This window comes from Noviherbaspirillum denitrificans (assembly GCF_002211445.1).
Classification (GTDB): Bacteria; Pseudomonadota; Gammaproteobacteria; order Burkholderiales; family Burkholderiaceae_D; genus Noviherbaspirillum; species Noviherbaspirillum denitrificans.
The window spans coordinates 1-55206 of the sequence record NZ_LSTO01000005.1 but is presented as its reverse complement, the minus strand read 5'-3'; the positions used below and the strand labels follow the sequence as shown (position 1 = coordinate 55206).

General features: G+C 58.7%; 47 protein-coding genes, 1 tRNA gene and 1 pseudogene. 30 read left to right on the top strand and 19 right to left on the bottom strand.

The window, feature by feature from the left end; genetic code table 11:
• On the bottom strand, positions 1 to 430 hold a 430-nt coding region (locus AYR66_RS25780), incomplete at its 3' end, for an LLM class flavin-dependent oxidoreductase (protein WP_234815094.1).
• A gap of 167 nt (positions 431 to 597) precedes the next feature.
• Between AYR66_RS25780 and AYR66_RS25775 the strand changes: the two genes are divergently transcribed.
• Both AYR66_RS25775 and AYR66_RS25770 read left to right on the top strand, forming a co-directional pair.
• Complete coding sequence (locus AYR66_RS25775; RefSeq protein ID WP_088710438.1) at positions 598 to 1164, top strand: Hsp20/alpha crystallin family protein; 567 nt, start codon at positions 598 to 600, stop codon at positions 1162 to 1164.
• A 50-nt stretch (positions 1165 to 1214) separates the two neighbouring features.
• Positions 1215 to 1448, top strand: a complete 234-nt coding sequence (locus AYR66_RS25770; protein ID WP_088710437.1) for a hypothetical protein — start codon at positions 1215 to 1217, stop codon at positions 1446 to 1448.
• A 107-nt stretch (positions 1449 to 1555) separates the two neighbouring features.
• On the opposite strand, the gene dnaK is transcribed toward AYR66_RS25770, so the two are convergent.
• The 3 genes from dnaK to AYR66_RS25755 form a co-directional block, all read right to left on the bottom strand.
• Positions 1556 to 3493 (bottom strand): molecular chaperone DnaK, encoded by a 1938-nt coding sequence (gene dnaK, locus AYR66_RS25765; protein WP_088710436.1) that lies wholly within the window; start codon positions 3491 to 3493, stop codon positions 1556 to 1558.
• Between the two features lie 81 nt (positions 3494 to 3574).
• Entirely contained in the window at positions 3575 to 4153 is a 579-nt protein-coding gene (gene grpE / locus AYR66_RS25760) for a nucleotide exchange factor GrpE (protein ID WP_088710443.1), read from the bottom strand.
• 427 nt (positions 4154 to 4580) lie between these two features.
• On the bottom strand, positions 4581 to 5033 hold the full coding sequence (locus AYR66_RS25755; protein ID WP_088710435.1) for a PRC-barrel domain-containing protein: 453 nt from the start codon (positions 5031 to 5033) through the stop codon (positions 4581 to 4583).
• A gap of 789 nt (positions 5034 to 5822) precedes the next feature.
• Here AYR66_RS25755 and AYR66_RS25750 point away from each other — a divergent pair.
• From AYR66_RS25750 to AYR66_RS25720, 7 genes are all read left to right on the top strand, one after another.
• Complete coding sequence (locus AYR66_RS25750; RefSeq protein ID WP_088710442.1) at positions 5823 to 6425, top strand: HdeD family acid-resistance protein; 603 nt, start codon at positions 5823 to 5825, stop codon at positions 6423 to 6425.
• 78 nt (positions 6426 to 6503) lie between these two features.
• On the top strand, positions 6504 to 6839 hold the full coding sequence (locus AYR66_RS25745; RefSeq protein ID WP_088710434.1) for a DUF5335 domain-containing protein: 336 nt from the start codon (positions 6504 to 6506) through the stop codon (positions 6837 to 6839).
• Positions 6840 to 7039: 200 nt separating this feature from the next.
• The gene (gene trxC / locus AYR66_RS25740) at positions 7040 to 7489 is read left to right on the top strand and encodes a thioredoxin TrxC (RefSeq protein ID WP_088710433.1); all 450 of its coding nucleotides are present in this window, start codon (positions 7040 to 7042) and stop codon (positions 7487 to 7489) included.
• A complete protein-coding gene (locus AYR66_RS25735; protein ID WP_088710432.1) occupies positions 7490 to 9628 on the top strand; it encodes a putative bifunctional diguanylate cyclase/phosphodiesterase in 2139 nt (712 codons plus the stop codon).
• Positions 9629 to 9671: 43 nt separating this feature from the next.
• A complete protein-coding gene (locus AYR66_RS25730; protein ID WP_088710431.1) occupies positions 9672 to 10847 on the top strand; it encodes a class-III pyridoxal-phosphate-dependent aminotransferase in 1176 nt (391 codons plus the stop codon).
• Positions 10848 to 11087: 240 nt separating this feature from the next.
• The gene (locus AYR66_RS25725) at positions 11088 to 12359 is read left to right on the top strand and encodes an FAD-dependent oxidoreductase (RefSeq protein WP_088710430.1); all 1272 of its coding nucleotides are present in this window, start codon (positions 11088 to 11090) and stop codon (positions 12357 to 12359) included.
• 35 nt (positions 12360 to 12394) lie between these two features.
• The gene (locus AYR66_RS25720) at positions 12395 to 12667 is read left to right on the top strand and encodes a UBP-type zinc finger domain-containing protein (protein ID WP_088710429.1); all 273 of its coding nucleotides are present in this window, start codon (positions 12395 to 12397) and stop codon (positions 12665 to 12667) included.
• Between the two features lie 53 nt (positions 12668 to 12720).
• Here the strand turns inward: AYR66_RS25720 and AYR66_RS25715 are convergent, their stop codons facing one another.
• Positions 12721 to 13170: a DUF1931 family protein gene (locus AYR66_RS25715; protein WP_088710441.1), complete on the bottom strand. Its 450-nt coding sequence runs from the start codon at positions 13168 to 13170 to the stop codon at positions 12721 to 12723.
• 174 nt (positions 13171 to 13344) lie between these two features.
• Here AYR66_RS25715 and AYR66_RS25710 point away from each other — a divergent pair, with 174 nt between their 5' ends.
• Positions 13345 to 14295: a DnaJ C-terminal domain-containing protein gene (locus AYR66_RS25710; protein WP_088710428.1), complete on the top strand. Its 951-nt coding sequence runs from the start codon at positions 13345 to 13347 to the stop codon at positions 14293 to 14295.
• Positions 14292 to 14627 (top strand): chaperone modulator CbpM, encoded by a 336-nt coding sequence (locus AYR66_RS25705; RefSeq protein ID WP_088710427.1) that lies wholly within the window; start codon positions 14292 to 14294, stop codon positions 14625 to 14627. The genes AYR66_RS25710 and AYR66_RS25705 overlap by 4 nt, the downstream gene beginning before the upstream one ends.
• 55 nt (positions 14628 to 14682) lie before the next feature.
• On the opposite strand, the gene AYR66_RS25700 is transcribed toward AYR66_RS25705, so the two are convergent.
• From AYR66_RS25700 to AYR66_RS30255, 3 genes are all read right to left on the bottom strand, one after another.
• Positions 14683 to 15171 carry a phosphate-starvation-inducible PsiE family protein gene (locus AYR66_RS25700; protein WP_420093144.1) on the bottom strand — a complete coding sequence of 163 codons (489 nt, stop codon included), beginning with the start codon at positions 15169 to 15171 and terminating at the stop codon, positions 14683 to 14685.
• Between the two features lie 1065 nt (positions 15172 to 16236).
• A complete protein-coding gene (locus AYR66_RS25695) occupies positions 16237 to 17682 on the bottom strand; it encodes a glycine betaine ABC transporter substrate-binding protein (RefSeq protein WP_088710426.1) in 1446 nt (481 codons plus the stop codon).
• A gap of 220 nt (positions 17683 to 17902) precedes the next feature.
• Positions 17903 to 18115, bottom strand: coding sequence for a hypothetical protein (locus tag AYR66_RS30255; protein ID WP_234815093.1), 213 nt, complete (start codon positions 18113 to 18115; stop codon positions 17903 to 17905).
• Here AYR66_RS30255 and AYR66_RS25690 point away from each other — a divergent pair.
• The 3 genes from AYR66_RS25690 (at position 18105) to AYR66_RS25680 (ending at position 23623) form a co-directional block, all read left to right on the top strand.
• Entirely contained in the window at positions 18105 to 19577 is a 1473-nt protein-coding gene (locus tag AYR66_RS25690; RefSeq protein WP_234815092.1) for an MFS transporter, read from the top strand. The two genes, AYR66_RS30255 and AYR66_RS25690, sit on opposite strands and share 11 nt — an antisense overlap.
• 393 nt (positions 19578 to 19970) lie before the next feature.
• On the top strand, positions 19971 to 20489 hold the full coding sequence (locus tag AYR66_RS25685; RefSeq protein ID WP_088710424.1) for a lipocalin-like domain-containing protein: 519 nt from the start codon (positions 19971 to 19973) through the stop codon (positions 20487 to 20489).
• Between the two features lie 437 nt (positions 20490 to 20926).
• Complete coding sequence (locus tag AYR66_RS25680; protein WP_206047337.1) at positions 20927 to 23623, top strand: bifunctional diguanylate cyclase/phosphodiesterase; 2697 nt, start codon at positions 20927 to 20929, stop codon at positions 23621 to 23623.
• Positions 23624 to 23943: 320 nt separating this feature from the next.
• On the opposite strand, the gene AYR66_RS25675 is transcribed toward AYR66_RS25680, so the two are convergent.
• The gene (locus AYR66_RS25675; RefSeq protein WP_234815091.1) at positions 23944 to 26181 is read right to left on the bottom strand and encodes a putative bifunctional diguanylate cyclase/phosphodiesterase; all 2238 of its coding nucleotides are present in this window, start codon (positions 26179 to 26181) and stop codon (positions 23944 to 23946) included.
• Between the two features lie 30 nt (positions 26182 to 26211).
• On the opposite strand from AYR66_RS25675, the gene AYR66_RS25670 reads away from it, so the two are divergent.
• Positions 26212 to 26520, top strand: a complete 309-nt coding sequence (locus AYR66_RS25670) for a hypothetical protein (protein ID WP_088710421.1) — start codon at positions 26212 to 26214, stop codon at positions 26518 to 26520.
• Between the two features lie 11 nt (positions 26521 to 26531).
• Here the strand turns inward: AYR66_RS25670 and AYR66_RS25665 are convergent, their stop codons facing one another.
• Positions 26532 to 29684, bottom strand: coding sequence for a bifunctional diguanylate cyclase/phosphodiesterase (locus AYR66_RS25665; RefSeq protein WP_088710420.1), 3153 nt, complete (start codon positions 29682 to 29684; stop codon positions 26532 to 26534).
• A gap of 95 nt (positions 29685 to 29779) precedes the next feature.
• Here AYR66_RS25665 and AYR66_RS25660 point away from each other — a divergent pair.
• Together AYR66_RS25660 and AYR66_RS29100 are read left to right on the top strand one after the other, a co-directional pair.
• Positions 29780 to 29935, top strand: a pseudogene (locus AYR66_RS25660) (IS3 family transposase); the annotation flags it as partial.
• Positions 29936 to 29970: 35 nt separating this feature from the next.
• Positions 29971 to 30147, top strand: coding sequence for a hypothetical protein (locus AYR66_RS29100; protein ID WP_170942368.1), 177 nt, complete (start codon positions 29971 to 29973; stop codon positions 30145 to 30147).
• Between the two features lie 131 nt (positions 30148 to 30278).
• Here AYR66_RS29100 and AYR66_RS25655 read toward each other — a convergent pair whose 3' ends face one another.
• The 3 genes from AYR66_RS25655 to AYR66_RS25645 all read right to left on the bottom strand — a co-directional run bounded on the left by AYR66_RS25655 (position 30279) and on the right by AYR66_RS25645 (position 32716).
• The gene (locus tag AYR66_RS25655) at positions 30279 to 31190 is read right to left on the bottom strand and encodes a phosphatase PAP2 family protein (RefSeq protein WP_088710419.1); all 912 of its coding nucleotides are present in this window, start codon (positions 31188 to 31190) and stop codon (positions 30279 to 30281) included.
• An 88-nt stretch (positions 31191 to 31278) separates the two neighbouring features.
• On the bottom strand, positions 31279 to 32025 hold the full coding sequence (locus AYR66_RS25650) for an opacity family porin (protein WP_088710418.1): 747 nt from the start codon (positions 32023 to 32025) through the stop codon (positions 31279 to 31281).
• A gap of 304 nt (positions 32026 to 32329) precedes the next feature.
• On the bottom strand, positions 32330 to 32716 hold the full coding sequence (locus AYR66_RS25645) for a hypothetical protein (protein ID WP_088710417.1): 387 nt from the start codon (positions 32714 to 32716) through the stop codon (positions 32330 to 32332).
• Between the two features lie 544 nt (positions 32717 to 33260).
• Here AYR66_RS25645 and AYR66_RS25640 point away from each other — a divergent pair.
• Positions 33261 to 34370: a histidine decarboxylase gene (locus AYR66_RS25640; RefSeq protein ID WP_088710416.1), complete on the top strand. Its 1110-nt coding sequence runs from the start codon at positions 33261 to 33263 to the stop codon at positions 34368 to 34370.
• Positions 34367 to 34756 (top strand): ACT domain-containing protein, encoded by a 390-nt coding sequence (locus AYR66_RS25635; RefSeq protein WP_088710415.1) that lies wholly within the window; start codon positions 34367 to 34369, stop codon positions 34754 to 34756. Before AYR66_RS25640 ends, AYR66_RS25635 begins: the two co-directional genes overlap by 4 nt.
• A gap of 55 nt (positions 34757 to 34811) precedes the next feature.
• Here the strand turns inward: AYR66_RS25635 and AYR66_RS25630 are convergent, their stop codons facing one another.
• Together AYR66_RS25630 and AYR66_RS25625 are read right to left on the bottom strand one after the other, a co-directional pair.
• A complete protein-coding gene (locus AYR66_RS25630; RefSeq protein WP_088710414.1) occupies positions 34812 to 35192 on the bottom strand; it encodes a DUF5710 domain-containing protein in 381 nt (126 codons plus the stop codon).
• Between the two features lie 38 nt (positions 35193 to 35230).
• Positions 35231 to 38095, bottom strand: coding sequence for an insulinase family protein (locus AYR66_RS25625; RefSeq protein ID WP_088710413.1), 2865 nt, complete (start codon positions 38093 to 38095; stop codon positions 35231 to 35233).
• 426 nt (positions 38096 to 38521) lie between these two features.
• Here AYR66_RS25625 and AYR66_RS25620 point away from each other — a divergent pair, with 426 nt between their 5' ends.
• Positions 38522 to 38767, top strand: coding sequence for a hypothetical protein (locus tag AYR66_RS25620; RefSeq protein WP_088710412.1), 246 nt, complete (start codon positions 38522 to 38524; stop codon positions 38765 to 38767).
• A gap of 174 nt (positions 38768 to 38941) precedes the next feature.
• Entirely contained in the window at positions 38942 to 39241 is a 300-nt protein-coding gene (locus tag AYR66_RS25615; protein ID WP_088710411.1) for a VF530 family protein, read from the top strand.
• 35 nt (positions 39242 to 39276) lie between these two features.
• Here AYR66_RS25615 and AYR66_RS25610 read toward each other — a convergent pair whose 3' ends face one another.
• Positions 39277 to 40566, bottom strand: coding sequence for an ATP-binding response regulator (locus AYR66_RS25610; protein ID WP_088710410.1), 1290 nt, complete (start codon positions 40564 to 40566; stop codon positions 39277 to 39279).
• Between AYR66_RS25610 and AYR66_RS25605 the strand changes: the two genes are divergently transcribed.
• Entirely contained in the window at positions 40556 to 40804 is a 249-nt protein-coding gene (locus AYR66_RS25605; RefSeq protein ID WP_088710409.1) for a DUF3297 family protein, read from the top strand. The genes AYR66_RS25610 and AYR66_RS25605 overlap by 11 nt on opposite strands.
• Before the next feature lie 185 nt (positions 40805 to 40989).
• On the opposite strand, the gene AYR66_RS25600 is transcribed toward AYR66_RS25605, so the two are convergent.
• Positions 40990 to 42075, bottom strand: coding sequence for an extracellular catalytic domain type 2 short-chain-length polyhydroxyalkanoate depolymerase (locus AYR66_RS25600; protein WP_088710408.1), 1086 nt, complete (start codon positions 42073 to 42075; stop codon positions 40990 to 40992).
• Between the two features lie 520 nt (positions 42076 to 42595).
• Here AYR66_RS25600 and AYR66_RS25595 point away from each other — a divergent pair.
• The 5 genes from AYR66_RS25595 (at position 42596) to AYR66_RS25575 (ending at position 48852) form a co-directional block, all read left to right on the top strand.
• Positions 42596 to 42850 carry a GlsB/YeaQ/YmgE family stress response membrane protein gene (locus tag AYR66_RS25595; RefSeq protein WP_088710407.1) on the top strand — a complete coding sequence of 85 codons (255 nt, stop codon included), beginning with the start codon at positions 42596 to 42598 and terminating at the stop codon, positions 42848 to 42850.
• Positions 42851 to 43084: 234 nt separating this feature from the next.
• Positions 43085 to 43771 carry a methyl-accepting chemotaxis protein gene (locus AYR66_RS25590; RefSeq protein ID WP_088710406.1) on the top strand — a complete coding sequence of 229 codons (687 nt, stop codon included), beginning with the start codon at positions 43085 to 43087 and terminating at the stop codon, positions 43769 to 43771.
• Complete coding sequence (locus AYR66_RS25585) at positions 43764 to 45998, top strand: GGDEF domain-containing phosphodiesterase (protein ID WP_088710405.1); 2235 nt, start codon at positions 43764 to 43766, stop codon at positions 45996 to 45998. Before AYR66_RS25590 ends, AYR66_RS25585 begins: the two co-directional genes overlap by 8 nt.
• Positions 45999 to 46163: 165 nt before the next feature.
• Positions 46164 to 46583, top strand: coding sequence for a response regulator (locus AYR66_RS25580; RefSeq protein WP_170942370.1), 420 nt, complete (start codon positions 46164 to 46166; stop codon positions 46581 to 46583).
• Positions 46576 to 48852, top strand: coding sequence for an EAL domain-containing protein (locus tag AYR66_RS25575; protein ID WP_170942369.1), 2277 nt, complete (start codon positions 46576 to 46578; stop codon positions 48850 to 48852). Before AYR66_RS25580 ends, AYR66_RS25575 begins: the two co-directional genes overlap by 8 nt.
• Before the next feature lie 59 nt (positions 48853 to 48911).
• On the opposite strand, the gene AYR66_RS25570 is transcribed toward AYR66_RS25575, so the two are convergent.
• Both AYR66_RS25570 and AYR66_RS25565 read right to left on the bottom strand, forming a co-directional pair.
• Positions 48912 to 48996 (bottom strand) — tRNA-Leu (locus AYR66_RS25570).
• A gap of 51 nt (positions 48997 to 49047) precedes the next feature.
• The gene (locus tag AYR66_RS25565; RefSeq protein WP_088710403.1) at positions 49048 to 50466 is read right to left on the bottom strand and encodes a replication initiation protein; all 1419 of its coding nucleotides are present in this window, start codon (positions 50464 to 50466) and stop codon (positions 49048 to 49050) included.
• Positions 50467 to 50988: 522 nt separating this feature from the next.
• On the opposite strand from AYR66_RS25565, the gene AYR66_RS25560 reads away from it, so the two are divergent.
• The 3 genes from AYR66_RS25560 to AYR66_RS29760 all read left to right on the top strand — a co-directional run bounded on the left by AYR66_RS25560 (position 50989) and on the right by AYR66_RS29760 (position 55167).
• A complete protein-coding gene (locus AYR66_RS25560; RefSeq protein ID WP_088710402.1) occupies positions 50989 to 52164 on the top strand; it encodes an AAA family ATPase in 1176 nt (391 codons plus the stop codon).
• A gap of 1 nt (position 52165) precedes the next feature.
• Entirely contained in the window at positions 52166 to 53146 is a 981-nt protein-coding gene (locus tag AYR66_RS25555; protein WP_088710401.1) for a ParB/RepB/Spo0J family partition protein, read from the top strand.
• Positions 53147 to 54567: 1421 nt separating this feature from the next.
• Positions 54568 to 55167: a hypothetical protein gene (locus tag AYR66_RS29760; RefSeq protein ID WP_206047335.1), complete on the top strand. Its 600-nt coding sequence runs from the start codon at positions 54568 to 54570 to the stop codon at positions 55165 to 55167.
• The last annotated feature ends 39 nt before the right edge of the window (positions 55168 to 55206 follow it).

Here is a 55206-nt window from a genome sequence, read left to right as displayed (position 1 = left end):
CCGGCCGGTCGCCTGACGCGAGGCCGAGGACCAGGCGCCCGCCGGACAGCTGGTCGACCGATGCCGCGGCTTTTGCGGTGTGCAACGGATGGCGCAGCGGCAGAACGATGGAACCGGTGGCCAGCGCAATCTCGCGTGTCTGCGCCGCGATCCAGCCGAGATAGACCCAGGGATCGAACACCTGTCCGATATCGCCGAAGCTCGGGTCGCGCAGCGGCACATCGCGGAACCACAGCGCGGCGAAACCCAGTTCCTCGGCACGGCGGGCAAGGTATTCCTGGTGCTGCATCGATGGCTGGTCGCGCTCGAAGGACTCGATCGGAAAGAAAACGCCCAGCGTAAGCCGGTCCGGCGAGAACATGCGCCGGAACCCCTTCATGTCGCCGAGCCTGGCATTCCTGTTCGTGCTCAGCATGTTGGCGGTCGCCATCTCTTTCTCCACTCAGAGTGATGATTCGGTTTCGGTGGATGTAGCAATTCGCATGCCGCAGGCGACATGCGGCGGTCAAGGGCCGGTCCGAATTTTGCAAACAGGGTTCGTGGACGGATTTGTACTGTTCAACCGGAGCTCCGCTCCATTTTTCCCAGGAGGCAGTCATGAACTTAGTCAGACGTGAAGGTTCGCATGGTTTGGCATACCGGCCCAGATCGCTCGATGAACAGGTGGGGCGGTTGGTCGAGGATATGTTTGAAGACCTGTTTTCTTCCGCGCTCACGCCCTATTCTCCCGTGTCAAGAACCAATCAGGATGTGATCACTCCGCGCGTGGGCCTGAGAGAAACGGACCAGGCATATGAAGTCGAAGCGGATATCCCTGGCATCGAAAAAGACGACGTCAGAATTTCGATCGAGAACCGGCGCGTGACGATCGATGCGGAAGAAAGAATGGAAGCGACGGCGCCACAGGGACAGTCTGCGCAATCGGGACAACCCTCTCAATCGGGGCAGTCTGCGCAATCAGGGCAGTCCGCGCAACCGGGGCAATCAGGACCGCAGGGGCAGCAGTCCCGAATGGAACGTTACTACAGAAGATATGCCGTCAGTTTCATGCTGCCTGCGGAGGTGGATGACAGCGGCGCGGAGGCGAAACTGGAGAACGGGGTATTACGGCTGACGCTCCCGAAAAAACAGGCGGCGCAGGCCAAGCGGCTTACCGTCCATTAACCGTCCATTAACCGGCAGTTCGCGTCCCCCCGGGGACAGGGAGGATGATCATGGACCATCAGCAAATCGAATACAAGGGGTATGCCATCCGTCCGATCGCCATCCCCGAAGGTGAAGACATGTACTTCGGGGGATATGAAATCTCGAAAGACGGCAAGCTCGTCAGCGAGCGGAAGAACATCATGCCGGGATTTTTCTATCGCGATGCAGCGCTGATAGATAGTGTCGAGCACGCCAAGCTCGAAATAGAAAACCTTGTGGCCATGCAAGGGCATGCCGATTGACATGAAAATCGCGGCCCGGACGGCGAATGTTCCGGGCCGACGGTCACTGCGCCGCACTGCACCCCGCACTGCACCCGAATCGGCGCAGTGCGGCTTTGCCGTGAAGCTTATTTCTTCACCTCCTTGAACTCGGCGTCCACCACGTCATCTTCTTTCGGATGGCCGCTATCGGTCGCACCTTGGGTCGCACCTTGCGCCGCCGAATGGGCTGCCTGCTGTGCGCTGGCTTCTCCCTGCATTACTTCACCCAGTTTTTGCGCCGCGGTCGTCAGTGCCGCTATCCTGGAGTCGATCACGGACTTGTCGTTGCCCCTCAATGCCTCTTCCAGATCCCGCATGGCGGAATCGATCTTGTCCTTGTCCGCAGGACTGAGCCTGCCGCCGTATTCTTCCAACGCCTTTCTGGTCGAATGCACCAGCGCATCGCCTTCGTTGCGGGTGGTCGCCAGTTCCTTCAAGCGCATGTCCTCTTCCGCGTTGGCTTCGGCATCGCGCACCATCTTCTGAATTTCATCTTCGGTCAATCCGGAATTGGCCTTGATGGTGATCTTGTTTTCCTTGCCGCTCGTCTTGTCTTTCGCGCTGACATGCAGGATGCCGTTGGCATCGATATCGAACGTGACGTCGATTTGCGGCAGGCCGCGCGGCGACGGCGGAATGCCTTCGAGGTTGAATTCGCCCAGCGCCTTGTTGCCGGCCGCCATTTCACGCTCGCCCTGATACACCTTGACCGTTACCGCAGGCTGGTTATCCTCGGCAGTCGAGAACACCTGGCTGAACTTGGTCGGAATCGTGGTGTTCTTACCGATCATCTTGGTCATCACGCCACCCAGCGTTTCGATCCCCAGCGACAAGGGCGTCACGTCCAGCAGCAGGACATCCTTTTGTTCGCCGGTCAGGACGGCGCCCTGGATCGCCGCGCCGACGGCGACGGCCTCGTCCGGATTGACGTCCTTGCGCGGATCCTTGCCGAAGAACTCCTTCACCTTTTCCTGCACCTTGGGCATGCGGGTCATGCCGCCGACCAGGATGACGTCGTCAATGTCCGCCGCCTTCACGCTCGCGTCCTTGATCGCGATACGGCACGGCTCGATGGTCCGCTGGATCAGGTCCTCCACCAGCGCCTCCAGCTTGGCGCGCGTGATCTTCATGTTCATGTGGACCGGCGCGCCATTCGCCATGGCGATATACGGCTCGTTGATCTCCGTCTGCTGGGTCGAGGACAATTCGATCTTTGCGCGCTCGGCGGCGCTCTTGATGCGCTGCAGCGCGATCGGGTCCTTGGACAGGTCCAGGCCGTTCTGCTTCTTGAATTCGCCGATCACATGGTCGATCAGGCGCTGGTCGAAGTCCTCGCCGCCGAGAAAAGTGTCGCCGTTGGTGGACAGCACTTCGAATTGTTTTTCGCTCTCGACATCGGCGATCTCGATGATGGAAATGTCGAAGGTGCCGCCGCCCAGGTCGTACACCGCCACCTTGCGGTCGCCTTTGTGCGCCTTGTCCAGGCCAAATGCCAGGGCCGCCGCGGTCGGTTCGTTGATGATGCGCTTGACATCCAGTCCGGCGATGCGCCCGGCATCCTTGGTGGCCTGGCGTTGCGAGTCATTGAAATAGGCGGGCACCGTGATCACGGCTTCGGTGACTTCCGCGCCGAGATAGTCTTCCGCGGTCTTTTTCATCTTGCGAAGTACTTCGGCCGAGATTTGCGGCGGGGCGAACTTCTTGCCGCGCACTTCGATCCAGGCGTCGCCGTTATCCGCCTTGATGATCTTGTATGGCATCAAGTGAATATCCTTTTGCACCTCCGCTTCGTCGAACTTGCGGCCGATCAAACGCTTGACCGCATAAATCGTATTCTGGGAGTTGGTCACCGCTTGCCGCTTGGCCGGCGCTCCAACCAGAACCTCGCCGTCTTCCTGGTATGCCACTACAGACGGCGTGGTGCGTACCCCCTCCGAGTTTTCGATGACCTTTGGCTGCCCGGCTTCTACAATGGCAACGCATGAATTGGTGGTGCCAAGATCAATACCGATCGTCTTGCCCATTGCTTTGCTCCTTCGGTTTGTTGAGTAGCCCGGCTATGCGGGCAGCAGTAACAGTGATGCAGCGGCTCAGGCTGCGGTCGCTTAGCTTGAATTACCTCCCGTAGTCGGTTGCGCAACGGTGACCAGGGCCGGACGCAGCAACCTGTCCGCGATCAGATAGCCCTTCTGCAACACATTGACGACGGTATTGGACGGCTGGGTCGAAGGCACCATCGAAATTGCCTGATGCCTGTCGGGATCGAACCGGTCGCCCGGCTTCGGATTCACTTCCGTCAGGCGGTTTCTCTCGAACGCCGACGATAATTGCTTGAGCGTCATGTCGACGCCTTCCCTCAGCGATTCCACGGAGGGCGTTTCGACCTGGAGTGCCATTTCCAGGCTGTCCTTTACGGGCAGCAGCGTTTGGGCGAAGTTCTCGATCGCATATTTATGCGCATTGGCGAGGTCTTCCTGTGCCCGCCGGCGCATGTTTTCAATCTCCGCCTTGGCGCGCAAAAAGGAATCCTGCATTTCGGCGAGGCTCGATTCTGCCCGCGCAAGCCGCTCCTCCAGCGACGGTTTGCCAGTGCGCGCATGTTCGCCATCCTGGGGCGCTGCGTCAGGCTGCGAAAGTGTCTCCGCGGTGGTTTCCCGGTTACTCACTTCGTTTTGGTTCTGCATCAAATCATCTCCGGCATGCATCGGCGATCGCCGTTTTAAAAAATGAAAACGGGAATGCATTCCCGTATCACGTTCTTCGGGATGACGACTGCGCCATCCGAAAGTTGGTGAAACGGGCCGAACCCGCCCCATGCAATGACTAATGAAGTCGCATTGCAGGATGCGTACCTGCCTGAATGGAGGCGAATGTTCGATGCGTGGTCGCCAGCCGCAATCCACTCACCAGGTCGGCGTACAAATCGTGCTGCACCGAGCGTCTCCATGCCCGGCATGCGAAACATGCCACGGCGAGGTCATTGCGACATGGTGAGAAGCTGCTGCGCGGTTCGAAAGAAGGTCTGAGGAGGTCTGCGGTGCGATACCGCGCACCGCAGTATCTGCAGCTAGAATCGACAAGATATTTGCTTATTCACCGGCAGGTCATACATTACTGAGCGTACACAAAGGGCGGCAGCGCCTTCAGCGCGGCCTTCGTGGCTCCCGGTAGAACGAGCTGCCTGCCTTCCAACTTGATCTGCTCCATCGGTATCGCCACGTCGTTCTTTGCGATCCCGAGAAATCCGCCGACGCCGATAATGGCGAATGAGGCAACCGGGAGTTTCGCATCAGCGGACCGGGTGACGATCATGTCTTCGATTTTCCCGATTTTTTCCTTTTGATCGTTCGTCACGGTCTTGTCCAGCAAATCCTTTTTTGCGCTCCATCCGTGAACCACTGCATCCATTTCCACCACGGCGACCCCGAGCGGCGCCTTGCCTGCAACCGGCGGACTCGCGGTGCCGGATGCGCCGGAGCTGTCGGACCGACTCTGTTGAGCCGCTGCGACACCAGAGAGAAGATACAGAATGATGGTTGCGGGAATGATGATTGGACGGTTCATGGCAATTTCCTTCTCGATGGATTGTCCTTTCGGACAGTGACGACGCCCTTGCACGAATATGCGTGCAGGCATGCAGGCGACAAATCAGGATGCGTATTCCTATCGCTTGGCCTCTAAAGGGCCTCCACGCCGCCATTCCAGGTATGAGGGCATCATGCAAGCGTCTGCAATTCGTATGCCTTGAAAACAGGCACCGGGACAGCATGACGACGCCGACGACACGAAACCGCGCTTGCAGAAGGCGGTGCCGCAACTGGCAATGACCGGGGCGTTCCGATCGCGTCCCTTCGCTGTCGACGATAAATGTCGAGGAATCCGCACGATATTCAGCGCCTTTGTAACTAACACACGTGGCGCAGGTGTCACCGATCCGATCTTTTGCAGGCTACATGCGGCCTGCGGAGAAGCGCCAAATCGCCGTTTGAACAAAGTACCTGAACAATGTACGCATTACACGGAGCGGGGCGATTTTTGAGCAGGTGTGCTTGTGTTCCGACGAGGGCGGATTCGACTTAGCACTGTTGTTCGCCGCTGCGGCGGAAGCTCGTGGCCAAGTATTTCGCATCCGTGTGACCGATCGTCGCATGCCTCATCACTGGTCACTGAAGCGTTCACACCAAATCAAAACGCGTGGTCATGTGCGGGCGAAAAACGGCTGGTACAGAACTCCAGCAAATGCCGTGCCTTGCCTTCCCGTGTTGGCATATCAATTGCGAAGGGCAGGCTGACCGGGACCGCCTCGCGGCGGAAGCCGAGTCGGCGAATATTGTTACGAAGGAGGTTATCGGGATGAACGAAATGCTTTCGAGATCCTGGCGCATGCTTGCATTGCGCGGCGTGATCGCCATTCTGTTCGGCGTGCTGGCGCTGGCCTGGCCCGACCTGACGCTGCTGGCATTTGCAACCATATTTGCCGTCTATGCGCTGCTCACCGGCGCTGTACTCGTAGTCGGCTCCGTAAGAAGCAGGAAAAGCAACGAAGACTGGTGGCTGCCGCTGATGGTCGGCCTGGTCAGTATCGGCGCGGGTGTCGTCGCAACCATCCATCCCGGCCTGACCGCGATGGTCCTGGTCCTTGTGGTCGGTGCCAATGCATTGATTACCGGTGTGCTGGATATCGCTACGGCAGTGCGCTTGCGCAAGACCATCCGGAACGAGGGGCTGCTGATCCTGAACGGCGTCGCTTCGATCGCATTCGGCGTTCTGGTTTTCCTGTTCCCCGATGCGGGGGCGCTGGCGCTCGTCTGGCTCATCAGCTTTTATGCGAGCTTCAGCGGCATCCTGCTTCTTGCGTTCGCATTCCGCCTGCGCGCCAAGACCAAAGGGACGTCGAAGATGGAGAAAGACAGGCGGACCATACCGGACCGCCGCATGGCGGCGGCCCATCCTTGACCTAGAGGTTTGGGCGGACGCCGGCAATGCATGACTAATATGCCTGTCCACCCGTCATTCAGACAACGGAGAGACTTCATGGCCTTATCCAAACTTGAAAAGCCGAAATGGCATGCCTATTTCGACAGCATGTCGAAAGTCCTCGACGGAAAGCGTGCCGAAGTCGAAGTCGATGCGCTTGCCACCGGCAGCCAGATCGAGGCCGAATGGCTGCCTCTGCTGGGCATTACCTATGATCCGAAAGATGACATTGTCGAAGTTGTACTTGAGGGACTGGATCACATGATCCACAAGCCGCGCGACGTGTTCGTGGACCAGACCGCAGCTGATCTCAGCAGCGTGGAGGTGATCGATAACGACGACTTCCATCACATCATCAAATTGCGCGATCCGTTGATGCTGCCGCCGCCGTGATCGCGCGGCATGCGGGTCTTTGCGGGGCGCAAGCGAACGGCCGCCAGCCTGTCTCACCGGCGTGGACTCGGCCGACCACGCCGGTGAGATGCATCGAAGCTTCGGACCTTCAGGTCCGGGGCTTGTTGCGCTTCGACCGCCTCGGCGAACCTGTCGGCGCATCAATGAAGCGGATGCCAGGAATTTATTGGAGGATTCCAATGAGCGACTTTCTACACATTGTCTGCCCTCACTGCGCTACCGTGAACCGTCTCCAGGCAGAGCGCCTGAATGAACAGCCGAGCTGCGGCAAATGTTCGCGCGCCATCTTTACCGCGAAACCTGTCGAGGTCGATCGCGACGGCTTCACGAAACATGTCACGCGCAACGACATCCCGGTACTGGTGGATTTCTGGGCGCCGTGGTGCGGCCCTTGCCTGACGATGGCGCCTGCGTATGAAGAGGCCGCGCAACGCCTCGAGCCCAGGTTCCGCCTTCTCAAGCTGGATACCGAAAAGGCGCAGGACCTGGCCACGCGTTACAGCATTCGCAGCATTCCCACCCTCGCGCTGTTCATCAATGGACGTGAAGTCGCGCGCCAGGCCGGTGCCATGAATGCCGGGCGCATCATTGCATGGGCGCAGTCCCAGGCCCGCACACAGCCTGCGTAAATGAACGGCATGGAAGACTCAGGCCGGCGGGAAATGCCGGCATCCGGCTTCGGCAACGAGCAGCAGCTACGGGATGTGCTGGACAGCCTCGGCCCGTCCGTGTTCGTCGGCCTGTTGACCGTTGACGGCATCCTGACCTACGCCAATCGGGCAGCGCTCGAAGCGGTGGGAGCCAAACTGGAAGACGTGCTGGGCAAGCCATTCGACGCCACGCCCTGGTGGAGCTTTTCGGAGATAGCGAGGAAAAGGCTGCGCGACGCGATCCAGTCTGGCGCCCAGGGGGTGACTTCCCGCTTCGAAGTTCCTTTCCAGAACGCGCAGGGGCAGGTACGGACCGCGGATTTCACGCTTTACCCGGTATTCGGCCGCCACGGCGAGGTTGTCTATCTGATTCCGTCGGCGCGCGATATCACGCAGCGCAACCTGGCCGAACATGCGTTGTGCGTCACCCAGTTCGCCGTGGACAATGCGTCAATCGCGATATTTCAGCTGGCTCCCGATGGACGTATCCTGTATGCCAACAATGCCTGCTCGCGCCTGCTCGGCTACCACCGCAATGATTTGCTTAACCTGCGCATCTCCGACATCGACCTCCAGTTGTCCGCGGCCATGTGGTCCGAGCGCTGGGAGGAACTGAAACAGCGCGGTATGCTGCGGTTCGAGTCGGTGTACAGGCATGTGGACAGGCATGAGATTCCGGTCGACGTGTCAGCCAGCTACATCGAATACGGCGGCGAAGAATACTGCTTTTTCCACGCGCTCGATATCAATGAGCGCAAGGCGGCGGAAAGGCGCATTTATCACATGACCCACTATGATGCATTGACGGGCCTGCCTAACCGCACTTTGCTGAGCGAACATTTGCAGCAGTTGCTGGTGCGCGCGGAAGCGGCCCGGTCGCCCGTCACCGTCATGGTGATCGCCCTGGACCGGTTAAGACTGGTCCAGGAAGCGCTCAGCCATGGCAGCGCCGACAAGGTGTTGCGCAACGCGGCGCGGAGAATCGTGGATTGCGCGCGCGGCGTGCACATGATCGCGCGCCTGAGCGCCGATGAATTTGCGATGGTGATCGCGCCCGGTCCGGACGACGCGGCCGTGCCGGCGGCGTTGGCCCAATGCGTACTCGACTCGATGGCCGCAGCGATTTCAGTCGAGCAGCAGGAGATCTTCATCAGCTGCAGTATCGGCATGGCCACTTATCCGCAGGATGGTGATGCCGCCGAGGAACTGCTCAAGAGCGCCATCACCGCGCTCGGCAGGTCGAAGCGCCATGGCGGCAACACGATGCACGTCTACTCTTCAAGCTCGGAGAGCAGGAACCCCGGCCGCCTGCCGATGGAAACAGCGTTGCGCAGGGCGTTAAAGCGCGAGGAACTGCTCATCTATTATCAGCCGCAAGTGTGCCTGCCCACGGGAAGAATCTGCGGCGTGGAGGCATTGCTGCGATGGCGGCATCCGGAAAAAGGGGTGAAGTCGGCGGCACGGTACATCCCGCTCGCCGAAGAAACCGGCTTGATCCTCCCGATCAGCGAATGGGTGCTGCACGAGGCCTGCAGCCAGTTTGGCGTGTGGTCGCGGGAGGGGATTTCGGTCGGGCGCATGGCCATCAATCTGTCGGCACGGCAGTTCCGGCAAAAAAGCCTGACCGGCCAGCTGGGGCGCATCCTGCATGATTGCGATCTCGCTCCCGATGCGCTGGAACTGGAGCTGACCGAATCCATGCTCGTGGATGACGTTGAGACGGCAATGGAAACCATGTCCGCCCTTAAAGGGATGGGCATTCATCTTTCACTGGACGACTTCGGCACGGGTTACTCAAGCCTGAGCTACCTGAAGCGGTTTCCCATCGATACGCTGAAGATCGACAAGTCATTCGTGCGCGAACTTTCGACGGATTCCAGGAGCTTTGCCGTTGCAGACGGCATCATCACCCTTGGGCATCGCCTGGAACTCGGCGTTCTTGCTGAAGGCGTGGAGACTGCAGAGCAACTGTCCCGGCTGTACGACAGCGGTTGCGACATGGTGCAGGGTTATTTGTTCTGCCGGCCCTTGCCGGCGGAACAGCTGACCACGCTGCTGCGCGAGCCGCCCACGGATTTCCTTTTGCACCGCAGCCAGAGCAGCAAGACGGAGATGTAGCTAGCCGTTCGTCAACCGTGAAATTTCACTTTGGAGGAACCGCATGGCAAGCAAATCTGAGGAAAGCCAGTTTCTCGCCAGGGAAAGTCCTGAGGACCTTCAGGTCGCAAGGACCGACGGCAATTATCTTTTCGACGTCGAAGGAAAACAGTATGTCGACTTCCTGATGGGCTGGTGTGTCGGAAATTTTGGCTGGGGCAATCTGGTTTTGCTGGAAGCGACTGCGCTGTTTGAAGGCCCCGATTATGTGTATCCCGGCTACTCTTACGCACCATGGAATGAACTCGCATCGCTTCTGGTATCGATGTCGCCCGGCTCGTTGAAGAAATGTTTCCGAGCCACCGGCGGTTCGGAAGCCGTCGACCTTGCCTTGCAGGCGGCCATGCTGCACACCGGCCGGTCGAAGTTTGTCTCATTGGAGGGCAGCTACCATGGCAATACCATAGGCGGGCTTAGTGTCGGCGCCTCGGAATACCGGGAAGACTGCAAGAATCTGCTCACCCGCTGCTACAAGATCAAACCCCCACTGAATGCGAAATCGCTGGCGCGGGTTGAGACGCTGCTGAAAGAAAGAGATGTCGCCGCATTCATCATGGAGCCGATCAGCATCAATCTCGGCGTGCTCATTCCCGAACCCGAATTCATGACCGGCCTCGCGGATCTGTGCAGGAGAACCGGCACGCTGCTGATCATGGACGAAGTGGCAACCGGTTTCGGCAGGACAGGAACGCTGTTCGCGTCGGAACAGTTCGACATCGAACCGGACATCATGTGCGTGGCCAAAGCGATCACCGGCGGGCTTGGCGGGATGGGCGCGATGATCGCGACGGCGCCGGTGGCGAAATCCATGGAAGAAAAAGGGCATTTCTATTCCACTTATGGCTGGCACCCGCGCAGCGTCGCCGTCGCGATCGCGGCGCTCGGTTATATCACAAGGCATAGTCAACGCTTGCTGAAGGATGTCGCCACGACAAGCGCGTATTGCCGGGAGCGATTGATGGCGATGCCTTTCAAGAAACCGGCAAGTTTCAGGATTGCCGGGCTTGCGATCGGCGTGGACTTCGGCGATGAAAGCCATGCGGCGGAGGTTCAGGCGAAATGCCGGCACGAAGGACTGCTGGTGGCGAACGAAGGGGATAGCCTGCTGTTGCTGCCGGCGCTGAACATCGATCGGGCGGTGGCCGCGCAGGGGCTCGACATTCTTGAACGATGTATATGAGGCGGCATTCGGTATCGATGTCCGCTTGAGCGCGTTGATGTTTCACTGTGCCTCGACAACATCGGCGCGTCCAACCCAGGAGCGGCCCACGCGCGGCGCAGTGCTGTACGAACCTTGTCCGCTCCCGGGTTCGAATTTTGCATTCTTCTTGTGCCTTGCGGCGGCTCCATGCTCCTGCAAGACACGGATATACGGATGATGAAGCCAGCGGTATCTACACGCGGATATGCAGAGGAATGTATGCAGGAACAACCCACAGCAGATCGACCTCCGCTCGTGAAGGTCTGCGGCCGGCGCGGCGCGGCCGAAGGATATGCCATCCGCGATTTTCTTTATCGTTGCGGTATTTCGTTCGAGTGGATCGAGCTCGATAGCGATGAGACGGCGCGCTCTGTGGCGAAGGTCCAGAGCCTGAAGGATTCGCGGTTGCCGGTTTGCGTCTTCCCGGACGGCAGCCGCCTGGAATGTCCGACCATCCGGCAGATCATCGAGAAACTGGGATGGTTCGCCAGCCCCTCACGCTCCGAGTACGATGTCGCCATCTATGGCGCCGGACCGGCCGGGCTTAGCGCGGCGGTCTACGGCGCCGCGGACGGTCTCAAGACTGTGCTCGTGGAGCGCTGGGCGCTCGGAGGACAGGCAGGCAGCAGCTCCAGGATCGAAAATTATCTGGGATTTCCCGAGGGGATCAGCGGCGCGGAACTGTTCGCGCGTGCACGCGACCAGGCGGTCAAGTTCGGCGTCGAAATCCTGCTGGCGCGCAAGGGTGTGCGCGCCGAATTCCATCCCGGGAAAGGAATCGGCTATCTGGAGGACGGCACCCGGATCGTGGCCCATGCCTCGATCTGCGCCACCGGCGTCGAATATCGCCGGCTCGGCGTGCCCGATGAAGACAGGTTTCTCGGGGCGGGCGTGTACTACGGCGCCGGTGCCAGCGAAGCGACGCTGACCAGGGACGAGGACATCTATATCGTGGGCGGCGGCAATTCGGCAGGCCAAGCCGCGATGTACTTCGCGCAATTCGCCCGGCGCATCTGCATCGCAATCCGAGGCGATTCGCTCAAGAGCACGCTGTCGCAATACCTGATCGACCGCATTTGTTCCACACCGAATATCTTCGTGCTGCCGCGCACCGAGGTGGTTGCCTTGCACGGCGGGGAGGTGCTGGAGGAAATTACGTTAGCCGACCGCAAGGACAACCGCGAATACAAGGTTCCAACCCGTTGGCTGTTCGTGTGCATCGGCGGCGTGCCGCAGACGGAGTGGGCGACCGAAGTCGGCATCAAACGTGACAGCGCAGGCTATCTCCTCACCGGGCCGGATCTGCTGCACGGTGGTGAGCGGCCGGCCAACTGGCAGCTGGACCGCGAACCGTATCACCTGGAAACCAATGTCCCGGGGGTGTTTGCCGCCGGGGACGTGCGCCACGGATCGGTGAAACGGTGTGCATCCGCCGTAGGCGAAGGAGCCATGGCGGTAGCACTGGTGCATCGATATTTGTCGAATTGCTGAACGGCCCCCGTTGGCCGCCACTCCCGGAGATTGCAATGGCACAGGAATGCGCTCATCTCGACCAGATCAGGATCACCGATACCGACAAGCATGTCTGCGAAGACTGCGTCAAGACTGGCAGCAGCTGGGTGCATTTGCGGCTGTGCCTTTCATGCGGACATGTAGGATGCTGCGATTCATCGCCTAACAGGCATGCCAGCAAACATTTCATCACCTCGGGCCATCCGCTGGTGCGGTCCATCGAGGCGGGTGAATCCTGGGTCTGGTGTTACGTGGATAGAGTCGTGGCCGGAGAATTGGCGGAGTAATGGCTTTTGGGTCCGGACGCCGGATAGCGGCGTCCGGATTGTGCTCACTGCACTCACATCAGTTCGTCGAACAGGCGAAACGCGCGGTCCCAATGCTCCGGCGCCGGATTTTTCAACTTCGGCTCGACAATCTTCAGGCTATGCGCGAGCGCGACGCTGAGGCCGCCGGCGACCTCCGGCAGTTTGGCGCGCATGTCGTCACTGTACTCGAGGTCGAGCGGCGGCAGCGGCGTCATCTGGTCGAGAATCCCCTCCAGGTCGATGTCCTCGTTGATGTCGCGGAAGGCGTGCATGTTCTCCTGCAATCCTTTCGTGACCGGCAGGTCGAACGGTTCAATGACGTCGCGGCCGTTTGCCCTGGCATGGGCCTGGCCCAGCAACAGCAGGTCATGCGTCTTGTGGGCGATGAATTCTTCGTAGCGCCGCAAGTCTTCCTTGTCGACATCGAGGCTCCCGGCTTCACGAAAAAGGCGTTCGAACTTGGGTATGCTCATCAGTGCCATGATGCTGCTTCCTTTCATGTAGATGGTGGCTGAATCTGACGCGAAAATCATGCCGGTCCGGCGTGGCGTGCCGCATCTCCGCCGTCCTCCGAAAGGCTTGTTTTCAGCGAACTCATACACGGAAGTCCGGCCTAACGTTTAACGTGTCTTCTTGTGCTTCCATGCTGGTATTCAATGAAATACAAAGACTATTACCAGGCGTTGGGTGTCGATCGGACTGCATCCGATGACGATATCAAGAAGGCGTACCGCAAGCTTGCGCACCGCTATCATCCGGATGTTTCCAAGGAGCCCAAGGCCGAAGAGAAATTCAAGGAAGTCGCGGAAGCCTACGCCACGCTGAAGGATCCCGAAAAGCGGCGGGAATATGACAATCTGGGCAGGCATCCGGCCGGAGAGGAGTTCAACGCGCCGCCCGAATGGCAGCAACGCTACGGCGCTGGCGCTTCGACCTTTGACGATGTGGATCTGGCCGACATCCTGAATGCGTTCAGGGCGGGCGGCCATGGTGACGCGCGCGGCCGCAGGCGGGCAGGTTTCCCGATATCCGGCGAGGACTATGAAGTGACCGTCGCGGTCCCGCTGGAAAAAATCTACAGCGGCGGCGACACCGATGTCACGGTCGAACTGCCTGAATACGACGAGCATGGCCTGCCGCACCGGGTGCCGCGTACTTTCCGCGTCACCATTCCCAAAGGCGCGACGGAGGGACAGCGGCTGCGGCTGGCGGGCAAGGGCGGACCGGGCCGCGACGGTGGCAGACCCGGCGACCTGTACATCGTCCTGCACATCGCGCCGCACCCGCTGTACCGGGTGAGCGGGCGCGACCTGTATCTCGATCTCCCTCTCACGCCATGGGAAGGCGTGCTGGGCGGCGCGGTCGAGATTCCGACCCCGGGCGGCCCCGTCGAACTCAACATCAAGCCGGGCACGTCGTCCGGCCAGCGCCTGCGCCTGGCCCGGCGCGGGCTGCCGACGCCGGGCGGCGGCGCCGGCGATCTGTACGCGGTGGCACGGATAGAGGTGCCCAGGAAGGCCGGCAAACGCGAACAGGAACTCTATGAGCAGCTTGCCGCCGCTTCGGACTTCAACCCGCGCAAACACTTCAGGGAAGGGCTGAAATGAAAGTCAATTCCACTGAATGGGTCTGGCTCAATGAGCAGGCCATCTGCTCGGCCCGGAATCTGGTCGAAGTGTCCGGCTTGTCGAACGAAGAGCTGGATGACCTGATAGAGAACGGCGTCATCACACCGGTCGACGCCAGCGCGCGGCCGATGTCGTTCCCGCTCCGGTACATCGTTGTCGCAAGCACGGCGCGCAGGCTGCGCGACGACTTCGAGCTTGACCGGCATGGCATGACCCTGGCGATGGCCCTGATACAGCGCATCGAAGAACTGGAAATGGAATTGAACGCGATGCGCGCACGGCTCGGTCATGGCATGCCGAATCCGGGCTGAGCATGCAAGCCGCAAGTGCGTCGCCGCGAAACGCCGGATGAGTCGCTCCTGTCGTTCATTCCAGCGGCTTCGATTGCCTGTCTTCCCTTTCCCTGAACAGCCAATAGACAATCCCGAGCGCCAGCGTGGCGCTCGCCAGCGCCGCGATGGTCGCCGCGTCGGTGGTATGAATGTCCAGGATGATGAACTTGCGGATCAAGGCCAGAAGCGCGATCAAAATAACGGTCTTGACCTGAACGATTCCTTCGGCGCGCAAAGCGACGCGAATGATCGAGTGCTTGAACTCCAATGCGATCAGCAGCGTCATGATCATGCCGAACATTGCCTGGAACACCTCGTGGTCCAGCGGATCAAGCGCTCCGCCAAGCAACAGCGGTATGAGGCGGGTCACCAGCTGCAGCAATGCGATGGCGATGACCAGGGCGATGATCACGCTCAATACGAGCACCACGACTTGTTCGAAGCGCTGGTGCAGCGTCATGAATGGCCAGTTCTGACGCGTCTCTTTTTGCAGGCAATGTGATTGCTCCTGATCTGTTTTCATTTCGCTTCTCCTTCTTTCGATGCACTTCATCGCTGTGTCAGCCTTCCCATTTGCGGGAGGAATTTCAGCCGACATCACTGTCTCTTTCCGTTGGCCATGTTTGCCGTTCTGCCTAAAGAAACGAGTGGCTACATCCGTCCAGAAAAGGCAAGCAAGATGCAGGTCACGATTTCCCACGGCTCGGTCTCTTCGCCGCTGGAATAAACCGTCCTGTCTCTAATCGGCGATGCCCGTTATTATCCGCAGCCGTGGATTGAATACGACTGGACGACGGGCCCCGGCACAGGATTGCGAAACGGGCGGTCACACTCCGCCGAAATCCTCGGCTGCCTGCTCATGCTTGCGCGTTAATACGGTAAGCTTCCATAGCTTCACGCTCTTCATATTTTCTGGCAGCCCGGGCCCGCGCGGCCGCCGTATCGAACCCTACGATCCGCATCGCTTGAACGGACCACTTTCGAATGCGGTGCATGTCCATCAAGCGCGGATTGCCCTTGGCCTCGACGAGGCTGGCGAGAGTGCCCTGCCTGCCATTGATTCAACGTCCGCATTCTCGCCCGGTGCAGCGGGCTCCCGTGAAGTATTGGCTCATCCCTCTCTGCTTATTCTGGGAGTTCACGACAGTTTTTATAAGTCCGTCACACGCAGCAGTATGGTTACAAGGGGTGTGAGAGCGTTCCAGTGAATAAACCATGGCTTCCCTTAACATTTCCGATTCTCCCGAAGTAAACACTCGAACGGCAGCTATTGGGGCTAGACTACGTCTGCTTCGGGTCGCGTGCCCCAGTTCAAGGCTGAAAACTGAAGGTCTGAAACCCGGCCTAGAGCAGCCGACCTCGGCTGGAGATGGACAGGCTCGGCGCGGCCAATAACCTTTGGCACGGTGCCATTACTTTCACACCTTTGTAACGCTAATAACTCGGTCGCCTGGATCGAACGGTGAATTAGGGCTTCGCCTTCCAGGTCAGTGCCTGCGATGGCAAGGACTTGCCAGGCACCCATTCTGCAGAGAGCTCTTGCGCCTCGCGCCCAGCCGAAATGGGCTCTTTGACAATTTGCTCAGATTCATGGACGCCGCCGCAGCGTCCACTCTCCCAATTCGAACAGTCCTTGAATGACAAGGGCCAGAAACGCCGCAGGTAATGCGCCGGCGAGCAGCATGTCGTTGTCGTTCACTGCGAGCCCGGTTGCAATACGTTCGCCGAAACCGCCGGCGCCGATGAAGGCGGCAATGGTCGCGGTGCCTACGCTCATGACCGCGGCGGTCTTGAGGCCTGCAAGAATGACGGGCAGCGCCAGCGGCAGCTCGATATGCAGGAGACGGTGCCAGGTGCGCATTCCCAAGGCAAGCGCCGCCATGCGCAGTCCGGGACTGATCTGCTCGATGCCAGTGCACGTGTTGCGCACCACAGGCAGCAGTGCGTACAGAAAGAGCGCGACGAGAGCCGGGACCGTACCAATGGTGCCCAGCAAGGGAATGAGCATCGCGAGCAGAGCCAGCGAAGGTACCGTCTGCAAAACCCCGACGATCGCCATGACCGCTTGCCGCAGGCGCGGCTGGAAAGCAGCCAGCACCCCGAGCGGAATTCCGGCCAATGCAGCCATGCTCACCGACAGCAGAACCAGGGTGATGTGGTCGCGCATGAGGCGCCAGAAGCTTTCGTCGAACAGCTTGTCGGCAAAGCCTGGAGTGGCATCTGTGTTATCTGTTCGGGCAGATGCCGCATGAAGGAAGGATCGGGCAATGTCCTTGAAGGACTTGCCATCGATTTCCGCCGCGGCATTCATGGAAACCATGCGGTCCTGGCTGATCTTGCCTTCCAGTCCCTGCAACGCTTTCCATGCGCGTGGAAAGCGCTCCGCAAGATCGAGGCGAAACAGGAGCACGGCATCGTATCGCGGAAAATAGCCAGCATCGTCATCGAGAATGCGTAAAGGATATTGTCTGAGTTTTGCATCTGTCGTATAGATGTCGATCACATCGACCTGACGCGCTGTCAGGGCTTCATAAGCAAGTCCGTGGTCGAGTCCGATCGGCTTCTGCTGCAGGCCGTATCGCTTCGCAAGGCCGGGCCAGCCATCGATGCGGCCGATGAACTCGTGCGACAGGCCGATCGTCATGCCCGGCGCATGTTCAAGCCCGCTCACCCGGCTGACCTGCGCATCCCGGCGAGTCGCCAGCGCGTAGCCATTCGAAAAGCCGAGCGGGATGCCGACGCCGATTCCCAAGGGAGCAAGCGCCTTGCTCATGTCCTCCAGCGAGTCGATGTCCTTGCGCTTGAGGATTTCATGGGAAATGGTTCCCGTATATTCAGGGTAAGCGTCGATTGCGCCTGTCTTGAGCGCTTCGAACACGATCGCGGTATTGCCCAATCCGAGGCGGTGCTCGGCGCGCGTGGTGGCTTGCACGGATTGGGTAAGGATTTCGCCGAGGATGTACGACTCCGTGAAGCGCTTCGACCCGATGCGAAGTACGTCATCGGCCAGAACAACGTCCGCCGCAAGCTGCATGCAGAATGCGACGACTGCAATTTTCCCCGGCAATGTCAATGGTCCTGTGTTCATCGGCGCAAAAGATCATCAGCTCCGGAGCGCAATCGGCTGCGACGCCTGCGGTCGGTTCTATGTCCAAGCGTCATCACGAATACCCGTGAAGTGCTTTCATGCTACTTGTAGCATTGCGAGCAGCGATTGGCCGATGACGGTGCCGCAAACATCACAAGGTTTGATGTCAGTCAATTGCGTCAGCCGGCAGGGGCACCGGCGCTTCATAGGCATCCGCCAACGTATAGACTGAGCAGCAGGTGCAAAAGATGAGTGTGGCAACTTCTTCCGCCTGTGACGAGGCCTTGATCGCGAGCGCTGCGGCGGAAACGCCTTGTAGCGTGTCGGCACGTCCTTGGGTTCTGGCAACGACGATCCTGGCATCAAGCATGGTGTTCATCGACGGCACCGTTGTGAATGTGGCGCTTCCTGCGCTGCAGCGGGAGTTCGGCGCAACGGCGGCACAGGTTCAATGGATTGTTGAATCGTATGCCCTGTTTCTGGCGTCGCTGCTGCTCGTTGGCGGAAGCGCGGGCGACCGGTTCGGACGACGACGGATTTTCACTCTTGGCGTGACGCTGTTTGGTTCCGCATCGGTGTGGTGCGCGAGCGTCGACAGCATTGGGCAATTGCTGGCGGCCAGGGCGATGCAAGGCATCGGCGGCGCACTTCTGGTACCGGGAAGCCTTGCGCTGATCAGCGCTTCATTTCCGGAGGATGTGCGTGGCAAAGCCATCGGCACCTGGTCCGGCTGGACGGCGATCACCGCGGCGCTTGGTCCGGTCATCGGGGGCATTCTTATCGAGCATTGGTCGTGGCGCTATGCATTCCTCCTCAATATTCCGTTTGCCGCGATCGTGCTCGTACTCTCGTTCAGGTTCATCCCCGCGGGAGAAAGAAACCGTACGGCAGCTAGAACGGATTGGGCCGGCGCCGGATTGGCGAGTGGCGGATTGGGCGCACTCGTGTTCGGGCTGATCGAAACGTCGTCGTCCGGGTGGAATGACCGGCATGTCATTGGTACGCTGCTGCTTGCCGTCATCATGCTGACGGGTTTTATCGTCGTCGAGAGTCGGCACCCTTCACCAATGCTGCCGTTGCACCTGTTTCGCTCTCCGGATTTCAGTGGGGCCAATCTGCTTACGTTGCTTCTCTATGCGGCGCTGGGTGGAAGTCTGTACTTTCTGCCTCTTAACCTCATCCAGGTACAAGGCTACTCCGCAGTCGCGGCCGGATCGGCGTTGCTGCCGTTCATCCTGACCATGTTCGCCCTGTCACGCTGGGCCGGCGGACTGGTTGACCGCTACGGCGCAAAAAGGCCGCTGGTGGTTGGTCCCGCAGTCGCCTCGATCGGTTTTTCATTGCTGGCTGTTCCTGGCGTCGGCGGCAGCTATTGGCTCACATTCTTTCCTGCCGTGCTGGTATTGGGTTTTGGCATGACGGTCTGTGTTGCACCGCTGACCACAACAGTGATGAATGCATTCGACACTGATCTCGCGGGAGTGGCTTCAGGCATCAACAATGCGGTATCGCGCATTGCGGCGGTGTTGTCGATTGCCGTATTCGGCGTGGTCATGAGCATTGCATTCCGCCACGCGTTTGCCAAAGCCGTCGCCGAGATGCAGGTGACGCCATCGGTTGTGCAGCAAGCGATGGCGCAAGAAAACAGACTGGCTGCGATCGAGCTCCCTGAAACGACGGCCGCTGCCGAGAAAGAAGCGATTAGAGCGGCGGTCGCGAATTCCTTTGTGCACGGATTCCGTTGGGTGATGCTGCTTTCTGCGTGTCTCGCGCTGGCGAGTTCGATCAGCGCATGGCTGCTGATCGGCCGTAACACGGCGCAGGCGAACGGACCGCGTTGATAATGCAATACTGGGGTTTGTCGCAGGTTTGGCTGCGTCCCGGTACGGTGTGTTATCAATTTATCTCGCCTTTGACGGTTGCTTATAGACGATCACCGCATTATCGATGCTCGTCAGCGGAAACGACTCGGTTGCATTGGGTCGCGTCCCGCGATATGCAGCCAAGTCTGAACCGGCTGGAATGCAGCTCAAAGCGGCCAGAAGCGGTCATCCGGCTGCGTCGAAGCCTGAAGTAACCCGCATGGCTAAGTTGCCGGCTTGCGCTAGGTTAAAGGCATCGTCTTGCGTCAGCCTATCGTGAAAATACCGCGAACAAGCACTCGATCTGCAAACACTGTGACATGCGGGACTGCAGGAACGATGAAACATTGACTTAATTCGAGCGAGCCAGCCATGAACTTGTCTAACGCCCTCTCTGTTTCTGCGCCAACACTTTTATTTCTCGGCATTGGAGCCCTCTCTCACGAAGCGATCGGGCAGCAGAAATCTCTCAAGGAACAGATTGTCGGAACATGGAAATACATATCCGTGGATAACATCCGGCCGGATGGGAGCAGAGTGCCCTTGTTCGGCCCTAATCCACAAGGCCGTGTAACGTTCGACAACCAGGGAAATTATGTATTGATGACCAGCCGCGCGGACCAACCAAAGTTCGCTTCCGGCAACCGCAATGAAGGCACGAATGACGAGTATAAGGCTGTCGTGCAAGGGTCCATCGCGCACTTCGGTAAATACGAAGTTAATGAAGCCGATAAGAGTATTACCTTTCATATAGAAGCCAGCACGTTCCCCAACTGGAACGGCATTGATCAGAAGAGACCATTCAGCATTTCCAGAGATGAGCTGAAATGGGTAACCCCTTCTGCTTCAAGCGGCGGTTCGGCCGAGGTTATGCTCAAGCGGGCGCAATGAAAACCAACATGCCCTGAGGCAACCAAGCAGCAACCCGGATAATGGACCGAAGGAAAACCGTCAATTGTAGGATCGGCGTTGGGTCAACAGCCGGGCATCCATCTTGTTGGTCGTCCCCTCGGGGATCGTCCCGGACGAATCGAATATCCTGATCAATCTGAATCTTCCTGATGCGGCGATCATCACCGCTTCGAACCTCAGAACGTAGACCTATGCCCCGCGTTTCTTTGACTAATTGCGGTCTTGCTCTTCCCTTTCTCGGTGGTCTTTTCGCCTCAACCGCACGCCTGCGACGGCGAACCGCGAAAAATTGTCGCTGGTGAAATTTTAGATATGAATCACGGTCAAACTGCCTCCCCGGTGGAGACAGGCATGGCCCTATGATGAGATCCAGACGCACCGACCAGCCACGGGCCTCGACCTTATCGGTTCACGCAGTGCTCAACCGTCTGGTACTTGCATGCGTGCTTCCCGGCATCATTGGCGCGGTTTTCTTAATGGGATACGAATACCGCAATGAGTACAGGCAGCGCGAAAGAGATACGATTCAGACCGCGCGCGCCCTGGCCGAGGCATCCGATAACCTTCTCGCGCGTACACAATCCATGGCGCATGCGCTTGCCGCCGCCGTACCGCTTAAACAGGCCGATCTTTCCCGATTCCATGCGTTGGCGCGCGAGGTGCTCGCCCAATCCGGCCATGCCGTTAACGTTGTTTTGCGGGACCGGGACGGCAGGTTGCTTCTCAATACGGCAGTCGATTTCGGGAACGCGCTGCCGGCGGAATCTGCAACAGCTCAGCTGAAGTCAGTGTTTGTCACAGGAAAACCGGCGATTTCCAATATATTTGTGGGATCGGTCCTGAAGCGCCCGATCATGAGTGTCTATGTGCCGGTCATCCACGACGGGCAAGTTGCATATGCGCTTGGTATCGGCATCCTTCCCCAAGAGTTCAACGAGCTGCTGCGTGCACAACGCCTGCCCGACGGCTGGATTGTGGCAATACTGGATTCGAGCGGCTCCATCGTTGCTCGTTCACATGATCCTGACCGATGGGTGGCCGCGAAACCGTCAGCGCAATTGCTGGCCGCCATCGCCAACACCGGTGAGGGCTCGATCGACGCGACGACGCTTGAAGGGCGCGAGGCGAGGTATTTCTATAGTTTGTCGTCACGTACCGGTTGGCGGGTGGCTATCGGCGTTCCGCGCGCCGATATCGTCAGCCCGCTGGTACGCGGGCTGACCCTTGTCGCAATCGGTGTTGCGGCGGTCTTTGTTTTTGGCCTGATCGTTGCGTCATTAATGGGCAAGAGAGTCACCCGCGCATTGGAAGCCCTCGTCGCGCCCGCCGAAGCGCTTGGGACAGGGACGCCAAGCAAGGTCCCCGAGCCGGATATTAAAGAATCGGCCGATATTGCTGCCGCAATTACGAAGGCGGCCGTCATCCTGCAAAAGAGGGATGCCGAGCTCAAAGAGGCCCATCGGCTGGCAAAGCTTGGCACCTGGTCATGGAACCTTGCAGCGGACGAGATCAGCGCGTCCGATTCACTTATCGAAATCTGTGGTCGCCAATTCCCGCCATTCGCCCAGCAACGTGGCACGCTGTTGACGAAAGAGTCCTGGGAACGCATTCGCCTTGCCACGGAAGAGACAATGAAAACCGGCAAGGGATATGACCTTGAGATTCAGGTTATTCACGGCAACGGTGAAGTGCTATGGATGAAGTCGCGGTGCGAGGCGGTGCGCAACGAAGCCGGGGAAGTCACCTACCTGCACGGAATGATGCAGGATATAAACGAACAAAAGCGCACCGAGCAACGCGTGCGGGATGCCGCGCTCCACGACGTCCTGACGGGCTTGCCTAACCGGACCCTCGTTCTCGAATACTGTGCACGCGTCCTGGCGGCGGCCAAGCGCGGCCACGGTAGCGCGGCCTTGCTCTATATCGACCTGGACAGGTTCAAGACGATTAATGACCTGTACGGGCACGAAGCAGGTGACCGCGTTTTACGTGAGGTGGCTATCAGACTCCTGGGCTGTACAAGAAAAGAAGACATGGTCGGCCGCTTGGGCGGCGACGAGTTTGTCATTGTCGTGCCCAATTTCAAGGAAATCCATTCGCGTGCACGAAGCGTCGCTGAGCACATTATCCAGCGCCTTGAACCCCCGGTTCGATTCAACGGGATTGAGTTGGGCATTTGCGCGTCGATTGGCGTCAGCTTCTTTCCTGACGATGCGCTGGATGTCGAAGAGTTGTTTAACACCGCGGATCGTGCGATGTACCACGCCAAGCGCTCTGGTAGGGCGAACTACCAGTGCTATACCGCCGCCCTTGAGCGAGAGACCGAAGGCGCGTTTCTGATTGAAGCGCGGCTGCGCAACTCGTTGCGCGATGGCGGCCTGCAGTTACATTACCAGCCAGTGGTGGACGTCAAAAGCGGCGAACTGATTGGCGCGGAAGCGCTTGTCCGCATGTCGTTCCCGTCCGGGACAGACATTTCACCAGACAAGTTTATTCCCATTGCTGAATCGTCCGGGTTGATTGCGGAACTCGGCAAGTGGGTCGCCCGCGAGGCGTGCCGCCAGCATAAACAGTGGGCGGAGCAAGGGCTGGACCTGACGATCGCGATCAACGTGTCGCCGCTGCAGTTCCGCCATCAAAACTTTGCGGATACCTTGCGCGACATTATTTCTGACGTCGGCGTTGACGCCGAACGCCTGGAGATCGAGGTGACCGAGAGCGCGATCATGGATAATCTCGATGAGGCCGTCGCGATCCTGAACAGGATCAAATCGCTCGGGATGCGTGTTGCCCTCGATGATTTTGGCACCGGCTATTCCAGCCTGAGCAGCCTCACGCACTTGCCCATTGACAAGCTCAAGGTCGATCAATCGTTTATTCGCAGCCTGGAAAACGACGCGGCGAGCCGGTCTGTGACGGACGCCATTATTGCGCTGGGCCGAAGCCTTAATCTCGAAGTCCATGGCGAGGGAATCGAGTCGGAAAACGCGCTACGCTATCTACAGGAGCATGGATGCGATCAGGCACAGGGATACTGGTTCAGCCGGCCGATGCCGGCACTCGAATTCATGCGCTGGTACCAGCAACGACGTCAGAACCCGGTACCGACGTGATGATGCGACTTGCTATGCGCGCTCCTCAGGCGCGCTGTCGCCAACGCCGGCCGGCGTCCAGGCCGCCGTAACCAATGCGGATCCCAGGCTCCGCCGCCAAGGCCGTCGACAAATAGAAGCTACGGTAGCGGCTCGTTTGTCTGTTTGCATTTAATTGCTCGCTGTATTGAGGCGGGCTTCATTACGGCAATCGAGGCACACTGAATGTTCACACATGTCACCCAATAAAGGCCGGATGAACGTAACACGCTATCTTGCTATCGCCTTCGCGGCTACGACACTTTCTGGCACTCCAGTCGTCCCATCATGCAGTGGCGCGGCTACTGCGGGCGAGCTGGCGTGACGACACATTCCCTGATGAGCCTTCCAAACTCTTCCGCTGGCACCGGGGCGCTGAAGAGGAAACCCTGTCCTTCATTGCACCGGTGCGTATTCAGAAAATTTAATTGCTCCTGCGTCTCCACTCCCTCGGCAATGACCCTTTGCCTGAGGCTTGCACCCATGCTGATGACGGCACTTGCAATGATGCAGTCATCGCTCTTCGAGGAAATCCGTTGCACGAACGACTGGTCGATCTTCAGGACATCAATCGGCAGCCGGCTTAAATAGCTCAGGCTTGAATAGCCGGTCCCGAAATCGTCGACGGCGAGCTGTACGCCGAGCTGCTTCAGTTCGTGAAGAATCGGGATGCTGGAATCGACGTTTCGCATTAATACGGATTCGGTCAATTCGATTTGGAGAAAACACGGGTCCAGCGCGGTCTCCTGAAGCGCTTCGCGCGTGCTCCGGATAAAGTTCTTGTCCCGAAATTCCAATGCCGAGACGTTCACGGAAACAACAAAGGAGCCGAGTCCCTGGTCCAGCCATGTCTTAGCCTGCTGACAAGCGCCTCGAAGAACGATTCGCCCTATCGCCACGATGAGGCCGGAGTCCTCTGCTACGGGGATAAATGAATCCGGAAAGACGACGCCTCGCCGTGGGTGGAGCCACCGTACCAGCGCCTCGGCACCAGTCACTTGTCCCGACGCAAGGTCGATCTTGGGCTGGTAATGCAGAACAAATTCGTTCCGATCAATGGCTTTCCGCAGGTCGGCCTCGGTTGCTTGCCTCTCAACTGCCCAGACATTCATCTCGTTGTTGAAGAATTGGAAGTCGTTGCGTCCGTTCCTTTTCGCGTGATACATCGCGGTATCGGCATTCTTGATCAGTGTTTCGACATCCTCTCCGTCGGAGGGATAGACACTGATGCCGATACTTGTCGTTATATGAAGTTCATGCCCCGAAATAACATGCGGCTCTGCCAGCGCCCTGAGAACCTTTTCTGCGGCAATGTTCGCATGCTCGGTATGCGATTCTTCCAGGATCATGATGACGAATTCGTCTCCGCCCAAGCGGCTGACAGTATCTGACTGGCGCACCTGTGCCACCAGGCGCTTCGACACGGATTCGAGCAGCCTGTCGCCGATCGTATGCCCCAATGAATCATTGATATGCTTGAAGTTGTCGAGGTCCAAAAACAAAACTGCGACTTTGGTCTGGTGGCGCTTTGCATAAGCCGTCGCCTGCGCGAGGCGGTCGTTGAACAAGAGACGGTTTGGCAAACCGGTGAGGTAATCGTGTTCCGCAAGGTGCGCCATTCTATCGGCCATTGCCCGGGTCTCGGATACGTCCCGGAACGTGACGACAGCGCCCGTGATTGCACCGGCCATGTCGAAAATCGGTGCCGCCGAGTCCTCCACCGGGATTTCTAGTCCGTCTCGCCGGACCAGCACCGACCTGGCGTACAAGGCCATATTTTTCCCGTTTGCAATAACCAACTCTACCGGGTTTCTCGCCGGTTCTCGGGTTTCGCCATCGATGAGTTTAAGAACTTCGGCAATCGGTCGGCCGCGCGCTTCCTCGCGCGCCCATCCCGTCATCCGTTCCGCCTGCATGTTGAGATAGGTCACCTTGCATGAGACATCGGTACTGAGCACGCCGTCGCCGATGCACTCAAGCGTCACGCGCGCGCGCTCCTTTTCGAGGTACAACGCTTCCTCGACCTTCTTGCGTTGGATGATGCTCCTTAACGCCTGAGGAATCAGCGCATTGGGGAAAAAGCCTTTGGAAAGATATCCTTGTGCCCCACGCTGCACAGTTTCGATCGCCGCTGGCTCGTTTTCCTCGTCGCACAGTACCATTATCGGCGTTGACGGCACCAAGCTGAACAACGCGTCGAAGGTCTCGGCGCCGCTACTATCCGGGAGAAACAGGTTGACCAGTACGATGTCGACACCTCCCGTGCGCAGTCGTGAAAGTCCTGTCGACAAATCAGGTGTCCATTCCGTAGCAAACGGGCCGTCGCGCGCCGCTGCCAACGAGGCCCGAATCAAGTTTGCATCTGCGGCTTCACCAGTAATGACGAGAACAGTATTCGCAGGCATCTCCACACTTTCTTTATTAGCCTGTCTTGTGCACTGGAAGAAATGTACAAGGCCATAAGTTTTTTTGACAACTTCGATCGATCGCGGTTCAGGCTTGACGACTCTGTCTGCGTGAACTTTCGTCGGCGTTGTCAATCATCCCTTGCATAGCACAAGAGGTGCGAAATGATTATCAATTGGCGAGATGTATCTGGTTTGCTATCGTTAAAGCAGACACTACTTTTTGAACTCGGCCGGACAGAAGCAGTTCTTGCCGAACTGGAGCGTAGACAGAATCAGCTGGTATCACCAGACATAACGGTGAACGACCTGCAGGACATTTTCGAGGAAGAGCGCGCCCGGCTGCTCACAAAGATCGATCAGGTCGCAAGCGGCTTAAGGCACTGGCAAGGCGCAGTGGCTGGTGACCTGGTTCAGCATAACCGCTTCATCGAGCTTTTGCGGCGCAGTGTGATACTGAATCCTGGCGGATAGGAATTGAGTAACTATTCTCTTGGGGACCACATGCGCTTCAGTCGATCCCAGCCGCTGGAACTTGCTCCGGCCTCCCATTGCTCGTGGTACCAGCGCACAAACTCATTTGGTGGTAACGGACGGCTGAACCAATATCCCTGTGCCTGATTACAGCCGTGTTCTTCCAGGTAAAGCAGGGCATTTTCCGACTCAATGCCCTCGCCATGCACATCCAGTTTCAGGCTGTGGCCGAGCGCAAGAATCGCTTCGGTCACAGCCCGGCTCGCCTGGTCACGCTCAATGTGCTGAACAAACGACTGGTCTACCTTCAGCTTGTCTAGCGGCAGGTTGGTCAGGCTACTCAAACTCGAATAGCCGACACCGAAATCATCAAGAGCGACCTTGACTCCGAGTGACTTTATTTTTTTCAGAATCTCTATCGCCTCGTTGAGGTTTTCCATGATCGCACTCTCGGTCACTTCGAGCTCAAGATAAGATGGATCGGCCCCCAAGTCTGTAATGATGCGTCCTAGCTTCTCCGCGAACGCGGGCTGCCGTAACTGCAGTGGCGAGACATTGATTGCCATCGTCACCTTTAGCCCTTGACGCATCCATTCCTCTTGCTGTCGGCATGCCTCGACTGCCACCCACTCGCCAAGTTGCCCGATTAAGCCGGCCGATTCCGCGATGGGAATGAAACTGTTGGGGCCTATGGGTTCATCGTCGTTGTCCTCCAGGCGCAGTAAGGCTTCCGCCCCGGCCAGTCTTCCACTCTTGATATCGATGACCGGCTGGTAAAGAAGTTTGAATCCGCCATTCTTAAGCGCCCTTCTCATCCTGAGTTCCAGTTGATGCGCCTGGTTGGCTTGCTGCTCGAGCTCGGGCGTATAGATGTGAAAATTGGCTCGCCCGGATTGCTTTGCCTGATACATGGCCAGATCGGCGGTATGAATCAAGGTATTGACATCGGACGCATGCTCGGTGAAGTAGCTGATGCCGATGGAAGGAGATATCGACAATTCCAGCGTATTGATTCGGAATGGCTGGCTAATACTGTCAACGACGTGCTGAGCAACGATCCTGGCGCGCCGGTGGTCACCGTCGATGTGAGGCAGCACAATGACAAACTCGTCCCCGCCAAGGCGCCCAACCAGGTCCTCATGCCGCGTGCAGTCGCGCAGCCGCTTGCCGACCTCCTGCAGCACCCGGTCTCCGGTTTCATGCCCGTATGTGTCATTGATCGGCTTAAACCGGTCCAGATCGATAAACAGTAATGCGCCCCGGCCGTGATTACGCTGGGCCGCCGCAAGCATTCGCTCACAATAGTCCATTACGAGCGCGCGATTCGGCAGCCCGGTCAAGGTATCGTGAAGCGCGGCGTCGCGCACGCGCTGTTCAACCTGCTTGCGCTCGGTGATGTCGCGGGAAGTGGCAAACATCAGCCATTCCCCATGGAGTTCCAGGACTGTTGCGGTGACCTCGACCGGGAACACCGATTCATCTTTGCGCCGGTGCGTTGTTTCGAAAGGCTGAATGCGGCCTTGTCTGCTTTGGGCAAATATTTCCTTAAAGCGGTCTTCGGCATACAGGGACTCGATATCCGAAATGTGCATCTGAAGCAACTCTGCTTCGCTGTATCCAAGTCGCTCGGATGCCAGCTGATTGGCGTACCGCACCCGTCCGGCGGTATCAAGAAGGAGATGCGAATCGTTGGCGTGATCGCTGAAAAACTTGAATTTCCGAAGTTCCTGCTCGGATTGACGCAGCAGTTCGTTGGCGTGCTTGCGCTCGTGGATATCCTGAAGCATGCCACGCAGAGCGACGACCTCATTTTGCTCATTGAGGACCACCTCACATTTGGCATTCATCCAGCGGACAACACCGCTACCATGATTGACCTGTATTTCCAGGTCATAGCCTTGTCCGGTCTTCAATGCCTCTTGCATGGCAGCATTGATGCGTTCCCATGATTCAACGGTCAGCAGCGTCCCTCGCTGTTCGGGAAAGGCCGGAATGTCGCGTCCGCAAATAATGGGCATCGATTCTGAGGAAGCAACTTCATTGGTCCTGAGGTCCCATGTCCATGTGCCGAAACCTGCAAGGAGATGCGCTTCGGTTAACTGCACATCTTTCGCCTTTAGCAAATCAGCGGCGCGCCGGATTGCCGAGGCCACTTCAGCCGCTTCCTTGATTTCGACGGAGGGAATCGGAGCCGCATTGCCTTCACCTAGTGCTCTGGCAGGGATGGTAAGTGCCGTGATGGAGTGGGCAATACGCCGGCCCATCAACCATGCCAAAGCGGCACCAATCGCGAAAAGAGCAATCACCCCTGTCGCCAGCATGGTCAGGTCATGTGCGAGGGCTGTCCAAAGGGATTGGCGAGAAATACCAATGGCGACCCGCCAATTGGTGGCGGGCGCTCGACTATAGAAGGACACTACCGGAATGCCCTCCAATGTTGTGGATTCGATGGATCCCTCGCCGGACTCCATCATGGATTTCAACAAAGTGGCATTTGCCTTTTTGCCAACGAACTTCTCTGGCGAAAGCGTGCGCGCCGCAACGGTGCCACTGGTGTCAAATACGGCGGAAATCCAGTTGGACGGTAACTTTTGCGCTTGCAGGATGGCGTTGAAGTTCTCCGGCACCATGGCAATTCCCAAGACATACGCAACCCTGCCATTCACGACGACAGGTACATCAATACTGATGAGCGGGCGCTTGAGTACGGAACCAATGAACAGGTTTGAGATTGCCGGCTTTCCCGTAGTAAAGACGCGACGGACCTGTTCAGTGCTTTTACGAGGTGGCAAGGGTGTGCCGTATTCGACGGCAGTATTCAGGATCTGATGGTTTTCTTCGTCACTAAGAAGCAGATTGTTTCCGGCACCGACTCCCGCCAAGACATCGCTGGCATGCTCGTGAAACGCAGCGAATTCGCGCTTGGCAAGTAATTCAGAACGGGCAAGGGTTTCCGCTATCGCCTGGACCTTCAGCAACTCGTTGTCGACGGCTTGCGCCAGGGCACGTGCCGTCAGAACCATACTGTTTTTCTGTTCGGCGCGACTTTGCTGGTATTGGTAAATGAATAGACCCGCAGCGCCAATCACACCAGGCAGCAGGCAGGCGATAACTAACCAGTTCAGGAATGTCCGCACAGGCCGATTTGCTGGGGAAGGAGTCATTTATCCTCGTGCGGATTCATGATGATACTCACGTAAATAGCACGTGTCTCACCTGCTAATTGACTTTATTTGAGTACCTGCAGGAAAAAAGATTCCACGTACGACGCTTCAAGGCGACGACCGACAGCAGGCACCATTTGCCGGCGGCGCCGAACCCGGCATGTACTGCGGACATGACCTAAATCTGGACCGACGAGGGCTGGCTGTATCTGGCAGTCGTGCTGGACTTGTCCAATCGCGAGATCGTCGGAAAGCTTCTTCAACAGCCTCAAGAACGAACGCGTGCATGGCACGCGCTACGCGACGCGGAAAGATGCCTCGGCGGGATCATCGGCGCAGTGCCTTCCTGTGCCTGATGCCGCTCGCGCTGATCGCCTTCGGCAAGTTGATGGCCGCTGTCTTTGTGCTGCTCGGCGTGTGGAGGCTGGTAGCGACGGCCGCCCCCGTCGGATGGTGGGCATGACTGTCTGGATCGCTGCCTGATGATTTCGTAGCAAGCGCAGCCATACAGGTCGTCGGACTCAACTTGCAAACGCTAATGAGCCAGCGCATATCTTGCGTGAACGTGTGGATCACATCGTTGACTTCGGATAGTTAGAACGACACTTGCATCGCAATGCCAAAGGTGCCCGACGTGATCGTCGGCATGATGGAAAACGTTGAGTTGACGTTCGTGCGACGTGCAGAGTTATAGGCCGCAACCGACTTTCCAACGTAGGTTCCGACCAGAGCCCCGGCCACCACGTCAGAGGTGAAATGTGCGCCGTGGTATGCCCGTGCCACTCCCGTCATGGTGGCCAATCCATACACCAGGCTCTTGACCCACAACTCGTCATAATGGCTGGCAATCGTCGAGGCGAGCACAAACGCCTGGGTGGTATGACCGGACGGGAAAGAAGAATTCTTGTCGCTGAAAGGGCTCAGGGTCAGCGTGCCTTCGTTCTCCCGGGGACGCTTCCGGCCAACGATCAGCTTGAGCGCCGGCGTGATCACTGCGGACGCAATGAGGGACGATGCCAATCCGTCTTGCGCCACGTACATGCTTTCGGCATTGCCCATACGCCCGGCAATATAAAAGCCGCCAAGCACTGTCAGCACGGTGCCGTTGGTGCCGATGCGCTCGAAGTTCTTGGCCCGCTGTTCGTTTTCGCGCGCGCGCATGCGGACTGACCGGTCATAGGCTCTACGATCCAGAAGTGCGCCCACTGCGACCACGCTGGCAGCAGCAATGCCCGCATGCCGCCACTCTTCATCCGTCCATTGCGAAGGAGAGCGTATGACATGGACGAAATCGTCCAGCACAAGCGTTCCATAGCTGGGTGAAAAGACACCGGAAGGAAAGCTTCGCTGCTGCTGTGATGAACCGGTTTCGCCGGTTGCAGCCAGCGTATTGATTGGCATATCGGCGGCTTCCGATCCGCCTGTGAGTTCCGCACCTCCGGCCGGGACAGCACATGCCAGCCAGATAGCGACCAATGATCCCCTGAAAATTCGCGGCATTAACATCACGTCTCTCCCTGGCCACCATTCGTCTGTCAACTCCTGCACGAAAGGCAGCGTCGTCCGTGTTGAAGATATGAAGCAGCTCTACTTTCTAGAATGCGTAGCTCAAGCCGACCAATGCATGAAGCGTCCTGAGCCGGGTATCTGCCTGCCCATCTGTGATGTTGACGTCTGCCCTGGCCCGATTGAATTTTGCTTCGGCAAAGGCATACACCTGCGGCGTGATTTTGTACTGCGCTCCCGCCAACACCTGGAGCCCGTTGCCGGAAGACTGATAGCTGGTTTCGTGAAAGACACCGCCGACCGTGCTCTCCGAATGCATCCAATAGTAGACCAGTCCGATACCTGCGTACGGTTGAAGCTTGCCCGTTGCGATCGCCAGGTTCTGCCATCGATAGATGCCGTTGATGCTCAACATGTTGACCCCGTGGGAAATCTCGAACTGCTGTACATAGTTTGCCAGCGGAGCCGTGGTATTCACTGTCGAACCATTCCACAGGCCCTGGACGAGCACCGTCCTGTCGGTCTTTGCATAAACTTTGTAGTGGGTGTAGTCGACAGCCACCGCCCATGCGGGTGAAGTCGTGAAGAAGTGGGTGTAGCGCAGCCCGTAGTACGGCGCGGGGTGCAGCGGACGCGCACTCCAATCGACATCTCGAAATGTCACATCGCGACTGATTCCCCCTTGAACAATATGCAAATCGCTCTGCCGCGTGAACGATGATCCGGTGTACGCCGAGACAAGACTCTCTGCCTTTGCCAGACCGCCCGAAGCCAACAGCTGGACAGCAATGACGAGAGCAAGATACCGTGGCGTCACTTTAGTAGGGACTGGCACGTTGGTTCAACCTGGAATAGAAAACATGGGCATCAGCAACCAGAATGGGATCCAATCACCGAGCTAAGGCAATTGCCCCCCCTCACCGCTCAATACAAATACTATTCAGACGGTGAGACCAAGCCTTGATCTACCTCTTTGGCTTTGGGAATATCTACGGCGCGATGCCCAAAGTTAACGTGCCTCCCGGATTGGCACTACTTGCCAGTCAACATCAAAAGTCTCGTCGCCCGCATGCAAAAACAGCACGCGACAACCGATCGCCGTTCAGGGCGTCCAACCGGGCGAACTTAAATTCGATTGCTTATTCGTGAGATTTTCCCGCATAGATGCGGCGATACTCTTTCTTTCTGTTCTCAGCCTGCAATCGGTTGTATTCCTTCCTGGCGTGGTACATCAGCCAAGCCACGAAGATGAACGGGCCGATAAGAAATGCAAGACATGCACCCCACACGATGCCGGCCTTTAGTGCAAGCAACTCGTTGCCGGGAGCGCTGAAGGCACTCGCCCCGCCAGTAAGGAACGCATCGCCCAGTACGACTGCAAGCGCACCTTGGGGTGCGTTATACACGATCAGTCCCAGTAACAGTCCGATAATCAGCATCGGCACCGTGATGAACATTGCGGCAAATGCCATCCGCCGCTTCGATGGCACCAAGGTCGAATAATCTATTTGATCTTCAGGTTTCATGACAGGCTAAGAACGTGCGGGAAAATTGTCCTCTGTGGTGCCTTAGCTTAAGTAAGACGCGAATCGTTGTCTATCGAAGGAAGATTCAACGATTGGTGCCGGGACATTGATAATTTGGCACTTACGCTATGTAGATAGAAGCGGTACGGGTCTTCCGGCTTCATTTGAGGCTGCTATGAGCCCCCAGGCGGCTGAATGAGAAGTGGCAACGATACGCAGCACGCGGCCAGAACCGGCCGGCCAATGCAATATCTCGTCAGACAAAAGCCGACATTAGCCCCTCACGGTTGTCTTGATCAGGGCCGTTATATAGCCTTATTCATACGTGCGCGGCAAGCTGATCAAGGTCGCAAGCGCGCCGATCTACGGACGCAAGGGCAGACGGCGGGCGTCGACACCAGAAGGCCGCGCGGCCAGCACATTCAGCGCCGTCCCATCGAAAAATTCCGCGCAAACGATTATGATACGGCCTGCACGACATACCCTGTCGTTGCAAAACGGCCCGTGCCGCCTGCAATCCTGTCCACAAGACAAGAGGACCACCATGCTAACCCCCCAAGATCAGACCCGCCTGGATGCCCTGTACGCATCGATGAAGGAGGCCACCGAGGGCGCCCTCGGCTATCCCGTCGCGCGCGACTTCGACTACGCGCCGCTGTATCGATTCCTCCAGTTCCCCGCCAATAACATCGGCGACCCCTTCCAGGCCAGCACCTATCGCGTCGGCAGCCGTGAAATGGAACGCGAGGTCATCGACTTCTTCGCCGCCATGTTCAAGGCACCCGCGAACGATTACTGGGGCTATGTGACCAATGGCGGCACCGAGGGCAACCTGTACGGGCTCTACCTCGCGCGCGAGCTGTACCCCAACGGCATCGTGTACTTCTCCGAGGAGACGCATTACAGCGTGGCCAAGAACGTGCATTTCCTCGGCCTGCGCCACATCATGATCCGGGCGCAGAAGAACGGCGAGATCGACTACGAGGACCTGAAGGAAAGCATCCGCCTGCACCGCGACGTGCCGGCCATCATCTTCGCCAACATCGGTACCACGATGAAAGAGGGCCGCGACGACATCCGGCGCATCCAGGAGATCCTGCGCGAACTGGTGATGCGCGATCATTACATCCACAGCGATGCCGCGTTCTGCGGCCCGTTCGCGCAGTTCCTCGAGCCCAAGCCCGCCTTCGACTTCGCCGACGGAGCCGATTCCATCGCGCTCAGCGGCCACAAGTTCATCGGTGCCCCCATGCCATGCGGCGTCGTGATCGCCAGAAAACGCAACGTCGAGCGTATCGGCCGCAGCATCGGCTACATCGGCAGCATGGACACCACCATCACCGGCTCGCGCAATGCTTTCACGCCGCTGATCCTGTGGTACGCGGTCAAGTCCATGGGAGAGGAAGGCCTGCGCAAGCGCCTCGCACGCTGCCAGGAACTGGCAGGCTATGCAGTCGCGGCCATGAACGCGCGGGGCATCGCCGCATGGCGCAACGAGAACGCGCTGACCGTGGTGTTTCCGCGAGTGAGCGACACCGTCAAGAACAAATGGCAGCTTGCGACCCAGGACGTGAGCCACCTGATTGTCGCGCCGGGCACGAGCAAGGCGCTCATCGACGCGCTGATCGCAGACATCGTGGAGGAACAGGCATGAAATCAATCAAGCTGATCACCGAAGACAAGCCCGGCGCGATGGCTGACATCGTCGATCTGCTGGCCGGACAGAACATCAACATCCAGAAGATCGAAGGCGAGGTGGTGGACCGCTTCGCCGTCTTCGAGCTGGTCGTTGACCGGCTCGACGATGCGATGCACCTGTTTCATCAGCACGGCATGCGGGCAGTATCCGACGACCTGATCACCATCCGCATTCCCGACCAGCCCGGCGCGCTGGCACGCGTGACCCGGGAACTGAAGGATGCAAAGCTGTCGCTCAGGGGCATCAGCACCTTGCAAAGGCAGGACGGCTATTGTTTTGTGGCCTTGAGTACGGATGACGATGCGGTGGCAAGGGAATTGCTGAAGGATGTGCTGCTGTAGTTTTCCCGACGGCGTTTTGATCCTGGGATTTCAGCCGTGCCTGGTCACTGGGAGTTTACAAATCGGCTTCGTCGATGCGCCAGCGGCTGAACAAGGAAACGTCGATTCCAGGTGGGACATACCATGACCGACGCTCGGCATCCCAGCGCGCACCAAGTTTCTTGGCTCCATCCTTCTCGGCGAAGGGGACCGAGATCGGAGTAGAGCCTGGCGGCATGCCAGAAGGCGATCGCGCGCTCTTTTTCGGGACACTACGCGTGGCTAAGGATGCCGCCGGCGGGCTATTCGAAGCCTCGATCAGCAGTCCAGCCGCTTCCCCAATCGGGACCGTCCGCTCCTGACGGCTGCCGTCGGCGCGGGTCTCCATGACCCGCACACCTTGCGCAGTCCTCTCAACCGAAAAATAAGGGGGATCGAATGGCGGGGCGTCAGTCATGGCAGCTCAGGTGGTAAGTGGATCGGCATTAAGCGAGGTTATTCCAATAACTGCGCCAGATGCAACACGCGCATGTCGCCTCGCTCGGTGGAAGTGTCTCCGGCAAAGGCACAACGGCTTGGTGTGTGCCCATGAAGCCACGCTTTCGCCGCCAAGCGCACATCAATTGCGGTGCATGCCAATACGCCTGCACGAAATTGATTGCGCATCTGATCAGTGATGCCCATGCGCTTGCGTGACCAGGAGCGCATGGCGTGCCTGTATGGAGGAAGTGGTTTGTCCAGGTTCTGTATGACGCAGATAATCGCCTCTTCGATACTTTCCTGCGTCAACTCCGCGCTGAGCACCGACGCGATCGCGGCGTCAAAATCGGCATAGGTGCCGAGCAGGCGCGGATCGCGCGTGGATATCATCCGAAACACGCCAGTCATGGCATCGTATGCCGCGCCTGCGCCATAAGCGCCGCCTTCTTCGCGTATGGCCCGGTGCAAAACTTCATTGGTGAGCCACTCCGCCAGCACAGCACAGGCGGGTGCGTCAGGATGCCCGAGTTTAGGCGCGGGCCATGCTGCATAACAGTGGTTGACCTGGGCCGCTGCGTGCAAGACGGTATTGGCAGGAGGATCCAGGGGAAGGGTTTCCGGCTCTGCCAGGGGCCGCGTCGGCCGGCTGACGGCGGGTGCCAGCAATGTCGATAAGGCCGATGGCGCTTCTGCCGTGACAATGATGTAGGCGGGGCTGGCGGTAATTTTCGCATGCATTGCCGCCAGTTTTTCGGCGATTTCCCGTATGCCGCTCTCATCCTGTATTTGCCGCCGCAGCAAGCCATAAAAGGGGAGGCCTGCCACGCCTTCCATCACATTTTTGAAGTGTTCATGTATCGACAGCGGCGCTGTTGCGCATAACGAGGCATAGGTTTCTCCTTTGACCGCGAGGTCGTCATGCACATCCTGTACGTGACTATCGATCAGGAATGCCATGCGTTCGACTTCGTCGAAGCGGGGAGCCGCAATCGATTGCAGGAGCACGGTCGCGATATTCTGCAGCTCGTCGTGCAGTCCCTTTGCGGAGAATTCCACGAAGATCTGCAATGGCGCGCCCGCAGCGATCGGCTGGCTGGCGGCGACATCAATGCTGAAGTCCGGCACCATCTCCTGACGCCATGCGCTGCTTTCTTCATATCCCCTTTCGGCCATACCGAGTTGCGGCACCAGCCCCGCATAGAGATTCAACCAGGGCCATTCTTCTGCGCTGAAATCAGAAATGTCATACAGGATGGTCGCATAGGCTATGCCATTGGTCTCGACCTCAAGCACGACGACTTGTTCATTTGGGTCCGGCACCGGCAGGCTTGGGGGTGCCATGGGCGATATTGCAGACGGCAAAATGCGCGGGAGCACATCCTTGTTGACGACTTTTCTTTGTTGCTCCAGCAGGTCGGCCGACTCCTGCACGATACGCGTACGCTCCGCCTCTGTCAGGCTTGCAGCGATCGCCGCCAACCGGCGCTCTTCAAGCGCCGCACGTCGGGAAGCAAATGCTGCATCGGCATAGACGGTCGATTCGAGACGGGCTGGAGAGTCGATCAAGGTTTTGACCATGTCCTTGAAAAACTGCGGATCCTCGACCTCCGCATCCAGTGTCCGCAGGTACGGCTCGACGTCGAACGCATCGACAATATCGCCGCCCAACATGGCTGCCGGTAACGCCGACAGCAGAAGGTGCAGTCCATACGGAACATCGTCGCCATTAATCTCCCGCTGATCAAAACGGATATTGCGCAGTGCGGCCTTCAGCATGGCGCTCGGAACGCCGGTGATCGCCGCTTGCTCCAGCGCGGACCAGATGTGTGCTCGCGCTTTGGCAAGTGCGCTTTTTTTCAATCCCTCCATGCCCACGTGCAGGACCATTTGTCGTGCGCCGGATTCCAGATGATTAAACGAGGACGGATAACCGAAGCCGGCCGACTCCATGGCGCGCATCAGGGGTGACGAACTGTCGCCCAGCAGCCCGGCTTCGAGCAGACTGGCGCGGAAAAAGGACGACGGATCGACCGCCTGGCCCAGCAACCAGGAAAACTGGTACCCGTATTCGTTTTCCTTCCCTTCCTGGGCGGGCGTGACAATGCGGGCGGTGCGTGGCGCACTCCATGGTGTTGCGAGAGCCGGCAGCATTCTAGGGGCGCGGCCCGAGAAGTGCGACAGCACCTGGTCCTCAATCATGTCTTGTACTGCTGCTACGTCGACACGCCCGGAGGTCATGAATAGCGCTTGTGACGGATGATAATGCGTCGCGTGAAAGGCTTTCAGATCAGCATACGTCAGTTCGGGGATTTCCAGCGGATCCCCTCCCGATTCCACCGCATACGTGGTGCCCTGGAAGAGATGCTGGCTGATGCCGTGATCGAGTGCGCGGAGAGGATCTGTAAAGGCATCTTTCATTTCGTTAAACACGACGCCCTGCAACGACAACTTATTTTGTGCCCACACCAGGCGCCAGCCTTCTTGCTGAAAATCGCAATAATCCAGCGTCGGGAAGAACGTGGCATCCAGATACACGCCAAGCAAGTTATAGAAATCCGTCTTGTCCTGGCTTGCGAAGGGATACACGGTGCGATCAGGATAGGTGAAGGCATTCATGAAGGTGGCCATTGAGCGCCTGGCCATCATGAAAAACGGGTCTCTGACCGGGTAGCGTGCTGACCCGCACAGCGTCATGTGTTCGAGAATATGGGCGCGACCGTCGCTTGACTGTGGAATTGTGGGGAAGGCAACGAGAAACGCCATCTCGGGATCATCGGTTCGCACATGGATATGGCGGGCACCCGACTTGGGATCCTCATACTCTTCAATCACTGCATGGAGTTCTGGAACAGGATGGGAACGGTTTTGATGAAATGGCATTGCGGGCTTGTTATTACTCAACTTTAAGATAGTCACGGGTTATGCGGAAATATTTCCTGAAATCCCGGATACAGTATGCCCCCACGCTATTGCCGGTGCATGAAGGGGGGATGTGACTATCACGTTCAATGATGGCTACGAGCCGCACGGCGTGCTCAAGGCAATCGATGAACAGGGCCGTGAGATAGCAAGCAAGCGGGTGGAACAAATTTCAAGCTTGAGCGCGCCAGCACGAGCATTGGGCTGACAAGGGCTTTAGCCGATAAGGCAGCGATGCTGTCTGCTCTATGGCGTAAGGCAATGATAATCCTGCACTATTAGGGCGACTTTTTTCAGCTTTCAAAAAGCCGCACCAATCGACAAAGCGTTATTTTATACTGCGCAAACCATTCCCTCCGAACTGGTGCGCACGCACCCATCTCGCCAATGACCTACGAAGAATACCTGGATGAAGTAACGACGCTCATGACGGAAATGTTCAACATGAGCGATGAAGATGCGATCAAACATGTGATGCGCGCGCAAGCTGCGGATTTTTTCACGTTGCACGATGATCTTCCGGAGATGCGCACACTGGAACGTGCAAAGAAGGACGCAAAAACCATTTTCGAGCAAAAAAACAAGTCGCGTCCCCATACGCCACCCAAGCGGACGGGCCCGCGCAAGAAATAAGCGGCAACAGGGAATGCCGGCGCGGCTTGTCCGATTTGCTTTGTGGCGGGAAAGATCGAAAACCTTCCCCGCGCGCGCCGTCATGCAACGATTGCAGGACGAAGCTGGGAAAAATGCTTTCTAACGCGGCGTTATGCGTTCAATGAACGTCGATTATAAGGACGTACTTCAGGTATGAGTGGCAAGCAACCGAATAACCCATTGCACGGCGTCACCCTTGAGAGTGCCGTCGTCAGGCTTGTTGATCACTACGGCTGGGATGAGCTCGCCAATAGAATCAGTATCAATTGTTTCAAGAATGATCCGTCAGTGAAATCCAGCCTGAAATTTCTTCGAAAAACGCCTTGGGCTAGAGAACAAGTGGAGAACCTTTACCTCTCTACATTTGCATTACGCAGCGAACCGAAAATGCATAACCAGGCGTTAGGCAGCAATATTCCGCCATGCACCGAGCGCCGTTCATTTGCGTTTTGATTTTTGCCGCAGCGATCTACCGCGCTCGGGAAGGATCAGGGAGTCAGCATTCTTGATGACGCAACCTGTATCGACTCCGAGATGGGAATCGATACTGTTACAACCGTCCCTACGCTTTCCCCGGGTTCGATCGCAAACACGCCTTTCAGCGCACCTACGCGTTCCACCATCCCCAGGATGCCGAAGCTATTCGCCTTAATGGCGTTCCTTTGGAAACCCACGCCGTTATCCCTTATGCACATGACGTATGTCCCGTTTTCCTTGACCATTTCAACGTCCACACGCGACGCATTTGCATGGCGGGCGATGTTGCTTAGTGATTCCTGCAGAATGCGGAACAGGAGCAGCACCTGGCCGTCGTCAAGATCGTTATCCGATACTCCTGGGCGGACCTCCAGCTGGCACTTCACTGGGGTAATTCTTTCGAACGCTTTCAATTGCCACTCGACTGCAGCATGTAGTCCGAGTTCGAGCTGGAAAGGCCGGAGGTCGTTGATAATGGATTTGACTGAATGAAGCGAAGCATCGACATTCTCAAGCATCGTTTTCGCTTCTCCATGGATACGCGGCTCATGCTCTTTAGCCCACTCGTGCAGGCGCGTAATGTCCATGCGCAGTGCCAGCAGATTCTGGCCAAGGGCGTCGTGCACCTCTAGCGCAATGCTCTTGCGTTCCTCTTCCTTGGCACGCTCGCGGTGAATGAGCAGTTGGCTCAAGCGACGGCGCGATTCCTGTAGCGCAGCCTTCAATCGCAAGAGATTGCGTACTCGCAGGCCGAGTTCGATCCGGTCGAACGGTTTCGTCAGAAAATCCTCGACGCCGACATCAAGCGCAGCCAGGCGAGCACCATGATCCAGATCAGCAGTGATCATGATGATCGGGATTTCGGCAGTTTCACTGGCCCCCTTTAAAGACCGCGCGACTTCATAGCCGTCCATTCCCGGCATATTGATGTCTAGCAGAACCAGGTCGGGGGCATGGCGGGCAACGGTTTTCATTGCTTCCATGCCGTCTTCTGCGGTCTCCGTGATATAGCCCTCTGCGCGCAGCAGCGCTTCGAGCAACCTCCGGTTTTGTGGGTTGTCGTCGACAATCAGAATCTTAGGGCGAGATTCAGTAGTTGAATGCATAAGAACGGGCCTAGGTGCCGCGACTGATCCTACAGTAGAAAATGTCCAGATTGCAATAAGCCTTATGGCGGAGACGACAACTGCTGAAATGCCCTGTCGGGTGGCGGCAGAAAATGGAAATGCAGGCAGCAAGTGAGTGCTGGAAAATTGTTTTGTGCGAGAGGATGGTAGATAATTCCCTCCCATGAACGACATGACACAACTCCCCCCATTTCCTGACCGTCTCTCGGTCGATCCGCGCAGCCCTTACTACAATGCGGCTGTCCTCGAGCACGATGTCGGCATCAAGCTCGATGACAAGGAACGCACCAATGTCGAGGAATATTGCATCAGCGAAGGCTGGATCAAGGTTGCGGCCGGCAAGGCGCGTGACCGCAAGGGCAACCCGATGATGATCAAGGTAAAAGGCAAGGTCGAGCCTTTTTACCGATAACGCCTTTATGTCTTGCGCAACATAAAAGAATGGAAGATGCCGCCTGCGGCGTGGAAGCAGGCGGTCAATCAGTCCGCTCTGCAGGTGACCGCTTAATCGTTGAAAAACGACACGGCTATCTCCCCTTTCGAGGAAATCAACTGACTCATAAGCGACGGGGTGTGAGGTAACTACGCCAACGTACGCTACTGCCGTCCCGTCACGCGCTGCACCATCCTGTAGAGTACCGACATCTGCGCGCCGCTCTTGAGCGCATAGTTGGGGTCGGCCTGGTTTGAGTAGCCCCACCAGTCATAACAGCCATTCGGGTTGGTCGGTCCTGGTGCGGACGACGCGATGGTGTCGGGATAGACAACCACGAGGTTGTTGGTGTCGGCCCATTCATTGATGCCCGCCTGCGTCACCCAGCGATTGCCAATGAGTGCCGAGTACTGCTTGCAGCCATGCAGTGCGAGCACCATGCCGCATGTTTTTCCTTGCGCGCAGGCTTTCGGCACGAAGACAGTACCGGCGGAATTCAACGACACGTTGGGCGCTGCGCCGAATTCGGTCTGGTCGAAGGTCGACAGCGTGCCTTGCAGCTTTCCATTGTTGCGTGGATTCAGTCGTCCCAGGAAGAGCTTCAGCCAGGTTTGCACGGAATCGTAGGGGGCGCCATTGAGGAAGCATTTCACCATGAAGGGACTGCCGCCGGTGCCACAGTCAAGTTCACCATTCGGCGATTCCCAGCCGTGCGCGGCTGGAAAGCCATTATCGAACACCACCTTGGCTCCATAGTGAAGGTACTCCGCATTGAGGTCGGCCACCTGGCGTGGATTGACGGTGGCGTCCTTGGTGCCGGACCACAGATAAACCGGCTGGCCGCTGAGGTTCACCGATGTGTCGATCGTGCCTGAGGCAGACTGGGTGTCCAGATAAGCGATCGACTGGGCAAGCATGCTGTTGTAGGACGCTTCATTGGTCGGCAAGGTCTGGCCGCCACAGTTGGCAAGAGCAGCCGCGGCGCCGCCAGCGCCCGCGCACCAGTAGACGCCGCCCGCATAGATGGCGGCTCCCTTGAAGGTCGCGGAATGGGCCACGTGCATCTGCACCGCGGTAAAGCCGCCGGAGGAAATACCTGCGACAAAGACCTTCGCCGGGTCGATCTGATAACGTTGGAGTTTTTCGACGGATGGCGCGGCCGCTGTCGTCTGTGCACCGGCACCGGTGGCCGCGACAAATCCAATGACGAATATGGCAGGCCATGCCAATCGCAAGTTAAGCTTCTTCATGTGATCGTCTCCTCGTTGCTTCAGGAAAAGTAAGCTTGCTTTAGCGCCTGTTTTTTGATTTACCGCAGAGTTGTTTCCGCTAAAGCGAAAGCGGCATTATTTGGACTGATGCGAAGTCGAATGTTGTTGAGACTCCACTTTTTATCCTGCGTTCATCCATGAGTTTGGGCGGGAAGGTAATCGCCCGGTTGCCTGTCGGCTGGCAAGGCAGCAAGCGCGTTACTGCCGACGACTGGTAGTTGCTGCTGACGTTTACCGACTTCTTGCTGTGTTGACCATCTCGTTCTCCTCCGCATTGTGGTTGGCATTCAACTCTCCGCCTGGAAAAATCGAGCCCCAGTGTAAGAGCGCGGTCCGCCACGCTTCAATCAATCCGGAGAGGAATCCGTGACGGTTAAGTTAATGAAAAACGGGGCACTCCAATGCAGCCCGGAACCCGGAAAGCCATATTGCACCGCAGCCAGAACCAACGCCGCGTCGCATTGTCGAATTGCCATGTTCGACTCGACAAGGAGCTGTCATGGACTTGCTGTGGTTGTTGCTGATAGGTCTGATCGCCGGCTGGCTGGCGAGCATGATCGTCGGCGGACCTTTTGGTCTGATCGGCGATATCGTGGTGGGGATCATCGGATCCTACATCGGCGGCTGGCTGTTCGGCCGCATGGGGTGGAGTGCCGGGGGCGGGACGCTGGGCACGATCATCACGGCGACAGTGGGGGCGATTGTGCTGTTGCTGATCCTGCGCCTGTTCAACAGCGCGCGATGGCGCAGATGATGTGATTGCGGAACGGGCGGCGGCTGCGGTATTGACTGCCCGTTCCGCCCGCTGGGCTGTAACCCCTGTTTTGATCATGGAATTAAATCGGGCACCGCTGCACTGAAACCAACCATTACTATTCCGTAACCGGGCGTATACGCCCGACAATGATGCACTCTCGCAGACCACCTGCGACCTGTCGAAATGGCACGGTTCCTGCATTTCCGTTAAGGAATAATTTGCGAGGACATCATGCCCCCCTTCGATGCGGTGCCCGCCAAAGCCCTGAATGCACATGCAATTTCCCGCCACGTATCAGGAGCGGCATTCGGTAACCTGATCAACCTGTCCGGCCGCCGCCGCTTCACATCGCAACGGCTCGCGCTGTATGCGGTGCTGGCGGAACAAAATCCGGGTGCCGGCCACATGACCATCGCACGTGATGCGCTGAAGCTGCTGACCGACGCGCATCGTGCGCTGGTGCAGGGCAACCGCGATACGCCGGGCATTTTCTGCGACGAACTGCACAATGCCTACTTCGGCCCGCTGCAGGCCGATGCCGCCATCAGCGCATTCATTTCGCTCGGCCATGATGCACTGGCCGCCGTCGAACGGCGCGCGCCTGCCGCCGACGGCCTTGTTACCGATTTGATCGATAGCGCGGCACGCCTGTTGCCGCTGCTGAACGAAGTCACCCAACTCTATGAGGCACTGGCGCGCCGCCACGCGGAGCAGGCGCAGCAGAAGCGGGCAGCCGTGATGCACCGGATCGAGACGATCGCCAAGCAGGCGCGCATGGTGGCCTTCAATGCGAAGGTCGTCGCGGTGCGCGCTGGTTCGGATGGTCGTGAATTTTCCGTGGTGGCGAGCGCCCTCACCGACATTACCGGTGAAATCGACGAGCTGGTGAGGCAGGCACTGGGAGGTATCGATGACTGACAGTGCGATCACAACACGTTCCGCAAGCAGCGCCGACTTGCAGATGCCCGGTGCCGCGCTCAGCGGCGGGCCGGGTTGCCTGGTCAGCGCGGAGATGGCGCGGCTGGCGGCATTCGCGCGCTGGTCATTCGAGATCCGGTCGCAAGTCTTCGCGCTCAACCACGTCGCGCGTGAATTCATGCAGCTGGGCGACGATGCCGGGCCTGGCCTCGATGCGTTTTGCACGCATGTGGTCCCGGACGATGTTCCGGAGCTGCTGTCGGCGCTGCACGACGCGACGCGCAGCGGGCAGCTCGACCGCAGCTTCCGCCTGGTGACGCGCGAGGCCGGCGTGCGCTGGTACCGCATGGTGTCGTCCGGCGCGGACAGCACCGGCACGACGCTGGTCGGCGCCCTGCTCGACATCACTGACGTCAAGCATGGCCAGCTGCGGGAACAGATCCTGTTCGAATCCACGCAGTACCTGATCGGATTCAGTTCGCTGGAAAGCGCGGTGCGCTCAGTGATCAGGGTGGTGTGCGAAAACCTGGGCTGGGAATGGGGCGCATACTGGTCCTTCGGCAGCGACCGCTCGCGCAGCGATGCACTGTCCTGCACCTATTACTGGCATGTGGATTCAGAGCAGCTGGAAGGCTTTTCCCGCGACAGCCTGCAGCTGCAGATGCGTCCGGGCGAAGGCCTGGTCGGCAAGACCTGGAAGCAAGGCGGCGCCGCCTGGATCGACGATATTGCCGATGATGCCGGCTTCCTGCGCCGTCATGCGGCGCGCTCCTGCGGCTTGCATGGCGGATTCGCGTTCGCGGTCGCGTTTGTCGATGAAAACGGCGTGCGCCACAGCCCGGGCGTGCTGGAGTTCTACAGCAGCATGACCGGCAAGCGCGAGTGCCAGTTGCCGCACCTGTCGGCGGCCATCGGCGCCTTCATCGCGCAATCCGCGCACCGCCATCTGCAGAACCGCCAGATCCGCGAATTCGTGGAGGTGGATGACCTGTCCGGCGTGATCCGGCGCCCGCATTTCATGAAGCTGATGGAAGCTGCCTGCGGCGAGGCGCGCGCACACGGCTCCGAGCTGTCCCTGCTGTACGTACGCCTGCACCGGGTGCGCAAGATCGGCGAAGTGTTCGGCCCGCAAGCGAGCGAAAGGCTGCTGGGAGAATTCGGCAAGCGCCTGCGCATGGCCCTGCCCGGCCAACTGGTGGTCGGGCGCGTGCTGGCCGGCGATTTCACCGTCCTGGTGCCGGCCAATGCCGCCCTGCCCCCGCTGCCGGAGCTGGCCAGCACCATCTATGACCTGGCGTCGAGCCCGATCGATGTCGGCGACCACGTGCTGACCACCTCTGCCAGCGTGAGCTCCGCGCAGTTCCCGCGCGATGCGCTCGGCGCGGATGAATTGCTGAAGATTGCCAATGCGCGCGTGGGTGGCGGCGGCGCGATGCCTTCGGGACTGCCGCTGATAGAGCAGATGGCCATCGAAACCGGGCTGCGCGCCGCGCTCGAACAGGACCAGCTCACGCTCGAATACCAGCCGATCTTCGACGCCGACCACGGCGTCGCCGCGATCGAGGCGCTGGTGCGCTGGCGCCGGCCGTCGGGCGAGATCGTGAGCCCGGATGTATTCATCCCGGTAGCCGAATCGTCGGGCCTGATCGCCCAGCTCGATCGCTGGGTGATGGCGCATGCGATACGCGATGTCGGCAGCCTGCGGGGCACGCCGCTGGCGTCGGTGCAGGTCAACATCAATATCACGGCCGACGAGCTGCTCGATCCTGGCCTGTCCGGTCGCCTGACCAGCCTCGCGTTGGAGCATCAGGTGGATTGCGAGCGCATCTGCCTGGAACTGACAGAACGCTCGATGATGACCGATCCGCAGCGGGTGCAGGCGGTGATGACCCGGCTGCGCGCACTCGGCTTCAAGATCAGCATCGACGATTTCGGCACCGGCTACTCGTCGCTGTCGCGCATCATGTCGCTGCCGGTGACATCCATCAAGATGGATCGCATGTTCGTCCGCGGCCTGCCGGACGACACCAAGAGCGGTGCCATCGTGCGCACCATCCTTGGACTGGGCAAGCACAGCCAGCTGCCGGTGGTGGCCGAAGGCGTCGAGAACGAGCGGCAGGCGCTTTACCTGCTGCAGTTCGGCTGCTCGCACTTCCAGGGCTACCTGTTCGGCCGGCCTGCGCCGCTGGACCAATTGCTTGACAAATTGTCCATGCCGTCCGGCTGAACAATTCGCAGGCCGGCACTAGCATTGAGAAATATCAAGTCTAAAATAGTTCCATTGGGCAATATTTTGTGAAACACGCTCCCGTTCTCATGGATATGGGATGCGGTAACCACGGGCGCGAACGTATGCTTAGGCTACGGTCGATCCCTCAATGTGAGTAACAATGTGCCGCACACCCCTGATTCAGCTCCACTGATCCTGATCGTGGACGATGAAGCGCGCAACCGCCGCCTGCTTGATGTCCTGGTAAAGACCGAGGGCTATCAAACGATCTGCGCAAGCAACGGCCAGGAAGCCCTCGACCTGGCCGCGTCCCGGAGCCCGGACCTGATCCTGCTGGACATCATGATGCCCGGCATGGACGGCTTCGAGGTCGCCACGGCGCTCAAGAAAAATCCGGCCACCGCAACGATTCCGCTCATCATCGTTTCCGCGCTCAGCGACGTCGCCGCGCATGGACGCCTGCTGGCGTCGGGCGCGGACGAATTCATCAACAAGCCGGTAGACCGCTGGGAACTCGCGCTGCGCATCAACCGCCAACTGCATCGCGGCAGCCCCCCTCCCGATGGCGGCAATCATGCGTAAGCCGCGCAGTACGCTGAAAAAGACCAACAGCGTGCTCGCGATGCTGAGCCGCATCAACCGCACCATCGTGCGTGCCGAGTCGCCGGACGAGCTGTACCGCGCGGCCTGTGACATTGCGGTGCATTGCGGCCTGTTTGACGCGGCATGGGTAGGCCTGGTCAAGCCTGCGACCGGAAGGCTGCGCGCGCTGGCCAGTGCTGGCGGCATTGCGTCGCTGGAAGAGCAGCTGGCCGCGGCGGGTGGCCTGGCGGATGCGGTGCGCTCGAGCGGCACGCTCGCCATCCACGAAGACCTGGCCGCCCTGCCCGCGGCGATGCGCTGCGACGTACTGGAACAGCGCGGCCTGCACGCCGCAGCGGGACTGCCGCTGCGAGAAGGCACCCATGTGGTGGCGGTGCTGGTGGTCTATGCGACGTCGGCCAGCTGCTTCGACCAGTCGGTAGTGGACCTGCTGGCTGAAGTGGCCGACGACATTTCCTTTTCCCTCGATCACCAGCTCAACGAACAACGCCGCCTGGCCGCCGAATCGCGCCTGCACTACATGGCGTCCTACGATGCCCAGACCGGCATGCCCAACCGCGCGCTGCTCGAAGAGCGCCTGCCGCAGCTGGCCGCGCGCGCCGCGCGCAACGGCAACCGGCTGACCGTGCTGAACGTGCGCCTGCTGCGGCTCGACAAGATCGCCGCGCTGCTCGGACCGGCAGGGATGGATGAAGTCATGCGCATTACCGCGTTGCGGCTGGAAGACTGTCGCACGCCGGACGGCATGCTGGCGCAGCTCGGCCATGAAGAATTTGCCTTTGCCGCTGCGGACCTCGGCGACGACGCCGATATCGATGCCTTTGCGCGTGCCGTGAAACAGGCGGCCGAACAGCCGCTGCAGGTGCATGGCAAGGAAATCTTCCTGCGCGTGTCGATGGGCTGCGTGGTACATGGCCTGCACGAGGAAGAAATCGGTTACCTGTTGCGGCGCGTGCGCGCCGCCTCACGCCTGAGCGACGACGACAGCGGGTTCCGCGTCTACAGTCCCGAACTGGACCGCGACCTCGAACGGCATGTGGAGATGGAGGCTGAACTGTACCGGGCGCTGGAGCGCGACGAGTTCGAGCTGTACTACCAGCCGCAGGTCAATGCGCGCACCGGCGTGCTGGCGGGCGTCGAGGCATTGCTGCGCTGGCGGCATCCGCAGCGCGGGCTGATCTCGCCCGGCGAATTCATCCCGCTGCTGGAAGAGTGCGGACTGATGCCGCGCGTCGGTACCTGGGTCCTGAGAACCGCCTGCCTGCAAGCCAGCGAATGGCAGCGGCAAGGCTTGCCGCCGCTGCGCGTTGCGGTCAACCTCTCGGCGCAGCAATTCCGCATGTCCAACCTGGTCGAATGTGTGCAGCAGGCGCTGGACGATGCGGGGCTGGCGGCTGAACACCTGGAACTGGAACTGACTGAAAGCCTGATCCTCGAAAATGCGGAGCAGACCATCCAGGCGATGCACCAGCTAAAGAAGCTGGGCGTGAGCCTGTCGCTGGATGATTTCGGCACCGGGTATTCCTCGCTCAGCTACCTGCGCCGCTATCCGGTGGACCGCATCAAGATCGACCAGTCCTTCGTGCGCGACATGACGGAGCACCGCAGCAGCGCGGCGCTGGTGCGCAGCATCCTGGCGATGGCGCACAACCTCGGTCTCGGGACGATCGCCGAAGGCGTCGAAAACGATACCCAGCTCGGCTACCTGCGCAAGCTCGATTGCCAGGAAATCCAGGGCTTCCTGTTCAGCCGGCCGCTGCCGGTGGAAGAAATCACGCAACTGCTGCGCGACGTGCGGCGCTGGGCATCGCCCGACCCGCTGGAAGCGGCGTCATCGACCGTGCTCGTGGTCGATGCCAAACCTGCCGTGCTGCAACTGTTGCAATCGGTGGCGCGCCGCGCCGGATGGAAGCTGCTGACCGCGCCGCATGGCAGCGGAGGACTCGAACTGCTCGCAGCGGATAATATCGGTGTCGTCATCGCCGGCATCGCGGGCGCCGACTTCCTGCGGCGCGTGCGGGAAATGTACCCGGACACGGTGCGGCTCCTGATCACCGCCGACCCGGAAGCCGCCACCGTGATCGATGCGGTCAACCGCGGCGAACTGTACCGGGTGCTCGACAAGCCGGCCGATGGCAATGTGCTGCACGACCACATCAGCGATGCGTTCCGCCGCTATGAAGCAAATGCGGCGACGCTGCGGCTGCAGGCGCAGCTGCAGGAAACGAACGGCATGCGCGTCAACTGACGCTGACGAACGGCAGAAACGACAATGCCCGCTTGCGCGGGCATTGTCGTCTAAAGCTTTGGTGCCCAGAAGAGGACTCGAACCTCCACATCCTAAGACACAACGACCTCAACGTTGCGCGTCTACCAATTCCGCCATCTGGGCAGCGGGAACGCGATTATAGCGAAATGTGGGGGAAGAACGCTAGCGGAGATTTCAGGTCTTGCGCATTGCCAAGCCGACGCGGGTGCGCGCCGGCGCCTTGGCTTCCACCGCGCGTTCGCTTTCGGCCTTGGCCTGCAGCGCAAGATCGACCAGGTCGCTGTCGGTCGGCTTGTCCCAGCCTTCCGGCCACACCGCATTGCCGAGGAACTTGAAGAAGGCCGGCCTGACGATCGGGCTGGCCAGCCCCTTGGTCTGGAATGCCTTGCGCACCGCGCCAGTCGCGGCCAGCGCCTCGCGGTCGAAGCGCGCGATCCATTCGTCCTGATCTTCGACCGGCATTTCCTGGAACATTTCGCTCAGTTGCTGGCGCTTCTGCGCCATGAAGCGTTCGATCAGTTTCAGGCGTTCGGCCTTCTTGTCGTACACCACCGGCGGCGGCGCGGCCTGCTCTTCCTTCGGCAAGCCGAACTGGCCGGACTGCAGGATGGAACGCAGGTATTTCTCCGGTGTGCGCACCGGCTCCATGTCGGCGCGCCGCTGGCGTTCGTCGAGCACGCCCAGCGCTTCGTCCATCGCCGGCGCGCCGTATTTGAGCAGCAGCTTTTCTGCCTTGTCCTGCGCGATGCCGAGACGGATCGCGGCGCCGATGGTTTTCAGGTCGACCGGCTCGATCTCCCGCTCCGGCGCTTCTTCCTTCTGCGCCTTGCGCCGCACCTTGAACTGCAAGTCCTGTACCGAACGGCCGGCCTTGTGCTCGATCAGCTCGACCTCGAGGTCGGTGACTTCATTGACCTTCTTGAGCGCCTTCTTCACCACGTCGCGGTTGAAGATCTTGTATTCCTGGTAGGCGCTGGTCGGGCTGTCGGGCGCGCCGGTCAATACCGGCCGCCACCAGGACCATGGCTGGCGCGCGGTCAGGCCGCTCGGGTTGTCCGCATAGCGGCAGCAGATTTCATACAGCACGAGTGACGCCATCGTGTTGAGCATGGCCAGCACCTGCAGCGACATCTTCGCGAAGCGCTGCGGATCCAGCAACTCGTGCTTGATGTTGGGCGCATAGCTCCATTCCAGCACCAGCTCGTTGCCCTTCTGGATCAGGTCGGCATGTGCGATCAGCGCCGAGATGCTCCAGCGCGCGCCCTCCCCTGTCGTCGGCGACTGCCATTCGACGCCGGTGGTCGCCATCTGCCGGAAATACTGCTTGATGATCTCGGTGTTGTTGGAATTGAAGTCGATACCGACCGTGATCTCGGCCAGCCGCGCGCGGTAGCGGTCCTTGTCGGCGCCCTGGCGCTGCGCGAACTGCAGCATCACGTTATAGATCTTGCGCGCCGTGACCGTGATCTTTTCCGACTTCGGCACGATGGCGAGCGTATTCACCGGCTTGCGTAGCAGGTGGTCGTGGTCGACGAGAGTGAGTTTCCGCTCGCCCTCCGACGCGCGCTTCGTGGCGTTCGGCTGTTCGGACATGGTTGGCCAGGTGAGTTAAGGCAACAGTCTATAGTGAGTCGACGTCAAGTGCAAACTCACCTTGACGCGACGTTGTTCCCAGTTCTTCTCACCTCACCAAAGCATCCCAAAAATTCTCACTTTGGACAGCGACTGCCCCTGCTGGCTGCACCTGTCGCAGCGTTCCCATATCCCCTCACCGCGCACCCCAAATGTTCTCACCGAATTTCCTATAAGCACTCACCCAAGCCCCCAAAAGCTCTCACCCTTGGTCCCAAAGCTTCTCACCATAACATCTGCAACCCTTTGTATTCAAAGGGAAAAAGGCCTGTTAAAGATGTTATAGATCTTGAAGTTCAGTTTTACTTTTTATAGCCCTGCCGGTGGACCGGTGGCGGATTTCAACTTCAAAGCATCGGAAATTTTACGGAAAACGCAGGTTTTAGCGGAAAGCGGCGAATTTTTAAATAGGGAGAAATTGCTTTATGTCGTAGAATGTGAATCGGAAAGAAAACCTCATTCGTAACGGCAAAAAATCAAAACATGAACGACTTCCAGAAGATTCACATCAGTGACATCGTTGAGCAGGCAGAGCGCGCGGCGCAAATGGTGAACCAGATCCGCTCCCGCATGCTCGCACCGAGTGCCGTCAAGGCGCCGCCGGTGTTTTCCCTGACGCAGCTCGCCACGTTGTGCGGCATCGACAAGGGCCAGGTGTCTTACCGCATTGGCAAAGGGGATCTGCCTGCGGGACAACTCAATGACAAAGGCTCGCGCCGTGAATTCACGCTTGAAGAAGCGCGGACCTGGGTACGTCATTACCGTGCGGCATCACTGCGGCCGGAGGGCGCGCGGGCGATCACGATCGCGATCGGTAATTTCAAGGGTGGTGTCAGCAAGACCACGACGGCGATGGTGCTGGCACAAGGCTTGAGCCTGCGTGGCCACCGGGTGCTGGTGGTGGATGCTGACCCGCAAGGTTCGCTCACGACCCTGTTTGGCATTATGCCTGATACCGAGGTCGCCGAAGATCAAACCATCGCGCCGCTGGTGTACGGAGAAACGACGACGATTCGTCCGGCGATCCAGCAAACCTACTGGAATGGCGTCGACCTGGTCGCCGCTGCATCCAGCTTGTTCTCCGCGGAATTCGTGCTGCCTTCCCGCCAGATGAAGGATCCGGAATTCCAGTTCTGGGATGTGCTCAACCTTGGACTGGAAGATGTGCGCGACGACTACGATGTGATCATCATCGACACGCCCCCTTCCCTCTCCTACGTCACCATCAATGCCTTCATGGCGGCTGACGCGCTGATGGTGCCGTTGCCGCCGAACGCGCTGGACTTTGCCAGTTCGGCGCAGTTCTGGAGCTTGTTCAGCGACCTCGCATCCAACCTGGTAGAAAGCGCCGGTATTGCGAAAACCTTTGATTTCATCCATGTGCTGCTGGCGCGCGTTGATTCGGCGGATGTCGCCAGCGACGTCGTGCGTTCGTGGATTTCCGCAACGTATGCGGAAAAGGTGCTGCCGGTCGAGATTCCGAAGACGGCAGTGACCTCGTCCAGCTCCGCCGAGTTCGGCACGGTGTATGACATCAGCAAGTACGATGGTAGCCTGAAGACTTACAGCCGCGCGCGTGACGCGTACGATCGGGTCAACGACCTGGTGGAAGTGTCGATCCGCAACGCCTGGGCGGCCCAACTGAGCGAAGGAGTTTGAGATGTCAATCAAGGATCGTCTCGCCAAGAAAACCGCTGACTTGCTGGTGCCGCCGGCGAAGGCGCCGTCCGCGACTGCTCCCGCAGGTCCGCTCAAGACCGGACCTGGCCAGATGCTGATGGTGAACGCGCTGATGAAGGAAAACAACGAGCGCCTCGCCGAACTGGAAGAACGCCTGAAACAGTATGACGGCGCGACTGTGGCACGGCTCCTCGATCCAGCCAAGGTGGTGCGCTCGAAATGGGCAAACCGGCTGGAAGAGGGGTTCGGCACGCCGGAATTCGAAGCGCTGAAGGAAGAGATCAAGTCAGCCGGCGGCAATGTGCAGCCGATCAAGGTGCGACCGCGGGCAGGGGAGGCGGGCACGTATGAAATCGTGTTCGGCCATCGCCGCCACCGCGCGTGCCTCGAACTCGGTCTGCCGGTACTGGCGCTGGTCGAGGAATTGAGCGAGCAAGACTTGTTCAAGGAAATGGACCGTGAAAACCGGGCGCGGTTGGACCTGTCGCCGTGGGAGCAAGGATTGATGTATCGCCGGGCACTGGGCGAAGGCTTGTTTGCGTCACTGGGCGAACTCGCCGCCGAACTCGGGGTGGACAAAGGAAATATCAGCAAGGCGCTGAAGCTGGCGGACCTGCCGAAGGAAGTGGTGGCTGCTTTTCCTTCTGCGCGCGAACTGCAGTATCGCTGGGCGAAGTTATTGAGCGATGCGATCCAGAATGATCCAGAAGGCGTTATCGAGCGGGCGCGTGAATTGGCGTCTATGCCGGAAGGCAAGCCGACCAGCAAGGAAGTGCTGGAAATTCTCCTCGGGATCGGCGCTGCGCCGGGCAAGATTGAACAGCTGACTGTGGGGGGCAAGGCAATGGCGGAGATCCACGCAGATGGCGGACGAGTGAAAGTGAAGTTTGCGCGTGGCGCATTGAGTGAAGGGAAGCTGGAGAAACTGCGGCTCCTTCTTGCCGAGCTATTGCAAAGTTGATCGGCTGACTTGCTAGTGAAAAGGGCGTTGTACGGTACAACGCCCTTTTTTTTCGTCCAACGATTTATGCCTGTATTGCTGGCGTTGTACAGTACAACAGACAAGGATGCGCCGGAAATGCTCCGCGGGACCGCTTCTTCGGACCGGCCTATTACAAGCTTGAATAGCTGACGGGCGGGTGAAAAGGGTATTGTACGGTACAACACCTCTTTATCCATAAGGTATGGCCTAGTGTGGTGTTGTACCGTACAACGGTGGGCGGTGATTCTGGCTGTGCCTGGTTTCCCTTTGCACGTACCTTGCGGATGGCATGAGAAGATGTCTTGAACGGAACGACGCCTTCCCGCAGGGCGATTCACACTGCTGATTAATGTTTGGCTGAGTACAACACCGCGTCAAGTAGGCGCCGCCTGCATGAATCTGCTGCGCCGTCGGATGAACTGCGTTGAGATGGACTGGAGAAGCGATAGTCGCAATTGCGTCACTTCACACAACGGGGAAGGGGCGTACGGCACAAGACCTTTCCACGCATCCTTTGCTGCGCGCCTTTGAGTGCGACCATCAGAATTGATTATGTGGTTGAGGCAAAAGTTAAGGCACACGCGGGGCATGATCATTGGCTAATGAGTTTAGGTGTTGTACCGTACAACACCCGCTCTGACCTAGACCGACCAGTCCGAAGACGTGCTTTGTCTCCGCACGGTAGCCAGGCTGGACTTTCCGGAATCAGCAAAGGTCCTCCCAAACCTTCTCACCCTTGTGCGCGGGTGCGCCCTCGTCCAACGCAGATGCCCGTTACTTGGACATCCTTTAGGCTGTCCCAAAAGTTCTCACCATCCTTCCGGTGTGAATTTTGCGCCGGCCGATCAAGCTATCCACTAGAGGCGGGCAGCGTGAAAGGGAAGCCATGGGAGGGAATCCCCAGGACGACAGGCCATGGCACAAGTACTGGAGGCCGTGCTCTACCGGCAATCCTGTTGTTGTACGGTACAACACTAAAGAGAATAGAGTGGGTCGGTGCATGAAGTGAGGCATCGCCCACTTGCAACGGCCACTCGATCACCCAAATCTTCTCACCTAACCTCGCCGTCCCACCCGCCGAGCCGACGGTCCTTGTCCGACGTGAATCCGGTGAAGGAGTTAAAGGCCAACGAGCGGGCACGATAGCGGGCTACCAACGCCACCTAGCGACCACCACTTCCATTGCGCTACCTCGCTTGAGCATCGATCCCGCCCCACGAGCATTAATGCACAATTCGGGTACCTTTCTTCCTCTACCAGTCTTGTGAGCTACACCAAAGAAACTGGAGCGGTGAAAGTAAACCAAGTGTTGAGCCTAAGTTATTGAACTGAAACAATTAACATTGATTTTCGGTTATCATCAGACATCCAAAAAACATAAACCCCAGTTTATCTTTTTTATGTCGCACGCCGCCGAAGTCAGCCGTCTGACCCCGGAACAATTCAAGGCCCTGGCCCGCTACAAAGGCTGGAAATTCACCATGCTTGCCGCCCGCTGGGGGGTGACGCCGGAATGGATCAGCGAGATCAGCCGCAACCCCGAGCGCGACTTGCGGTACGACGATGCGCTGATTGGCTTGCCCAACCTGAACCGTCTCGGTCGTGATCTAAAGGCACGCGGCCGCCAGATCGACGCCGCACTCGCGAAACTCGGCGCGAAACCAGACCGTCCTGTTCCCGCACGACCGGCACCCGGTTACCGCTATGCGGGGTACCTGTACCCCGGCGCGATCCTCACCGCCAGCGCCGATGTCGGCAGCATGGCGGAAGAGGGGATGCGCGGGGTGGTCTTCCAGGTCATCGACGACGGGGCAGGGCAGACCTACGGCGTAATCTTCGAAAGCGGGATGTGGGACTGGTTCAAGCCGGAACACGTGGACCAGTACCTCGCAACCGCCGGCCTGACTTCCGCCGGCGCCGAACATTATGCATACCGCGACGAGACCCAGCTGCAGGATGATTTCGATGCCGGCGTGTTCGATTTCTGGCCGGCGGTATGAGCACGGATGCCAGCATCAACGCCCAATTCGGGATTGCCG

Bases quoted from the DNA above. Each gene is read 5' to 3' on its own strand.
- AYR66_RS25775 (WP_088710438.1), top strand. From the start codon at position 598: ATGAACTTAGTCAGACGTGAAGGTTCGCATGGTTTGGCATACCGGCCC.
- AYR66_RS25770 (WP_088710437.1), top strand. From the start codon at position 1,215: ATGGACCATCAGCAAATCGAATACAAGGGGTATGCCATCCGTCCGATC.
- dnaK (WP_088710436.1), bottom strand. From the start codon at position 3,493: ATGGGCAAGACGATCGGTATTGATCTTGGCACCACCAATTCATGCGTT.
- grpE (WP_088710443.1), bottom strand. From the start codon at position 4,153: ATGCAGAACCAAAACGAAGTGAGTAACCGGGAAACCACCGCGGAGACA.
- AYR66_RS25755 (WP_088710435.1), bottom strand. From the start codon at position 5,033: ATGAACCGTCCAATCATCATTCCCGCAACCATCATTCTGTATCTTCTC.
- AYR66_RS25750 (WP_088710442.1), top strand. From the start codon at position 5,823: ATGAACGAAATGCTTTCGAGATCCTGGCGCATGCTTGCATTGCGCGGC.
- AYR66_RS25745 (WP_088710434.1), top strand. From the start codon at position 6,504: ATGGCCTTATCCAAACTTGAAAAGCCGAAATGGCATGCCTATTTCGAC.
- trxC (WP_088710433.1), top strand. From the start codon at position 7,040: ATGAGCGACTTTCTACACATTGTCTGCCCTCACTGCGCTACCGTGAAC.
- AYR66_RS25735 (WP_088710432.1), top strand. From the start codon at position 7,490: ATGAACGGCATGGAAGACTCAGGCCGGCGGGAAATGCCGGCATCCGGC.
- AYR66_RS25730 (WP_088710431.1), top strand. From the start codon at position 9,672: ATGGCAAGCAAATCTGAGGAAAGCCAGTTTCTCGCCAGGGAAAGTCCT.
- AYR66_RS25725 (WP_088710430.1), top strand. From the start codon at position 11,088: ATGCAGGAACAACCCACAGCAGATCGACCTCCGCTCGTGAAGGTCTGC.
- AYR66_RS25720 (WP_088710429.1), top strand. From the start codon at position 12,395: ATGGCACAGGAATGCGCTCATCTCGACCAGATCAGGATCACCGATACC.
- AYR66_RS25715 (WP_088710441.1), bottom strand. From the start codon at position 13,170: ATGGCACTGATGAGCATACCCAAGTTCGAACGCCTTTTTCGTGAAGCC.
- AYR66_RS25710 (WP_088710428.1), top strand. From the start codon at position 13,345: ATGAAATACAAAGACTATTACCAGGCGTTGGGTGTCGATCGGACTGCA.
- AYR66_RS25705 (WP_088710427.1), top strand. From the start codon at position 14,292: ATGAAAGTCAATTCCACTGAATGGGTCTGGCTCAATGAGCAGGCCATC.
- AYR66_RS25700 (WP_420093144.1), bottom strand. From the start codon at position 15,171: ATGAAAACAGATCAGGAGCAATCACATTGCCTGCAAAAAGAGACGCGT.
- AYR66_RS25695 (WP_088710426.1), bottom strand. From the start codon at position 17,682: ATGCAGCTTGCGGCGGACGTTGTTCTGGCCGATGACGTACTTCGCATC.
- AYR66_RS25690 (WP_234815092.1), top strand. From the start codon at position 18,105: ATGGTGTTCATCGACGGCACCGTTGTGAATGTGGCGCTTCCTGCGCTG.
- AYR66_RS30255 (WP_234815093.1), bottom strand. From the start codon at position 18,115: ATGAACACCATGCTTGATGCCAGGATCGTCGTTGCCAGAACCCAAGGA.
- AYR66_RS25685 (WP_088710424.1), top strand. From the start codon at position 19,971: ATGAACTTGTCTAACGCCCTCTCTGTTTCTGCGCCAACACTTTTATTT.
- AYR66_RS25670 (WP_088710421.1), top strand. From the start codon at position 26,212: ATGATTATCAATTGGCGAGATGTATCTGGTTTGCTATCGTTAAAGCAG.
- AYR66_RS25665 (WP_088710420.1), bottom strand. From the start codon at position 29,684: ATGACTCCTTCCCCAGCAAATCGGCCTGTGCGGACATTCCTGAACTGG.
- AYR66_RS29100 (WP_170942368.1), top strand. From the start codon at position 29,971: ATGGCACGCGCTACGCGACGCGGAAAGATGCCTCGGCGGGATCATCGG.
- AYR66_RS25655 (WP_088710419.1), bottom strand. From the start codon at position 31,190: ATGTTAATGCCGCGAATTTTCAGGGGATCATTGGTCGCTATCTGGCTG.
- AYR66_RS25645 (WP_088710417.1), bottom strand. From the start codon at position 32,716: ATGAAACCTGAAGATCAAATAGATTATTCGACCTTGGTGCCATCGAAG.
- AYR66_RS25640 (WP_088710416.1), top strand. From the start codon at position 33,261: ATGCTAACCCCCCAAGATCAGACCCGCCTGGATGCCCTGTACGCATCG.
- AYR66_RS25635 (WP_088710415.1), top strand. From the start codon at position 34,367: ATGAAATCAATCAAGCTGATCACCGAAGACAAGCCCGGCGCGATGGCT.
- AYR66_RS25630 (WP_088710414.1), bottom strand. From the start codon at position 35,192: ATGACTGACGCCCCGCCATTCGATCCCCCTTATTTTTCGGTTGAGAGG.
- AYR66_RS25625 (WP_088710413.1), bottom strand. From the start codon at position 38,095: ATGCCATTTCATCAAAACCGTTCCCATCCTGTTCCAGAACTCCATGCA.
- AYR66_RS25620 (WP_088710412.1), top strand. From the start codon at position 38,522: ATGACCTACGAAGAATACCTGGATGAAGTAACGACGCTCATGACGGAA.
- AYR66_RS25615 (WP_088710411.1), top strand. From the start codon at position 38,942: ATGAGTGGCAAGCAACCGAATAACCCATTGCACGGCGTCACCCTTGAG.
- AYR66_RS25605 (WP_088710409.1), top strand. From the start codon at position 40,556: ATGAACGACATGACACAACTCCCCCCATTTCCTGACCGTCTCTCGGTC.
- AYR66_RS25610 (WP_088710410.1), bottom strand. From the start codon at position 40,566: ATGTCGTTCATGGGAGGGAATTATCTACCATCCTCTCGCACAAAACAA.
- AYR66_RS25600 (WP_088710408.1), bottom strand. From the start codon at position 42,075: ATGAAGAAGCTTAACTTGCGATTGGCATGGCCTGCCATATTCGTCATT.
- AYR66_RS25595 (WP_088710407.1), top strand. From the start codon at position 42,596: ATGGACTTGCTGTGGTTGTTGCTGATAGGTCTGATCGCCGGCTGGCTG.
- AYR66_RS25590 (WP_088710406.1), top strand. From the start codon at position 43,085: ATGCCCCCCTTCGATGCGGTGCCCGCCAAAGCCCTGAATGCACATGCA.
- AYR66_RS25585 (WP_088710405.1), top strand. From the start codon at position 43,764: ATGACTGACAGTGCGATCACAACACGTTCCGCAAGCAGCGCCGACTTG.
- AYR66_RS25575 (WP_170942369.1), top strand. From the start codon at position 46,576: ATGCGTAAGCCGCGCAGTACGCTGAAAAAGACCAACAGCGTGCTCGCG.
- AYR66_RS25565 (WP_088710403.1), bottom strand. From the start codon at position 50,466: ATGTCCGAACAGCCGAACGCCACGAAGCGCGCGTCGGAGGGCGAGCGG.
- AYR66_RS25560 (WP_088710402.1), top strand. From the start codon at position 50,989: ATGAACGACTTCCAGAAGATTCACATCAGTGACATCGTTGAGCAGGCA.
- AYR66_RS25555 (WP_088710401.1), top strand. From the start codon at position 52,166: ATGTCAATCAAGGATCGTCTCGCCAAGAAAACCGCTGACTTGCTGGTG.
- AYR66_RS29760 (WP_206047335.1), top strand. From the start codon at position 54,568: ATGTCGCACGCCGCCGAAGTCAGCCGTCTGACCCCGGAACAATTCAAG.